Genomic DNA, 56,929 nt, shown 5'->3' with positions numbered 1-56,929 from the left:
CAGCGAGAGGAAGGTTTGGATGTCGTTCGTCATGCCCGACATATTGACGTAATTTGTAAAAGTCAGGGCGCCAAACAGGATGAAGAACATCATCGCCGTGGTTTTCATCGTGTCGTAGAGAACGGATACCAGCCCGTCCCATGTGAACTTTCCGGACAAAACCACGAGCAGAAACGCGCCACCCGCGCCCATGCCGGCGCTTTCCGTCGGGGTGAAGACGCCCAGATAAATCCCGCCCATGACGAACACAAAGAGAGCCAGCGCGCCTGCGGTGCCTTTGAGGGCGCGCAGGCGGTCCATCAAGGGCAGTTTACTTTCAACCGGAAGATCGAGCTTTTGCCAGCGGATCGAGAGCCGCACGGCGACGGAGTAAAATACGATGCCAATGATGCCGGGGATCAGCCCTGCGAGAAACAGCTTGCCGATATCTTGTTGCGTCATGATCCCGTAAAACACCAAAATCACCGAGGGTGGGATCAGAATGCCGAGCGTTCCGCCCGCCGCGATGGAGGCGGTGGAAAGTTGATCGGGGTAGCCGAAGCGGCGCATGGAGGGCAGGGCGATCCGCGTCATCGTAGCGGCCGTCGCCATGCTTGACCCGCAAACCGATGAGAAGGCGCCACATGCGATGACTGTCGCCGTGGCGAGCCCGCCCTTGCGGTGGCGCAACCATGCGTAGGCGGCCGTGTAAAGTTCCGACGCGATGCCTGATTGCACGACAAAATTGCCCATCATCAAGAATAGCGGCAGCACCGAGAGCGAATAGTCGCGTCCCGTATCAAAGAAGGTCGTCCCCAAAAGCGAGAGTGCGGGCGTCCAACCGATCAGGGTTGCGACGCCGATCACGCCAACGCCGGTCAACGCAAAGGCAATGGGGACGCCGCAAAGCAAGAGCCCGAGCGCAACCGCCATACCAATTGGCCAGTAGTCCATGAGTCAGTCTCCTTTGGGGCGTTGCCACAGGCCGCTGAGGGGTAAGAGGGCCGAAATGAGCGCCCCCGCGACGGTGCAAAGCGCGCAGAAATAACCCAACGGGGCGATTGGGATCATCAGGTTTGTCGTGGCGCCGCCATAGCCTCCGATCTGGCCCGCGTAGACCCAGATGCGCCATGCGACGACCAAAAGAATCCCGCCCGCAAACAGCCCGCTGATGATGCGGCGGACCGGTTGAAGCGCTTGCGGGAGCTTGTCGGTGATCAGATCGACGGTGACGTGATCATCGCTAAGGGATACCGCAGGGAGGCCCAAGAAGATCGTCGCAGCGAGGAGAAGCTCGGTGAGTTCCGTCGCCCCTGAGAGCGGGCTGTTGAAGATATAGCGCCCAATGACATCGACAATCGTTAGCCCCATCATCGACATCAGCATCACCCCGCCCAGCACCGCAAGAGCGCCGCGGGCGGAGAGCCTTCCCCCGGACCGCTGTGCGGCCCGAGGAACATCATTCACGCTGAGGTCGGCCGGTTTCATGGTTTGGCTGTCGCCATTTCTTCAGAGACCGTTTTGATCTGTTCCAACATTTCGGCATAGGCGGCTTGCGCATCAATGCCGGCTTCAGACACTTCCGCGAGCTTGCTATCAATCACCGGCTGCAAGCTGGTTTTCCATGCGGCGAGCTGTTCTTCGGTGGCGGGTTGGACATTGATTTCACCCTCCATCGCCGCAATGCCTTGGGCATCCGCGCGATCCCACATCTGACCCGCCAGATGCGACAGGGCTTCGCCCGTCACGCTGTCGATTGCGGCTTGTTGCTCGGGGGTCAGGCTTTCCCATTTGGCCTTGTTCATGACGACGTAGAACGAGGTGTTATAAAGCCCGCCGGGCACCGAAATGGCGTTTGCGAGTTGGGGGATGAGTTTAAAGAAATTGACCAACTCGTAGGGGAACAAAATTCCGTCCGCGACGCCTTGGCTCAGCAATTCATACGCTTTAGAGGAAGGCCCCTCGACCGCGACCGCGCCCAAAGCCGCAGCAACCTCGTTCACGATCCCGCCGCCCACGCGCAGCTTTTGTCCCTTGAGCACATCGACCGTGGTCATATCGCCCTCTTTGAGGAAGATCTCGCCGGGCCCGTGGGTGAAGACGCCCAGCACCTTGACCTGATCATATTCGCCAGCCGCTTTGAGCGTATTTTCAAACACGCGCCAGTAGGCAACGGAATTGGCCTCCGCGCTATCGCTCAAGAATGGGAGCTCCGCGATATTGGTCGTCTTGAAGCGGCCAGCGTTATAGCCTTGCACGCCGAAGGTGATATCGGCCACGCCGTTGACGGCGAAATCAAAATGCGCGGCGGGCGGCCCGAGCGGCGCCGGAAGGATGTTCGCCGTGACCTCGTTATTGGTCACTTCCGCGATGGATTTCGTCAGCGGAACAATGACCTCCGCGACAAGCGGATGCGCGGGCGGCAACCAGTTTGCCACGGTGAGCACGGTCTGCGCAGACGCGGCGGTGCTCATCATGATGGCGGCGAGTGCGGTCAGTCCAAATCGTTTCGTCATGTCGCGTTTCCCTGTTGGTATGATGGCCCCGTTTGTGGACCTTTTTTAAACTCGGTGCGTGATGTCTATGAGGCGGCTCGCAGGTGATGGAAGTTGCGGTGACACCAGATCAGACTGTCTCGCTCGCCTTCGCAAAGCGCAATATCTTGCACCTCGCAAAAGAAGACAGAATGCGTTCCAACCACTTGGCGCGATTGAATTGTGCAATCAAAAGCGGCAATTGCATCGCTGAGGACAGGCGCGCCGGTTGTGCTTGTCGTCCAATCGGCGGAATCGAACCGGTCTTCGGCACCCGATTGCGCGAAACGGCCTGCGTGATCACGGTGCTGCCCGCCAAGCACATTGACGCAAAGCGCCCCGTTTTTAACAAACATATCGTGGCTGCGGTTGCTTTGGTTGACGCACACGAGAAGGGTCGGCGGTGTTGCGGTGACCGAGCATACCGCAGAGGCCGTCATGCCGTGCCGCCCGGCGGGGCCGTCGGTTGTCAACACCGTGACCGCCGCGCCCAAACGCGCCATGCCTTCGCGGAAAAGATCGTCGAGTTCCATTATCGTCCCCTCAGATATCCAAAACCAGTTTGGGTCCGCATCCACGCGAACAGCAGGCACAGATTTGATCCATATCGGCACGTTCTTCCTCGGTCAGGAAGTGATCCCGGTGATCAATGTCGCCCTCGATCACATCGGTGACACAGGTGCCGCAGATGCCTTCCTCGCATTTCACCTCGATCTTTACGCCGGCGCGGGCCAAGGCTTTCGCGATCGTATCGTCCGGCCCGACGCGGACCGTGATCTTCGATTGCGCACACTCAACCACGAAGCTTTCGCCCGTGGTATCGACATCGGCGGCGAAATACTCGCGGTGGATATTTCGGGCGGCATGGCCTTGCGCCTCCGCCGCAGCGATGATCCATTCCATGAACCCTAGCGGCCCGCAGATGTAGAGATGGGTGTGTTGATCCGCGGCAGGGATGTCGCGGGCGGGATCAATCGGCGCGTATTTATCGCTATCATCATGATGCAGAACGATTTTATTGCGAAACGGGAGTGTTGCGATCAGATCCAGAAACGCTGTGCGATCGGCGCTGCGAGTGGCGTAATGCAGGGTGAAATCGGCGGCTCGCGCGTGAAGTTCCCACGCCATCGCCAGCATCGGGGTGACCCCGATCCCGCCGCCAAAAAGCACCGTTGAGTGAGCGCTCTCCGCGAGTGGAAAATGGTTGCGCGGGCCCTCTACGGTCACGCGCGTGCCCACCGTCAGCCCCGCGTGCAGTGCAGTGGACCCGCCACGGCTTGCCGGATCGCGCAAAATGCCCAGTTCCCAGCGTGATTGATCTTTCGGGTCTCCGCAGAGCGAATATTGCCGCCAGACGGGGCCGTCGGGAGTATCCACCGCGAGATCAATATGCGCGCCCGCCGTGACGGGCGGCAATGGCGCGTCCCCCACCAGATCAATCCGCATGATATCACCCAGATCGTCGATGCGGTTCGAAACGGTGAGGGTTAACGTGTTGGATGGCGTCATGTCGTTCATCTCCTCACCGCATAAACAGGCCGCCATTCGCATCCCAGCACGCGCCGGTTACGAAGGCAGCATCAGGGGCGCAGAGCATCGTGACCATTTTTGCCACGAAATCTGGCTGCCCCAGTTGGCCTACGGGAATGTTTTTCAAAAACCCGTCCATCTTCTCGGGGGGGATGATGCCGTGGACCATCGGGCTGTCCATCGGGCCGGGCGAGATCGCATTGCAAGTCACCCCGAACGGCGCCAAATCGCGGGCGAACACTTTGGTCAGCGTCAAAATCGCACCCTTGGACGCGGCGTAATGCGCGCCGGTGGCCGTTCCGCCGTTTTGCCCCGCAAGCGAGGCCATGTTCACGATCCGCCCAAAGCCGCGCTCTTTGAAATGGCGGCCGAAAATCTGGCACCCCGCGAAAACGCCGCCCGCATTCAGCGCCATGACCGCATTGAAATCCTCGGGCGAGATTTCGAGCACGGGTTTGGCCTCGGTTTTGGCGGCGTTGTTGACGAGCACTTCCGCAGAGCCCCATCGATCGATGATTTTCGTCAGAATTGCCCGGAAATCGTCGGGGTTGCCGACATCCAAAGTCGCGCTGACGGCGGTTTCGCCTGCGAGATCAAGTTCCAACGCCAGCGCGCTAGCGGCGTCATGATCCAGATCGGCGATGACAACGCGAAAGCCCGCCGCGTGGAGTGCGCGGGTGGCGCAGGCGCCAAATCCGTTCGCGCCGCCCGTGATCACGGCAGTCTGGATGATATCTGGCAACGGCGCCCCCATCAGAACAGATAGCTGATCGAGGTCAGCATCCCGTCAGAGTTCAGCAAGCGCACGACTTTGTTTCGGATCATCAACCCGCCCTCAAAGATGGCCAGATCCCACGAGACATTCGCGGCAAACATGCGTTGGCGGCCAAATTTATCCTCAACCACATGTTGCGCCGCACGGACTTTCACCGTCGTCTCATCGACCGGCTCCATGACAAACCGCGACAGGGTTCGCACAGATTCCGCAGGGGGTGCGGCGGAGATCGAGAACCCGCCTTGCAAGCGCCGCACCCGTGCCAGACGCATTGCGGCATTGTCATATGCGATGTTCAGACAATTGGCGAAATCGTCGCTCTCTTTGTCGACGGGGATCACGTAATGCCCGCCGTCAGCCCAAAGGCCGAGCCAAGTGTCGTAATCGCGCGCATCGAGCATGTCGGCCTCGGCCCACAGATATTGCGTGACCTGCTGCAACGTCACATGTGTTGTCATTGCGGATTCCTTCATTGCTCCATCACCTTCTTCCACATGCGATAGGCGGCGCGCATGCCGGTCTCGGCCGAGACATCGCCTTTTGGCAGGCCGTTTTCTGACATCTCCTCAAGGCCCAAACCACGGTTGACCATGACGTCGACATCGCCCGCGCCGGCGGAGCCGCGCTGCACGCGTTCCCATACTTCGGCGTCATCGGGCGAGCCAAAGCCCATTGGCCCTTGGAAATGTTCATGCAAGCGCAGACGCATTTGATTGGCGGCTTCCGGTCCGCCCTCCATGCCAAGCGCGATATGACGGATTTCCGTCTCGTTCACCGCGACGGGACGCAGGATACGGAAGAACGACAGCGAACAGCCCGCATTCGGGAAGAGGTTGAGGTTAAAGCCACAGCCCCCCACCGCGCGCACGATCCGTTTGACCTGCGCCTCGTCATACTCTTTGCGCAACTCCTCGGCGAGCTCCGCAAAACGGGCCGGAATGGCGCGATCGGGATCCTCGTCGAGATCGTTGAGATCGGGCATCATGACCATCACCGAATGGCCGTTGCCGAGATCCTCGACCCAGCCATCGTTGTTATCTAGGAATGAAAATTGCGCCGTTGCCTCGCCATCGAGCGATTGCATGAAGCTCTTGTGGACGATCGGGAAGTGATACGCATCGGTGGTGTTTTCGAGCTGGATCTTCCAGTTCATCGGAACCTTGAACTGATGCTCGCCAAGGGTTTTGACAGGGAAGCCGCCACCTTGTTTCATAAACAGGCGGATCCAAGGCTTTGCATTGCCGAGGAAATCCTCAAGCGGTTCAACATCCATATCGAACGAGGCAAAGATCATGCCCTCAAAAATTCCGACCTTCAATTTCTTCAGGCCGTAGTCTTCCTTCTTGAAATCGTCGGAGTAGCCTTCGGTATAGGGGATCGCGCGCAGGCTGCCATCCAACCCATAACCCCAGCCGTGATAGGGACATTGGAACGACGATGTCTTCCCCTTTTTCACTTCGCAAACAGAGGCCGCGCGGTGGCGGCAGCGGTTGACGAAAACATGCACCTCGTCTTTGCGGTCGCGCGAAATGATGACCGGTTGCTGACCCACCCATGACAGTTTAAAATTGCCCTTCGCGGGCACCTCCGAGACATGCCCGACCCAAACCCAGACCTTGCCGAAGATTTTTTCCATCTCGGCGTCAAAAATCGCGGGATCTTCATACATGGGAGTGGCGACGCGGTCGGGCTTTACCATATCATCGGTCGAGGGTCCGTTCGGGAAAATATCGAGAGACATGCTTGGTCCTTTCACTGTCCGGCGCGGGGCGCGGGGATTTGTGTCGGCTGGTTCCAGTCGGAGATGGGCCGCGCGTAGAGGTTGCGTGTGCTGAAACGGTGGATGCGCCATGCGCCGTTCTCAAATTCAAAATCGACTTCCAAACGCGCGGCCATCACAAAGCTTTGCCCGTCTTGGAAGGTTGGCGTTTGGAGCATAAGCCAGCGCCCTGAGACGCCCCCGCCAGGGGGGCCGCCACTTGTATGGGTGATCGCCTCGGAGGAGAGGAAATGCGCGTTCATCGCGAAATGCGGTGGTGTTGTGCAGAACTGCCCAAGCCACGCGATGATCGCCGCGTTCCCGTGGTGTTGGCCGAAATCCTGTGCATAACGATCCCCCGCACCGCCCCAAACAGCGTCGGTTGTGAACAGCGCTTTTAGCGCGTCCAGATCGGTATCGGCGTCGAGGCGGTCGCAAATGTCCATGTAATCGGATAGGCATTTACGGCAGGCGCTTTCCGCCTCCAACCGCGTCAGGCGCGCGAGGATGTCGGCCAGATCGTTCACAGTTGGGGGATCTCCAACGCGCGGCCCATGCGGGCCTCGACGGTCATGTATTTCCACAGACGGTCATTGCCCTCACCGACAACGATCAAGCGCAGCAAATTGCACGCGGCTTGAACATCGGCGCGGGTCGGGAAATCCGCCATGATATACCACGTGTAGGGAAAGCCTTGGGTCGCGCCGACCATGGTTTGATCATCGTCAAATGTGCCGATGATTGTCACCCCCTCCATCTGATCGATGCCGGCAATCAAGGCTTGCGTGGCTTTCCAGACCGGCCCGATTTGATCAAACGGAAGGCTGAAAAATGTCGGGTGGTTATTGAAACAAAGCAGCGTGCGGATCGGTGTGTCGGTCATGAGAGGTTACCTTTCGCGAGGGAATTTCGGGGTATGATCACGGGAAGCCGGGCGGGGTTTGTTGGCCGAACATCGCGGCGCCTGCGGCGGTCCAAGTGCCCTCGCCCATGAAAGCATGCTGTGCGACGCAAGCGGCATCGACCATCATCCGGCCAAGGGGGTGGCCCGCCATCATCGCGCCCGCGCCGCCGATAACGAAGGCTTCGCGCGCCACCGCGGCGCCATCATGGGCGGCGGAGGTCGCGGCGAGGCGAAGCTGGATGTGGGTGTCATGGCTGACGCTGTCGGCGTGCAGCAATTCATCCCAAGCACGCGCGGTGGCGTCATAAAACTGGGCGCGCGTTCCCGCGAGCGTGGCCTCGGCCCGCGCGAGATGCGCCTGAACATACGCGCGCTCGCCAGGATTTGGGGCGCCTGTGATCGACGCGCGCTGCGCCGCGTCCGAGCGAATGAAATCAAGTGCCTCGCGCGCGGCCCCCAACGCGACGACGGCCAAGACCTGCGCGGCCAAAGCCATAGCGGGATAGCGGAAAATGGCATCATCCATCGTCGATCTTGCGCCGCGAATGAATGTCCAGTCCTCGGGGACGATCACCTTCTCCGCGACGAGATCATGGCTGCCCGTGCCGCGCAGCCCGATCGTGTTCCAGACCTCGTCGATCATCACCTTGTCGCGCGGCATAACGGCGGTGCGGGGAAGGGGTGTCGTGTCGCCCTCCACCTTGATGCCGCCGCCCAGATAATCCGCGCCCATTGAGCCTGAACACCACGCCCAACGACCCGTAACCTCAATGCCGCCAGCCACCCGCAATGCCTTTTGCGGCGGGAATAGCCCGCCCGCAAACACGGTATCGGGGTTGGCGCCGTAGATCGCGGCGAATGTCTCGGGCGGGAGGGCCGCGAGATAGGTCGAGGAGACACCGAAGCTCGCGACCCAACCCGCCGACGGGTCCGCTGCCGCGATGGTCTCGATCAGCGATAGGAACGCCATGGGGGTGATAGCATCGCCGCCAAAGCGTTCGGGGACGAAGGCGCGGTAAATGCCGATGCGGCGAAATCCGTCGATGATGTCTTTGGGAATATGACGCAGGCGGTCAAACTCGGCGCGGCGGCTGCGGATCGTCTCGCACAGCGCGTTGAGCGCTGCCGTTTGTGCCAGTTTCGGATCAAGGCGGGTCATGCGGGCAACTCCGATGCTGAGGGTTGCGATGCGGCGAGATGCTCGGCCACTGCGCAGAGCGTGGCTTCTGCACCGTAGCGTCCGACCAATTGTAGGCCAGCGGGCAAGCCGTCTCGGGTGCGCAAAGGAAGGGTGAGCGCGGGATGGCCCGAGAGATTGAAGGGCCGCACCAACCGCGTGAGCGGCAAAAGCGCCACAGGATCGCGGGCCTCATCCAAGGTGGGTGGCACGCAAGGCAGTGTTGGCAAAACCAAAGCGTCAACGCCCTCAAGGGCTGCGTCAACTTCGGCGGTGAACCGCGCGCGGATTTCTTCTGCCTCATTCACCTGTGCCGGCGTCACCGTCAGCGCGGCAAGAATACGGGGGCGCACATCCGGCCCCATCGTTGCGTTGGACCGCGCAAGCTGGCCAAACTCGGCCGCAATTTCCGCATTGATCAGGGTAAGCCCCGCCGCATAGGCCTCCGCGAAGCTGGGGAGGGCGATTTGCGGGACGTTGACAGGGGCAAGCGCTTTCAACAAAGCCTCCTGGATATCGTCATCTGCTTGCACGACGATCTGTTTGAGTTTCGGGGCCTCGATCCGGGTCGGTGTGAACCCGTCGATCATCACTGCGGCGGCTGTGGTCAGCATGGGGGCGGTTGCGGCAAGTGGGCCGATGACATCGAGTGTCGAGCTTCGTGGAATAGCGCCGCGACGATCAATTGCGCCGAAGGTGGGCTTTAATCCGAACACCCCACAGCAGCAGGCGGGTTGCCGGATGGACCCGCCCGTATCCGTTCCGATTGCGAAGTCGCAAATGTGATTGGCGACCGCCGCGGCACAGCCCGATGAAGACCCGCCCGTGATCCGGTCCGGCCAGTGCGGGTTCACGGCGGTGCCTGCGTAATCGTTGATCCCCGTCACTCCAAAGGCGAGCTCATGCATTGTCACAGTGCCGATGACCTGTGCGCGGGTTAGCACTTTCTCCACGATAGCTGCGTGGCACGGCTCGACCGGCGCATCTGCGAAGGCCGCACTGCCGCAGCGCGTGACGAGCCCTTCGATGGCGATTGATTCCTTGACGAGAACGCGCGGGCCGATTTCGCCCAACGACAGGTGTTTGGTGATGGCGTTCTCTCGCATATCCGGCCTCGCTCTTGGAACGGGTTGAGCGGCAATCACGACTGACAGGGTACGTGGCGTGCTGCATTAAGGTGAATATTACCGTAAATTTGCGCGCGCGATATGCGTATCCGTTCTGGGATCGGAGATCTGTGACGGCGGGCGTCCGTATTGGTTATTACGCTCGTTTTTATCTATAAAAATCAAATGTCTGCTGATGTAGCGGAAAAATTACGCGATTTTGGTATCGGATTGGCCGCGGTGCGGTGTGATCTGTAAGATCGTGGCGAAAAACGACGCCGAGGGCGCATTTGGATCGAGATCCGGCCCGCGATTACTCCGATTCCCTAACGTTCACTGCGTTTGAGGCCGCTGGATTTGAAGAGGGAGGTGGGACAAACCCGTCGAATTTCAAACTACCCACGCCGCGGGAGTTTATTGGTGAATATTCATTAATATTTGCCGCTTTAATGAGATTGTGACCGAAAATCGTGACCATCATTTGAGCGCTGTTAATATTTGGCGCTGCGCTTTGCCGTTAAATGCGCAGTCCTTGCAGCACGAGCGCGGTGACTTCCTTGCAGATCGCGGCCTCGTCAAGATCGGTGCCGTCTTGCAAATCCAACATGAAGCGCAATTCAGGGCCGAGCACGGCGTAAGCCTCGGTCATCGCCCAGATGTTGAACTGTAGCAGCATCGGATTTACCGGCCGGATCAAACCGTCTGCGGCCCAACGCTCGATTTCACGTGCGGCGGCGCGGCTTACTTCGCGCGAGCCTGCCCAGTTTTCGCGCAGATAAGGCGCGCCGCGCATCACTTCGCCCGTGAACATTTTGACTTCTGCCGGATGGGTCAGGGAGAAATTGATCTTGCGCGCAATGTAATCCGATAGGAAAACTTCCGGCCCTTGGTTCAGATTTATCCCGTTAAACAGCTCGGCCCAGATGGTGATCACATGATCGAGCGCTTGTTGGTACAAGTCTTCCTTGCTTTCGATATGATAGTGCAGCTTGTTTTTCGTGATCCCCGCGCGATCGGCAATGCCTTGGGTCGATGTCCCTGCAAGCCCGTGCTCCGCGAATTCCATAATCGCGGCATCACGGATCTGCGCTTTCAGATCGGCGCGCTTTTGGGCAATGCTCAGCTGGGTCACTTTGTCTCCGGCAAGTAGGCGGTGGCTTCAACTTCGATGACGATCTCATCCGATGGCATCATCGCAGAGACTTCGACGACCGTCGAGACGGGCGGTGTATCCGGGAAAAACATCCGGCGCACGGTGTTGTAGCGCGGGAAGTCGTTAAGATTTCGGAAATACTGCACGAGTTTAAACACATCAGCCATTGATCCGCCCGCATCTTCCATTGTGGTGCGGATGCTGTTGAATACGAACCAGCTTTGCGCAAGGATTGGGCCGTCCTTCGCATCGACGGAGAATTCGCCCGTCTGACCGATCGTTGGGCCGATGTCAGGCGGAAGATCGGCAAAGCCGGTGATTACTTTGCCCGCCTGCGGATCGACGGCAATCACGCCGGACAGAAAGATGAAATCGCCGCGGCGCGTCCATGCCGAATAGCGGGCGAGTGGTTTTGCTGTGTTGGTCATGTCGCTTTCCTACAATCGTGCCAAACGGCGTTCGATTTTGGTCAAAAATGCCGCGCGGTCGGAGTCGGTTGTGTGGTTCATATTGTACAGCTGGTGCCAGATGGTTTTGCATCGGCGGTTGAACAAAACACGCAAGCCACGCGTCCAAAGGCTAAGGCCCGGATCGCGGATCAGTTTGATCCACCACCTAGGGCTGCCCGATGTGGTGATGCCGACGAACAGGCGGATGTGGGACATTTTCGGCTTCGGGCGGCGCTGCTTTGAGTCGGAAATCTCGAAGGTGATCCCGGGTAGCCAGACCCGCTCCAACCAACCTTTGAGCATCGCAGGTGCGCCGTAATACCAAGTGGGGTAGATTACGACGAGCCCTTCGGCCCATTGCACATCCGCGACGTGATCGGGATGTTTTGCGATGATCTCATCGGTCTTATCGAGATAGCCCGACCATTCCTCCGCCGATAAAACGGGATTGAACCCCTCGCGGTAAAGATCATGACAGCGCAAGTCATGGCCCGCCGCACGCAACGTGCGACAAGCGGTTTCATAGATCGCAGCGCCGTAGCTGTCCAAGCTTGGATGCGAAAAGACAACGAGCAGACGCATGTGCCGATCCTTTATTTGACAAGATCCATGCCAACCTTGCGGTTAACGAATTGATCTGTGGCAACTTTGGAAATATCGACGTCGCCCGCCTCAAAAATTCCGGCTTCGACAACGGTGTCATAAAAGGCCTGAACGCGGTCCATATCGATCGCGCCGATGCCTGCCTCGGCCTGATAGCCCGAGCCGATGATCCCGAAATCAATCAACTGCTTGACCTCCGCGGCGAGACCTTCCTCGGTCATCTCGGGGTTGGCTTCCATGATCGCGGCATTGCCCAAAGCAGGATCGTTGTAGAGGTAGTTATACCACCCGATTGTGGAGGCATCGACGAAGCGTTGAACCAGATCGGGGTTCTCCTCGACCATTTCCACCCGCGCCTCAACGGTCGTCGAATAGGTGTTCCAACCATGATCGGCCATCAAGAACGTATCCACCGGCGCGCCTTGCTTCTCGGCGTAGAGCGGCTCTGAGGTTGCATAAGCTTGCTGGACCATCTTTTCATCATTGAGGAAGCCCGCGAGGTTGTATCCGTAGGGGCGCAGTTGCTCATCCGCGAAGCCTTGCGACGCGGTCATCCACTGCCAGAAGCTGAACTGACCATCCTTGCCGATCAGAACCTCCGGCGCGGTCGCCAGATCGGCCCAGTCCTTATACTGACCTTTGTGTGCGATGAGGGCTTGCGGGTCTTTCTCGTAATAGGACGCAACGACGATTGTCGGGATTTCGTTGCGCACGTTGTCGAAGGACAAGAGCAAGTTGCCCGTCATCAGGAAATCGATGCGCCCGGCCGCCAGCATGGGGCGGTTGTTGACCTGTGGTCCGCCTTGCTGAATTTCGACATCAAGACCGTATTTCGCATAAGTGCCGTCCGCCATCGCCTGATAGAAGCCGCCGTGGCCCCCCTGCGCGAGCCAGTTCGTCGCGAAGACGACCTTATCATCCGCCGCCGCCGCCGTGGCGAGTGTTGCGGCCACCGCCGTCAAAACCAAGCTTTTCATCATGATCATTTCCTCTGTTGGGTTAATTTTGTGCCATATCGGCTGTCCATCCCCGTGTTTTTCCGGGGTTCATTAATCCGTGCGGATCGGCGCGTTTTTTGAACTCGATCTGCGCCGTGTCGATTTCCTTCATGCCGCCGTCCTCGATCGTGATGACATGCGGATCAAAGATCGTGCATCCGTCGAGGCGTTCCATTTCCGCAATGATTTCGTAGGTGCGCGCCTTGCTCGTCCAGCGCAGGATCGGCAGAGCAAAAATCTGGATCTCGCCGTCCATCCGCGCCATTTCGTGGTGGAAATAGAGCTCCTCGCCGTAACGCTCTTGCTGGCGCAGGGCGACGGCGGGATCGAAGGGGCGCGGGTAGGCGACTTGCAGATAGGTCCATTCGCCGCGCTCAACCTTGAGGGCTTGAAGGGTGGTGTGGTTCCACCCGCATTCCCACGTCGCGGGCAAATTCGCGGCCTCCATCGCATGGAGGGATTGCGACACGGTGACCGTGCCGCCGTGGCTGGCGACTTTGGCGGCGAAGGCGTCGACATCGCAAGGTGCGATCATCGCGAAAACCGCGTCGCGATCTGCGGGGAAATACCCCTCTAGCCGTTTGTAGAAGCGCGCGAACCGGCGCTCGACCGCTGTCATCAGATAGGCGTCGATGCCGCTTGTCTGCGCGTCTGCAGCGCAATTGAGCGCGGCGTCATACCCGTCAAAGAGCGCGATTGTATGTTGCCAATCCACCGATGGCATCAACGCGTAATCCATCGCGGTAATGATGCCATTCGTGCCGTAGGCGTGCTGGACCTTGAGGATATCAAGGCCGTGCAACTCGATCACCTGCGGGGTTTCCTCCACGGTGACGACGCGCACATAGGTGACGTTCCCGCCGTCGCGCAGCATCCCGTTGCGCAGTGATCCGATCCCGCCCGAGCCGCCCGACATGAAGCCGCCGATAGTGGCCAACCGCTTGGTTGAGGGGAACATGGTGAGCATCTGGCCAGTCTGGGCGGCGGCCGTCTCGAGCGCTTCGATCCGCGCGCCCGCCTCGCAAATGATGCGACCCTCCGAGATATCAAGGACACGGTTGAGTTTGGTCATATCGAGGATAATTCCGCCCTCCATCGGCACGCATTGCCCGTAATTTCCCGTGCCGCCACCGCGCACGGTGATCGGGATGCGGTGCTTTGCCGCCGCCGCCGCGACAGTGATCACCTCTTGTTCGGTTGTGGGCAGGACAAGGAGCTGGCCAAGCTTGTCGTCCAGCTTCTCGGCGAGGATTTGCGAGTACCAGTAGTAATCCTTGGATTTTACCGCCAACACCCGAGCCTCGTCTTGCACGGCAATGCCGGGAATATCGGCGCAAAAGGCGGCGATGCGCTCTACAGATACGGTCATGCTGCGGTCTTTCCTGTCATCTGGTTTTGTCCGGCTCTGATCACGTGGCGGGTGCGGCGCGGGTCGCGCAGCGCATCGCCCCAATCAGATCCCTCAATCATCAAAAAGTCTGCTCGCGCGCCGACGGTGATCGCGCCTGTGGGCACGCCCATCACCGTCGCGGCGTCCGTCGAGATCGCGTTGATCCAGTCGGCGGGGTCTAAATGGCCTGCAAGACAGGCGATGCGAAGCGTTTCAACCGCGTCAAAGCACCCCCGCGGATAGAACGGGTCCGCGACATTATCCGCGCCAAGTACAACGCGGACACCGGCTTCGCGCAGCTCTTGCATCGGGGCCAATCCGCGCAACCGCGGGCTGCGGCCCGGCTGCATGTCTTGCAGATGCAGGTTCGTTGTGGGCAGAACGGTGAGCGCAACTCCGGCTTTCGCGGCGTTTTCCATCGCGCGCGCCGCCTCCGCCGCCGGCCGGATTGATAGTGAACAGGCGTGACCGCACAGCACACGGCCTGATATCGCATATTTGGCCGTCATCGCGACGATTGCGTCGAAGCCGCGGGCGTCGGGGGAGAGGCCCTCGTCAACGTGAAAATCCAAAGCGAGGTCATGCTGCGCGGCGAGCCGGAAAACGGTCTCAACCTTTGCGTCGAGGTCCGCGTTGCAATACACAAAGCATCCCAAAATCCCGCCACTTTGGGCAACATGGCGGGCGATGCGCGGGCCGTGCGTCTCGTCGCTCAACAAATCCAGCGGCGCGAGAGCGGCGCGTTGCACGGTGAGTTTTCCTGCCCAATCCGTGGCAATATCCCCCAACACCGACCATGCGATAGGAGCGTCTGGTTCCACCCAATCAACGTGGCTGCGCAGCGCATTGATCCCGTTGGAATAGGCCTCACGGATACCGCGTGTGGCGCGGGCATGGACATCGGCCTCGGTCCAGTTCACCGCATCGGCGCGGTTCGCATCAATCGCGCCAAAAAGCCCTGGCTCAATGTCGCCGCATCGGCTGATGGTGAAGGTTTTATCAAGGTGGAGGTGGGGATCGACGGGCAGGGGCATCGCCACCGCTGTCGCGGGGCCAATCACGGGGGTCATCTCGGTGATCAGACCATTTGCGACACGCAAGCGCATGGACTTGCCGCCGATATTGAGACAAGAGAGATCAATGCTCACGGCGCAACTCGCTTTCATGCCAATGCCCCAAGACGCGGCGTGATGCCCAAGACGTCAGCAGGAAAATCACGATCCCCAGCAAGGACACGAGGACGAGCGCCGCAAACATGCGGGGGATCTCGCTGCGGAACGAGGATTCGATAATCCGGCTCGCGAGGCCGGTGTTTTGTCCCGCGGCGCCTGCGACGAATTCCGCCACGACAGCCCCGATCAACGAAAGCCCGCCCGCCACTTTAAGGGCTGACATGAATTGCGGCAGGGCCGAGGGTGCGAGCAAGAAGCGCAACCGTTGCCATGGCGTGGCGCGGTAAAGGGTGAACAGATCGCGCAGGTTATGATCGGCCGAGCGCAACCCGATTACGGTGCCGGACAGGATCGGGAAAAACGCCACGATCCACGCGCAGATCAGTAGAGCCGCGAAGGTGGAATGCACATAGATCAGAATAAGGGGCGCGATGGCGACGACGGGCGTGACCTGCAAGATCACAGCGAACGGAAATAGGCTCATCTCGACGGTGCGCGAGAGGGCAAAGAGGGCGCCGAGTGTCACGCCCCCAATCACCGCCAGCAAAAGCGAGAGGACTGTCAGCTTGACGGTAAACCATGCCGAAACCATCAATGAGGGTCCGTCTGTCACCAAGGTTTGGCCGATCACGCTTGGCGCGGGGATCAGGTATCGCGGCACCTCGAAATACCACACCGCCCATTCCCAATAGCCAACCGCAATGCCCAGCATCACGACGGGCATCAGCCAAGAGAGCAACCGCTGCCGTTTTTCGCGGGCCTCTTGCTCAAGATTGATCGGCGCTTCGGCGTTTTCAGTGGTCAAGATTATCGACATGCAATGTCCCTTTCAAAACGTCGGAGACGCGTTGCGCTTGAGCGGAAAACTCGGGGCTGGTGCGCCAACTCTCCTCGCGGGGCCACGGTGTTTCCATGGCGAGATCGGCCGCGACGCGACCGGGGCGCGCGGCCATGATGACAATGCGCGAGGAAAGGTAGACGGCCTCAAAAACCGAATGCGTCACGAAAATCACCGTCAGCCCATTCTCCTTCGCCAAACGCACGACGTCATTGTTCAGCTTGGAACGCGTCATCTCGTCGAGGGCTGCGAACGGCTCGTCCATGAGCAAAATGCGTGGGCGCGTCACCATCGCACGGGCAATTGAGACGCGCATTTTCATGCCGCCAGATAATGTGCGCGGATAGCTTGCGACGAATTTGGTGAGGCCAACTTCAGCAAGGATTGCCATCACGCGGGGCTCGGCATCGGCGCGTTTTACGCCCGCAAGACGCAGCGGCAGGAAAACATTATCGAACACTGTCGCCCAAGGCATCAGGGTCGGTTCTTGAAAGACAAAGGCAAGCTCCTGCTCTGATCTGTCTTCGGATTTGGCGATGCGAATTGTGCCCGCGCTGACGGGCAGAAGCCCTGCAATCATCTTGAGCGCGGTAGATTTGCCGCACCCCGAAGGCCCGAGAAAGCTGACGAACTCACCTTCCTTGATATCCAACGTCATGTTGTCGACGGCGAGAACTTGCGTGCCAAAGCGGCGCGTCACACGGTCCATTTGGATGACGGGAGGCGGCGAGCTTGGGTGCGTCATGCATAAGCCTCCGGATTGGCCTGCGTGTTCAGGAATGACAGGGGGGTCGCATGTACTTCTTGAAGTAAGGTGACGATTTCTTTGGCGGCATGCTGCACGAAGGCCGCGCCTTTTTCTGCGGTCGCCTTGGTCGCATCGCCGCAGGCCCCCGCGGCATTCATATCCTGCGCTTGCCAACCGATTTTCCCCGCCGCCGACAAGCCCAGATGCGTGAACTTGCTCGCTAGCTCTGCCGCTTTGGCCGGAAAATTGCGCGCCTGTTCCATATGCACGAGCTCAGGATGCAGCGCCCGCATGACGGAGGTTTCCATATCGCCTGCATGGATACCGAACCGGTCTTCTTCCGGCGTCAACAGGCCCTGCGGCGTGCCCATCGCGAACCAGTTTGCCCCGACCGTTAGCATGTCATGCTTGATGCGCAGATCGCGGGCCACGATATCCATGATGGCAATCTGGCCACCGTGGGAATTCAGAAAGACAAGCTTGCGGACGCCCGCCGCCGCAACGCAATCGCCAATTTCCATATACATCGAAATCAACGTCTGCGTGGAGAAGGTCAGGGTTCCTTGCCAAGCGGAATGTTCGGTCGATTTACCAATTGGCATCGTCGGCAAGAACAGCGCGGGGAGCGTATCAGGCAGCAAAGGGATCGTCGCGGCGACGATCCCGTCGAGGATTGCCTGATCCACCGAAAGCGGAAGATGCGGGCCATGCTGTTCGATCGCGCCGATTGGCAGAACCGCTATCAGGGCGTCATGATCCAATGCGGCAAAATCACGCGCGGTATAATTTGCCCAAAATCGATGCTGCATGTCGGTGGCCACTCCGTTTGGTTGATCGCCTGTGCGGGGTTTGCGATGCGGTCAGATGCTTTTGGGCAAGGCCCATCGAGATACGCAGCGGGGGATCGGATAACAGGACGACCACGCTGTTCCTGTGATCGGGCACAGAGCAATGCAACTAGTCAAACCATTTGGTTTGTCTTTCTGATATCGAAACTCACATGCCCGTTTCTTCGGCACGCATGACAAATTGCGCGCAATTCTTGGGCCCAATGCGAGACATCAACGGCTGCGCGCGCCTGTTTTGCCGGAGTACCCCTGAGGCAGGAATCGCTGTCTGTCTGCGGCGGCATCGGCTGCGTCACCGGCGTTTGATATAAAAGACATTGATATCACTTTGGCCGATTTGTCATTGGTCAGCCTTGAGAGGCGCGACTAATCTGCCTTGATCGCAGGCGGCTGGGGCCCCCCGCGCGATGCGGCAATCGAGGAGGAGGAGTGGGCGATGGATAGTACAACGTTCGATTTTGTTGTCGTCGGCGGCGGCACCGCGGGGTGCCTTATCGCCAACCGTTTGAGCGCGAATCCTGCGCACCGCGTTCTTTTATTGGAGGCCGGTAAGGCGGATACCTACCCGTGGATTCATATTCCCGTAGGCTATCTGTATTGCATCGGAAATCCGCGCACGGATTGGATGTATCATACACAACCTGACGCAGGCCTGAACGGGCGGGTCTCGCGTTACCCGCGTGGCAAAACACTTGGCGGATGCTCCTCTATCAACGGAATGATCTATATGCGCGGGCAAGCGCGCGATTACGACAATTGGGCAAAGCTAAGCGGCGAGGCCGGTTGGAACTGGGAGAATTCCCTCAACGATTTCAAGGCGCATGAGGATCACTATAAGCTCGATGACGGGGCCGATCCTGTGACGGGCGACAATAGCCGCTTTTCGGATTTTCATGGCCATGGCGGCGAGTGGCGCGTGGAAAAACAGCGCTTGCGGTGGGATGTTTTGGATAGTTTCTCGCAAGCGGCCGTCGAATTGGGGATCAAACGGACGGATGATTTTAACACCGGAGACAATTCGGGGATTGGGTATTTCGATGTGAACCAGCGCTCGGGATGGCGGTGGAACACGGTCAAAGCGTTCCTGCGGTCGGCCAAAGCGCGCCCGAATTTGACGGTATGGACCCAAGCGCAAGCGGAGCGTCTCACAGTTGTGCGTGGGGGGGATGGGGGCTTGCGTTGCAACGGGGTCGATGTCCACCGTGCGGGGCAAACGATCTGTGTCACGGCGCGGCGAGAGGTGATCTTATCGGCGGGGGCGATTAATTCGCCGCAGATTTTACAGCTTTCGGGCATCGGGCCCGCTGACGTCCTGCGCGCGCAGGGTGTTGAGGTTTTGCGCGATGCACCTGTCGGAGAAAACCTGCAAGACCATTTGCAGATTAGGGCTGTTTATAAGGTGAGCGGTACAAAAACGCTCAATACGTTGGCCAATAGCCTGTTGGGCAAAGCGAAGATCGGCGCTGAGTATTTGGTAAAACGCACAGGGCCGATGAGTATGGCACCAAGCCAGCTAGGCGCCTTCACGCGGTCTGATCCAGCACGGAGCCACGCCAATCTCGAATATCATGTGCAGCCGTTGAGCCTTGAAGCTTTTGGCGGTGATCTGCATGACTTCCCCGCAATTACCGTCAGCGTGTGCAACCTGAACCCGACAAGTCGTGGGACGGTTAAGATCGCGTCTGGAAACTTCCGCGATGCGCCACTGATCGCGCCCAACTATCTTGCGACGGCGGACGACCGCAAGGTCGCCGCGGACAGCTTGCGACAGGTGCGTGACATCATCGCCAAACCTGCGATGCGGCGATATGAGCCGATCGAATTCAAGCCCGGTGTGCAATATCAATCGGACGATGATCTGGCCAAGCTCGCGGGCGACATCGCGAATACGATTTTCCATCCGGCGGGGACGGTGAAGATGGGGCATCCGTCAGATGCGACGGCCGTTCTGGACCCTCAGCTAAGAGTGAAGGGCGTCGCTGGCCTGCGGGTGGTGGATGCGTCCGTGATGCCCGAAATCACCAGCGGCAACACGAACGCACCGACCTTGATGATTGCGGAAAAAGCGGCGCGTTGGATCTTGGCGGCGCATTGACGCGCCTTGGGCCAAAAAGACGAACGCTAGGCGCATCCGTCCAAGACGCGGCCCATGATCGCGGCCGTATCGGCCCAGCTTGGCAATTGACGCCCGCCGCTTGCCGACGCAGCCGCCATCGCCCCGCGCAGATCGTCGTTTGTTAACACATCGCGCATGGCGGCGGCGAAGGCATCGGGCGCGTCAATCGGCACCAGTAGGCCGGCGCCTTGCGCGATTGTGTCGGGCACGGCGCCTGTTTGGCAACTCACAATAGGCAGGCCGTGCAACATCGCCTCGCCAAACACCATCCCGTACCCCTCATAGCGCGTGGCCAAGGCAAACAGGCTTGCGGTGCGATAGCGCGCATCGAGCTGATCTTGCGGCAAAGTGCCCGCCAGCGAGACGCGCCTTTGCAGGCCCGAGGCTTCGATTTGCGCGGCGAGCGCCGATGCGACTTTGGGGTCATGCGCTTTTCCGACAATCTCGGCGCGCCAGTCGAGATCTGTGAGCTGTGCCAGCGCTTGGATAAGCGTGTCATGGCCTTTGCGCTCGGCCAAAAGTCCGACCGAGAGGATGAGGGGCGGGGTGGACCTTGGGGCGGGGGGGGGAGGGACGCGCCGCGCGAACCCAGGCAAGGCGATTGTGATGCGGTGCGGTGCGACGCCAAATTCGGCTTGCAAGATGGCTGCCGTGTGCGGGCTGGGGACAACAACATGAGCTGCGCGTTTGAGATTCTCGGCCTCGCGCGCGAGAAGGAAATGAGAACGCTGAGCGGTGAGGCCTGTCTCCAAACCTAGCGGGTGATGCAGCATCGCAACCACGGGCGCGGCCATCTCATCCAAAATCGCAGGGTCAAGCGAGCCAAACACAAGGCCATCGAGAATAACCGGAACCTCGGCCGGGATGGCGGTGAGCATGGCGCGCGTGCGAGCCGTTTCATCGGCAGTTGGGTCAGGAAACCCCGCTGGCAGCACGATATGCTCAACCGTGCGTCCCGCATCGCGCAGGGCAAGCAAAAGACTGCGTTCATAGATGAACCCGCCGGTCAGTTGCGTGAAATCACCCGGAATGGCGAAGGCGGCAGGTTTCATCATGGGAGTCTCATGGTTGGTTGATCATTCTTGCGTCTCAAAATGTGCCCTCACCGCGTCAATTGCTCCGCGCCGTAGATCCGCAGCACGCTGCGTTCCATTTGTGCCACGGCGAGATAGCCGAGGACCGCGATGGCAACCAGCACGACGACGGAGCTCCAAAGCATACCGTAGCCGGATGTCGAGGCGGTCAGCGCCATTAGCCCACCAATGCCGCGCCCGGTTGCCAACCATTCCGCCGTCGTCGCGGCCAGCACAGCGGCGGGAACGGCCATGCGCGCGGCGGCAAAAAACGCGGGCAACATCGCAGGCGCTTGCGCGCTGAACACGCGGCGCAGGGAGCTTGCGGCGTAGCTATTGAACAGGTCTAGCACTTGTTGGGGCACACGGCTCAGGCCCTGTAAACATGCGATCAATGTCGGGAAGAATATCATGAGCGCGACGATGGTGATGGTGGCGGCGGGGCCTCGGCCAAGTGCGACGACGATCAAGGGGGCGGTGATAATGATCGGGATGGCGCGCAAAGCGATGGCGAGGGGCATGATGAGGCGCGCGACTGCGGGGATCAGCGCGATCCCCATCGCGAGCAACATCCCCGTCGCAAGGCCGAGGAGATAGCCCGGAATCGTGAGAACAAGTGTCTCACGCAGCGCCGTAAGGAGTGTCGCGCGATTTTGCGCGGCGGTCGCATCGGTGAGCATAAAGGCCCAAACATCCGCGGGGCGTTTTGCGAAAAAGCGGCTGAGGTCGAAGGCCTCCATCGAGGCCCACCACAGCGCCACTGTGGCCGCGATGACGATCAAGGGCCAGCTCGCGGCGGTGAACCAATGGCCTGCCTGCGGGCGTTGCGGGGCGAGAATGAGAGGCGGCGGCCCTGCGCCAAACCTGCGTCCGATCCAGCCCACCGCTGCGTAGGCCAGCATGGACGCGCCGGCGGCCACCACAGCGATGGCCCATGTTCCGGCCAGATCGAGCCCCCGCATCGCACGGATTGTAAGAACGCCCAAGCCGCGCTCTGCGCCGGTGAACTCACCGATCATCGCGCCTAGAAAAGCCGCCGGAGCGGCAATTTGCAGACCAGCGATCAGATAGGGCAGGGCGGAGATCGCGCGCACTTCGATAAGGGCGGCCACGCGCCCGCGACCATAGGTTTTGATCAAATCAAACCAACTCGGAGGTGCGGCGCGAAGCCCTACCATCAAGGGCAGGTAGGTTGTGTAATAAACTGCCAGCGCGGCGAGCGTAATTTGCGGCCCCGCCCCTTGCCCCCAAAGTACGCGGAGGATCGGTCCTGTTGCGACCAGCGGCAAGCAAAACGTCACGAGCGCAAGTGCGGAGATCAGGCGCTCGGTACGCGGGAGAAGGATCGCCGTCACCGCAAGTAAGATCGCGACAAGATTACCAATCAAAAAGCCCGCCCCTGCGGCAAAGGCCGTGACCTTCAACGCGCGCAAGATCAAGGCACCATTGTCCATCAGGTAGGCGCAAATCTCGATCGGCCCCGCGAGAAGATAGCTGCCCTCCAGCACAATCGCGAGCCCCTGCCAGAGGCCGAGGAAGATCAGGGCCAAAGCAGCGTTCTGAAGGGCGCGAAGGGCGGACGAGGCGGCAGAAAGCATCATTGTAGGGCGTATGTCAAATTCGTGGCGCCGGAGGGGGCGCTTTGTGCGAGTGCGGCGCTCACTTGCGCGATCAGGGATTCGGCCACCGCCGTCATCTCGCGCGGACGCGGGAGATCGATCGCGATATCCGCAACAACGCAGGCCGGACGGGGTGACAAAACGATCACGCGGTCTGAAAGCATGACCGCCTCCGCGACCGAATGCGTCACCAACAGCGTGGTCATCCCGCGTCCCTGCCACAGCGCGGGCAGCTCGCGGTTCAATCGAGCGCGCGTCAGTTCGTCGACCGCGCCAAAGGGCTCGTCTAGTAGCAAAAGGCGCGGATCGGTTGCGAGACATCGCGCAATCGCGGCGCGTTGCCGCATCCCGCCCGACAAATCTGCGGGGCGGCGATCTTCGAACCCTTCCAAACCAACCAAGCGGATCAAATGATCGATCCCGTCGGGGTCAGGCGGCAAAGCGGCCAGTTTGCGCACCAGCGCGATATTGCTTCGCACGCTGCGCCAAGGAAGCAAGGCAGCATCTTGGAAGGCGAAGGCCAAGCCCGCTTTCCTGCGCATTTGCACAGGGGTCTCGCCGCTGATTTTGACCTCGCCCGAGCTTGGGTCATCCAAACCAGCGATCATCCGCAAAAGCGTCGATTTTCCGCATCCTGACGGCCCGACGAGCGCGGTCGTCTTGCCCGCCTCGAATGTCAGGGTCGTTGGCGCCACTGCCTCAACCCGCTTCGCGCCATCGCCAAAATGGCGCGAGAGATTGAGGCAGCGGATATCGGGTGCGGTGTCAGCCGGCATGGATTTCCTCTAGCAACGACCGATCCCAAAGATCGGCCGTCACCTTGCGCCCCAAAATCCCAAGGGTCTCGATGTTGGCGGCGATGCTCTCATCGGTGAACCAGCCAAACCCTTGCGCTTGCGTCACATCCGAGAACATCAGCGGGACTTGCTTCTCGGCCTGCAGGCGCTGCGTTTCAAGATCCAGACCGGCATCGGGGAACATCTCCAATGTCAGGGCGGCTGCTGCGTCAGTGTCAGCTTGATAATCGGTCCAGCCGAGGATTTCGCCGCGCAGCAAGGCGAGCACCTCTTTGCGACGGTTCTCAAGGCTGTCGATCGTCGTGATATAGGTTTGCGATTGCACGGCGTAACCGTGATCTGCCATCAGCATGGTGACCGGATCAACGCCGCGCATGATCATGGCGACGGGTAGATCCGTTTCCCAGCACAAGAGGCAATCGACCTGCCCTGCCAGAAGCGGCGCCGCGTCATACTGTGTCGGGATCACCGTGATCGCGTCAAAATCGACATCGTTCAATGTGCACAGCGCCTGCAGGACGGGTGTGTTCGAGAGAGACATCCCGATGGACTTTCCCTCGAGATCTTTGGGGGTCCGGACAGGGTTTTCGGGAAGCGATGCGATCACGAACGGATTTTTCTGCATCGCAGCGCCGATAATCCGGAACGGTGCGCCTTGCTCAACCGCGGCGGCCGTATAATCGGCGGCGGAGACCCCGATCAGCGCGGTGCCCGCGACGACGGGCGGCTCGACCGGCGCGTTAGGGCCACCGGGATTGAGTGTGACTTCGAGTCCGAGGTCGTTCCAATAGCCTTTTGACTGGGCGATATAGCTGCCGGCGAATTGCACAGAATGTAGCCATGAAAGCTGTAGCGCAGCCGGAATTTGTGCCCCCGCCGTTTGCGCGCTTGCGCTCCGCGCACCGAAGGCTAGAGGCATGAGACCGCTCGCGCCCATGGCCAAGGTGGTTCCCAAGAAGTCGCGCCGTGACAAAGTCTTGATCATCATTTCATCTCTCCGCTGTTCGTATCCGATATATGGCTGTTTTCGGGGGAGGCAAATCGCAGGCCTCTTTTTGTGCCAAGCCACGCTAACCCGGGCAGGGAGCAGGCGAATAGCACTGCGCCGAAGGCCGCGCTCGCGGCGACACCAGCCTCTGGCGCCAGCCCCGCCAAAGGGAAAAGCGCGGCCGCTGCGCCCTCGCGCCACCCCCAGCCCGCGATGGTGAAGGGGATGAGCATAGCGGTGAGAACAAGTGGGACGACGGTAAGGGCCGCGTCAAGAGAAAGAGCGGCGCTGATCGCGCGTGCGCAAAAGACAAATGCGGCGATGTTGCACAGCACAATCGCCAAGCCGAGAGAGATTTGTGGCAGGCGGACAGACGGCGCAAACAGCGCGCGGGCAAGGGGCGCACGAATGGAGTGCAGTTTCGAGATGCCCCTTAACGCCCGCCAGATAACCGCCCCCGCGACAGTGAGCGCGAGCGCCCAAAGCCCGTTGCCTGTCAAAACCAACGCGGGGACAAATACCGCCGCCATCGCGATCTGTCCTGCGAGGCGTTCTATGACGACGGCTTGCGCAGAGCGTTTCAAATCCGCCGAATGGCGTGCACGCACAGCCCGCGCTGCATCTCCCACAACCCCGCCGGGCACCGTTTGATTAACGAGCTGCGCGAGATAATATTCGCCTGTTGCCTCGCCCAACCCGATGGTTTGGCCTAAGGCCCTTGCGGTGACGCACCATCGCCACGCCGATAAAACGGTTTGTAGATTGACGACGAGCCACGCCGCGAGCAACCAGCGCCAATCCGCCGCGCGAAGCCGAGTGATCGCGGCAGGCCCGTCCGCCAGCATCCAAACGAGAGACAAGAGCACCACCACCACCGCGAGGCGCGCAAGGCCCCGCATCATCAACGGATGTCCTGCACGGCAGGGCCAGCGGTGCTCGACACCGCGCGCACGAATGTATCGCGGAACGCCTCCATCGGCCAAACGGGCGTTTCGGCCTGCGGAATGAGGCCGTCTGCGAAATCCCAATCGTCGAACAGGGCGATGACGTCGGGTGGGCCGATCAGATGTATCGGGACATCTTTGCTATCGTTTTGCGCAACGAAGGGCGCGGCTTGATGGTCACCCACAATGATCATTAGCGGCGCTTCCTCAGGCGGTCGCGCCGCGTACGACAGGATGGCTTGCAAGGAATAATCCAACGCTTGGCGGTATTGGTCGCGCACACGGTCACGGTCGCGCCAAACGACCTTGGGCGGATCTCCGGATGTGGCCCATTTGTCATAAATCGTGCCGTCACCGACCTCTGCCCAATCTACCATCTCCGGCACGGGCACCCAAGGCGCATGAGACGAAAGCAAAACAATCTGCGCGAACAGTGTCCCCGCCTTTTGTCCCCGCGGGATCAGGCGATCAAATGCGGCGAGCGTGTATTGATCGGGCATTGTCACGAAATTGAAAGGCTGGCCCTTGTAGCCCAGATCAGCCTCCGCGAGGATGGTTTGGAAGCCCTGCATTGGCCCTTCGGGCCAGGCCATCGTGATCCCCGGCATCACGGCGGCGGTGCGCAGGCCTGACGCGGCGGCCAGATCAAACAGCGTCAGGCGGTCGCTGGCCAACATGGCGCGGTAGCGCGTTTGATTGGAGACCATCAGGCCCGATTCAAGCGTGCTATGCGCGAGCCAGCTTTGGCCACCCTCCACCGGAGACGTCAGCCATCCTGTCCGCGCAATGAGACCCTGCGCCGCGATTGATGGCTCGGCTGCTCGCAGCGTGGCGATATGGGTCGGTGCATAGAGCGGGTTTTCGAAGCTGGCGCGGCCGTAGCTCTCGATGAACACGATCAAGACGTCGCGATCTTTGACACGGTCAAACAGATCTGTGCGACCCGCAAACGGATCGCTCGCCGCCGCCATGCGGAAGCGTTTGATGTCGTCGACGGTGGTGACATAAGTGCGGATATGGTCTTTTGCTTGGCGCGTGGTCGCGGCGTGCAAGGGAAGGCGTGTGGGGAGGGAATTGGTAACCTGCAATGCGATCAGAAGGACCAAGATCAATGCCGTCGACCCCGAGACGGCCGCCCACGTGCCGCGCGGCATCAAGCCTGACCAGCGTGCCGTCGCCCACCACAGCCCCCAAGCCAAGAGCGCGAAGGCGCCTGCGCCGAGAAGGACGGCGGCGCCCATCAAGGCACCGCCGAGGGTTCTGAGCCCCAAGTTCGCCCCCGCGCCGATAAAGAACAAATCGACTGCCGGATTAAAAGGGCGCGCAAAGGCGGTGTATATCCCGATGTCAGCGAGTTTTAGCACGACGGAGACGACGATCAACGCCGTGACCGCGCCGCGCACCATCCAAGCCGTGCGCGTTCCCGCCCGCACCGCCATCAATGCGAACAGGATCGCGGGCAACTCGAAGGCAATCCGGACCGCACTTGCGAGAACGAGATCCGTCGGGCGGTTCGGCAATATGAGTGCGAGATTGAGGAACAGCGCGGCAAGGCAAAGGCTTGCTCCGGTTTTAAGGGACGTCGCGTTCATGTGGGCCGCCTGTTTGCAAGATATACGACGTCGACCGCGAATGACCATGCCAAGGCCAGTATTCCGGTCAAGGCAATGAGCGTGGCGATACCACCTGTGATGGGGGGCGCAAGCAGGGTAATCAGCGCCGTGATCTGGAGGACGCATACCAGTTTACGGCTGAATCTCTCGGGCAATGGGCCCCCCAGCCACGGCAGCCATAGAGCAGCGATTCCAAAGAGATAGCGCATGCTGCCGAGCAACAAGACCCACGCGCCGGCCTTGCCCATATCTATCGCTAGGGCCGCGAGAATAAGCCCGAATGCTGCATCAACTTCCATGTCGAACCGCGCACCGAAATTTGACCCCAGCCCACTACTGCGCGCGGCCCATCCGTCCAGCCCGTCGAGCGCGAGCGCGAGTGCTGCGACGCTGCAAATCGTCCAGGCGACCGCGTAATCCGGCGGACCGGCGAGGAACAACGGCGCGGTCAATGCGCAGGCCATCCCCGCGCGCAGCAAAGTCACCGCGTTGCAAAGCCCGAGGCGGGAATGCGGATAGGTGCGGATCATCATCACGGTCGTAAAAGCGGCGAGCGCCATGAACAAACTGGCCGCTATTAGCCCTTTCCCGGCCGCGAAATGGCAGGCCAGCGCTGCGCACACTGGCGCAAGGCAGAGCGCCAAAAGGCCCATGCGCGTGCTTGCCCCGAGGGGGGATTTATCTGTGAGGACTGCTAGGATGCGCAACGTCTGGCGACGGGAGGATGATGAGCTCATGGATCCTCATTTAGGGCGGTGAAAGCGTTGTCAAGCAAGGTGAGCGTGATACATTCAAGAAATAACCATGCGGGAGCGACCCATGCTGCAAGACGTGCCAGTGCCGCCCAAGTCGTATCATCCGGTGGCGAAGATGCTGCACTGGTTGGTTGCCGTTTTGGTGATAGCGATGATCCCCATCGGGCAGGTGATGGTGCTGGAAGGTTTGCCGCGGATCGTCCAGAATACTCTGTTTTTACTGCATAAAAACGGCGGTGTCTTGGTCGGGATACTGATGGTGATCCGTTTGGGGGTTCGGCTCGTCCTCTCGCCGCCCAAGATGCCTGCAACTGTGCCAACGCTTCAACGGCGTGTCGCGTCGGCGGCGCATTGGCTTTTATATGTGCTGGTCCTCACGATGGCGGTCTCGGGGTATCTGCGCGTGGTCGCGGGGGGCTACCCGATCGAGGGCCTCGACGGCCTCGGGGTGCCGCACCTGATCGCGCGAAACGCGCTTGTCGAGACGATAGCGAAAGACGTCCATTATTACGCGCATTTTGCCCTGATCGCGGTGATCCTCGCGCATGTGGCGGGCGCGCTTTACCATTTGCTGTGGCTGCGTGACGGGATATTTGCGCGGATGTGGCCAAGTCCGCGCAACCATCGCCGCTAGGGTGTTAGGTCGCTTTTGACAGGTTCACGCGCGCAATCAGGGCCTCGCCGCTTTCCTTGCGCTCGGAATAGCGTTCCACGAGATAATCGGCGCGATCACGCGTCAGAAGCGTGAATTTCATCAACTCCTCCATCACGTCGACGATCCGGTCATAAAGTGGCGAAGGCCGCATCCGCCCCGCCTCATCGAATTCTTGGAAAGCTTTCGGGATTGAGGATTGGTTCGGGATTGTCAAAAGCCGCATCCACCGTCCGAGAATCCGCATCTGGTTGACGGCGTTAAAGCTTTGCGAGCCGCCGGAGACTTGCATCACGGCGAGTGTTTTGCCTTGTGTCGGGCGGACGGCGCCGACCGAAAGCGGGATCCAGTCGATCTGCGTCTTCATCAGCCCTGTCATTGCTCCGTGTCGCTCGGGCGAGGACCAGACCATGCCTTCGCTCCACGTCACGAGGTCAATCAGTTCGCGCACCTTCGGGTGCGTCGCGTCGGCGCCGTCATCCACCAACGGCAAACCGGCGGGATTGAAAAATCGCACTTCGGCACCGAGGCGCGTGAGGATACGACCCGCTTCCTCCGCGGAGAGGCGGCTGAAACTGCGGGGCCGGAGTGACCCATATAGGATCAAGATGCGCGGGGCGTGGCGTTTTTGCGGCGGGGTGCAGAGCGCGTCTAGATCGATCGGTGGGAATGAGGCGTCGTCGATGTTGGGCGTGTCGGACATGGTGTTTCCTTTCGGCGCGGGTGGCGCAAAGACGCATTTCGCATGGTCTAATGTGGGAACCGTGAACGGGTGCGGTTCGCGAAGGCCACAAGTGACAGCATCACGGGCACCTCAACGAGCACGCCGACCACCGTGACCAAGGCCGCGCCGGAATTCAGCCCGAACAATCCAATTGCCACCGCAACGGCGAGTTCGAAGAAATTCGACGTCCCGATCAATGCGCAGGGTGCTGCAACCCTATGCGGAAGACGCCACAAATAGGCCCACAGATACCCCAGCGCGAAGATCCCGTAAGACTGGATCACAATTGGCACGGCCAGCAGCGCGATCAACGCGGGTTGCGCAAGAAGTATCGGGCCTTGGAAGCCGAACAACAAAACCACCGTGAGAAGCAATCCGATGATCGAGGCAGGTTTGATGCGCTGTGTGAAGGCCGAGACGGCCGCGGGGCCCGCGGTGCGGATCAAATAAGCGCGTGTCACAAGACCAGCCGCGAGCGGGATCACGACGTAGAGCACGGTTGACAGGATCAGCGTGGCCCAAGGCACCGAGATGCTCGTCGCGCCCAGCAAGAATGCAACGATTGGCGCGAAGGCGACGACCATGATCAGATCGTTCACCGTGACCTGCACCAAGGTGTAATTTGCATCGCCTTTGGTCATTTGCGACCAGACAAACACCATCGCCGTGCAGGGCGCCGCACCGAGTAAAATCAACCCAGCGACGTATTCTGTCGCCTTGTCGGCTGCGATCAGGCCCGCAAAGAGGTGGTTGAAAAACAAAACGCCGAGCGCTGCCATGGTGAAGGGTTTGATCAGCCAGTTGATCGTGAGCGTGATGATCAGCCCTTTCGGGCGCAAGCCCGCCGATTTGAGCGAGCCCAGATCGACCGCAACCATCATCGGGTAAACCATCGCCCAGATCAGCACGGCGACGAGCAAGTTCACAGAGGCATACTCGAGGCTGGCCATGACGGCAAACAGGGCAGGGAAAATTGCGCCGAGCGTGAGGCCCGCGAGGATCGAGAGAGCAACCCAGAGGGAGAGGTAACGTTCAAAAAGACTCATTTCGAGACCTCCGGTTGGGGGATGCAACAGGCGCCTTGCGCGGGCGAGGAAAGCGACGCCATGAATTCTGTGATCGGATCGAAGGCGGCTGCGTTGAGAGCATAGCAAACGCGGGGGCCAGCAATCTCTCCGGTGATGACACCGGCAGCTTTCAGGATGCGTAAGTGTTCTGAAACGGTCGATTGCGCTAACCCGACCGCATCAACGATATCGCCCCCGATACAGCCCGGCGTGGCGAGCAAAAGGCGCAAGATCCGAAGCCGTGCCGGATGTGCGAGCGCCTTGGCGAGATCGCAAAGCTGTTGATCGGAGGGGGCCGAGAACGGAGGATTTGACATGCGGCAGGCGCCCTTGTTCGCTTATCGTCGATTGACGATATGTAGAGCCAAAGGTCGATGCAGGTCAAATGAAAACATGCGCCACCAAGAGGGGCGCATGTCTGTTCTTGTGAGACGTTGCGCCTACTGCGCTTTTGGGGTGCCGACTGTCCGGCGGAAGACGCTCTCAAGCCCGTCGTTCAAAGCGGCACGGCCGCCCGCTTCTGAAAACACGTCGAACATCTGCGCATTGAGGCCGCCGGGCGTGCTATGAGCATCTCGCAACTGTGCGAAAGGCTTGTCAGCGGCGACTGAGGTTTGTGACAAGGCAAGGAACAGGCTCGACAAGAAGCGGCGGGCGTCGGGTTCCGCGACGCCTTTTTGCTCCATCCAATCCGTCATGATTTGTTGCATGCCGAAGAAAGTGCCCATCGTTGCCGTTGCAATCGACAGCGCGTTAAAATCATCGAGACTGTTGGACACGATCACCCCGCCGAGCTTTTCAAAGATCGCTTCGAGCGGCTTTGACGGGCCCGAGAGGATTGTCACCGCCCGCAAATCCGCGACGGGTGGGAGCGGGATCGCGCGCGTGATCCGGCCTTTCGTGCCGCTCCATTCCGCGATTTTCTCGACAGGCACTGTGGCGATCAGGCTGGCGATGTCCTGCCCCTCGGGTATCTTGAGCGCGCGCAAAACCTCCTCGGTTTGCTGGGGTAAGACCGCCAGAAACAAAAGGTCGCAGCCCGCATCCACGATGTCCTGATTGGCTTCGCACACGCGGACGGTGTCGAATGTTTCCGCCAGATGGGTCGAAATATGACGGCTGCGGGCGGAGACGATGATCTCCTCCACGGCAAATTCGGGGGGGAGGTTCGCCCGCATCATGCCGGTAATCACGGCCTCCGAGATATCGCCCGTGCCAATAAATCCGATTTTCATAGAGCTCTCCTTCGATTGCGCCAGATACCCCGTGTGGTGGCGGTTATGGCCCGCGGATGCAACCCGCATCGCCTAGCCGATCGGATGTCCCGCCCCGTCATTTCGCGAGGGCCGTCATGTCGAGAGCGACGCCGGAGATCTGCATCTGATCCATTTGCGCCAAAAGCCGGACAATTTTTCCTGCGGCCTCTGCGGGGGATAGGCCGCCATTGCGGATGTTCGAGATGCAGTTACGACGACTGTCGGGCAGGCCGCGCGCGGGGGCCCATGTGATATACGCGCCTAGACTGTCGGCGGCGGACAATCCCGGGCGCTCCCCGATCAATACGATCACGGCGCGCGCTTGCATCATCGCGCCGATGTCATCCCCGACCGCAACCCGACCGCGCTCGACCAGCACGACCGGTGCAACCTCTGGCAGGCTTTCTTGCAGTTGATGCACCAAAGCTGCGGCATTGGTATCGACAGCCGTCGCAGACAGACCATCCGCAACGACGATAACGATCTTGCCCTTGGGCAGATGCGACAGGTCGGTATCCTCGCCGAGCCGGCGCCCAAGATCGGGCCGCAACACATAGGTCGCGCGGTCTGGGGCCGCGCTGCACACGCTGGCAAGTGGCCATTGCGCAAATGCCTCTTGCAGTGCGCAAAGATTCATATCCGACCAAACGGCCTCGCGCGCGCGCGCATGATCAAGCGCGAAAGCGAGTGTTGCTTTTGTGGGCCAGCCGCTTCCGCTGCGGCCCATCGCGACGCGCGCGGCCGTCATTGATCGCAATTGCGCGGCGAGGGATGTCGGGGACAGATCCTGTGTCATCGAGCGGCCTCCGTGAGTTCAAGGAGTTTGCGTTGCGCGAGCATGGGCGCATCCGTCATCCGGCCGTTCGGGTCGGTGATGCCCATTTTCTGCATCCATGCTGCGAATTCCGGCGCAGGCTGACGCCCCAGAGTTTCTCGCATGAACACGGCGTCATGCGATGAAAGGCTTTGGTAGTTGAGCATGATGTCATCCGACCCCGGCACGCAAATGACGAATGTGACGCCCGCGGCGGATAAGGAAATCAGTAAGTTATCCATATCTTGTTGATCAGCATCGGCATGGTTCGTGTAGCAAACGTCCACCCCCATCGGCAGGCCAAAGAGCTTGCCGCAGAAATGATCTTCTAGCCCTGCGCGGATAATCTGCTTTCCGTTGAACAAATACTCCGGCCCGATGAAACCGACCACCGTATTCACCAAAAGCGGATCAAACTCGCGGGCCACCGCATAGGCGCGCGTTTCGATTGTCTGCTGATCCATTCCGTAATGTGCATCGGCGGAAAATGCGGCCCCTTGGCCCGTCTCAAAATACATGACGTTGTTGCCGACCGTCCCACGATGGAGCGCGCGCGCCGCCTCATGCGCTTCTCGCAAAAGCGCGAGGTTGATCCCAAAGCCGTCGTTGGCCTTTTGGGAGCCCGCGACAGATTGAAACACCAGATCGACCGGCGCGCCGCGCTCGATCGCTTTGAGCGCGACCGTGACATGACCAAGGCAGCAATGCTGCGTCGGAATTTCAAGCGTCTGGCACAGGTGATCGAGGAGACTCACCACACGGGTATAATCCTCGACCGAATCCGTTGCGGGGTTGACGCCGATAACCGCATCACCCGCCCCCATCAGTAGCCCGTCGACGGCGGAGGCTAGAATTCCACGGCTTTCATCTGTTGGGTGATTGGGCTGGTTTCGGGTCGCGATCCGCCCCTCTAGGCCGAGCGTATTATGCAGTTTTGTTATGATCCGGCACTTACTTGAGACAGCGACAAGATCTTGAATGCGCATTATTTTTGAGACAGCCGCGACCATCTCCGGCGTCAGTCCCGTTCGCAGCTTTGCCAGCATGTCGCCCGTGGTCGTTGCGGCGAGCAACCATTCGCGGAATTCACCAACCGTCATATGCGCGACCGGCGCGAAGGCGGCAGGATCGTGACGGGCAAAGATCAGCGCCGTCACCTCATCGCCGTCGATTCCCAAAATATCTTCCTTCAGGAAGCTTTGGAGTGGCAGATCCGCAAGCGCGATTTGCGCGGCCAGCCGCTCGACAGGGCCATCGGCGGCGACGCCTGCAAGCTGATCGCCCGAGCGTTCGGGTGTTGCCTTTGCAAGTAGGGATTTCAAGCCATCAAATCGATAGCGCGTTTGTCCTAACGTTGTGAAATAGGTCATGTTGAGGTTCCGGTGGGGGAGGAGGGGGAGGTCTTCTGCCCGCCGCATGGTGAGATGCGCTCGGGGTCTTTATCTGCGGCCCCCGCGAGGGCCGCGCGACACCGCATCAAGCCCCAATAAAGGCTTGGCGGTATCCGGTATTGGTGAGGGTTTGCAAAATCGCGAGCGCCTTGCGCAGATCATCGCCCGAGCGCGCGGCATTCAAATTGATCCGCACCGCGTGAACGGGTGTTTGCGAGAAGGTGAAAGCCTCGCCTGTTAGGACGCAAACGCCAGCCTGCTCGGCGCTTTTCACAAAGGCTGCACATCGCCAAGGATCAGGCAGTTGAAGCCATGCAAAGGGCGAGGTTTTCTCCCGGGGGACTTGCGAGGGCGGCAAGATCTCGGCCAGAATTTTGTTGCGCGATCGCAGCTCGCTACGCTCTGCGGCGATAATTTCCTGTAGCTTTCCTTGTTCGATCATTGTCGCCGCGATGAAGTTCATCAGCGAGTTAGTGCTCCAGCAATTTAGGCGCAAAATACCGGCAAGCGTTGCGACCTGGCTTGGCGGCGCGGAAATCACCCCGAGTCGGGTGCCCGCCGCGACGCATTTCGAAAGGCTCATCAGATAGAAGGTGATGTCGGGATGGGTGGAGGCGATGGTCGGGGGCGGGTTCTCCATGAGCGGCCCGCAGACATCGTCCTCGATGATGAACACGCCGTACTCACGCGCGATATCCCCGAGTGCCTTCCGGCGGCGCGGGCTCAACGTCACGGTTGTGGGGTTGTGGTTGTTCGGCATCAAAAAGACGGCCTTGGGCCGATGGAGCTGGCAGGCCTCGCGGAATGCTTCGGGCACCATACCGGCCTGATCCGTCTCGACCGCCTTCAACCGGATCGCTTTCGTCGCGCAAAGGGCGATAAAGCCGTGGAATGTGATTTGATCGGTGAGGATGACATCACCGGGTTGCGCGATGGTATCAACGATGCACGACATCCCGTGCTGGCAGCCGTTCACCATAACCAAACGCGCCGGATCGGTATGCCCCAATTCCGGAGCAAGCCATTGCGCGAATGCCTCGCGCACCCGCACGTCGCCCTCGGGCAGGTGATAATCCTGAATCATCCTGAAGTGATTGTGCGCGGGTAGCATCGGCAAAATCTTTTCGAGCATGTGCAAATAGGCATCTGTCGCGGGACGATTGATGGAGAGGTCGCAAATTCCGGCTGTCTCGACGACGCCCGAGCGGGGCGGTTTGGGGCGCGGCGGTTGAATAAAGCTGCCGCTACCGATCCGGCTTTCGACATGGCCGCGTTGTTGCAGCAATTTGATCGCGCGTGTGACGGTGGAAACATTCACCCCGAAAAGCTGCGCGAGCTCTCTGTGTGGAGGGAGTCTATCACCGTGTGCTAATTTTTTAGACTCGATGAGTAGAATTACAGCATCGCACAGTCTTTGGTAGAGCGGCCCCGACCCGATCTCCAAATCAATGCCATCGAAGGGGCTAGTAATTTTATCAATATTTTCCATGGTATTACCTGAAATTATGGGCCGCTTGTGGAAAGCTTGGCATTTAACGATGCGGTAGATCAACCCCAATTGTATGGCTTTTTGTGCGTCACACAATTCAAGAATATCTGGCAATATGTTTGACTCGAAATAGCACACGATCCTAGCACTTGAGGCATAAACAAGCAAAAAACTCAGGAGAGGTTCACATGATCCACACAAAAATCTTCCGCACGTTGTGCAGCGCCGCCGCACTTTCTGTCGCACTTGTTGCCACTGCTCAGGCCGACACTTTGCGCCTGTCGACCCTCAAGCAGCCGGGCTCCGATGGTGCCCTTGCGGCACAGCGCTTTGCCGATCTCGTCGCCGAAAAAACCAATGGTGATCTGACCGTTAAAATCTATCCGGGCAGCCAATTGGGCGATTGGACAGAAGTTTACGAGCAGGTCATCGAAGGCGTCGTCGATCTCGCGATGCAGCCGATTGCGACCTCGTCGGATAAGCGCCTGGCTATCACTTGGTTCCCCTATGCGTTCACCGATTACGACACCGCACGAGAGGCGTTGAACCCGGGCGGAAGCGTGTTTGAGATCGTAAACGACGTTATCGGCGAGCAAGGCCTCACGCCGCTTGCAGTGTACGGCGCGGGCATGGGCGGCGCGGGCTTCCCCGTTGAGGTCAAAGACCCATATTCGTTGGATGCCAAACACGACCTGAAAGTCCGCGTGTGGCCGGGTGGTACGACGCATAAGGTTTTGATGGAAAACCTCGGCTATCAAACTGCCGCCGTCCCCTTCGCGGAACTCTACACAGCGATGCAAACGGGCGTTGTCGACGGCCAGATCGGCGTTACCGCGACGATCACGTTGGAGAACTTTGCCGACATCACCAAGACGTGGATCCAGTATAACGATCACTTCGAATCCGACTTCATCTTCATGAACTCGGACACGTTCGCCGGCCTGAGCCCAGAATACCAAACAGCGATCCGCGAAGCGGCAGTCCAGATTGCGGATGAGCAGTTCACCGCGGTTGAGGCGGCCGATGAGGCTTCCTTGCAGAAAATGCGTGATATGGGCGTCACGGTTGTGACCTTCGATAAAGCGCAACTGGAAGCCTTGGGCGCCCGCGCTCGCGAGCAAGTCTGGCCGGAAATCAAGGACGAGCTGGGGGATGAAACATTTGAAGCTCTGACCAAAGCGGTCGGCCTCAACTAACCTCCTCGCCGGCCGATACTCGCTATCGGCCGGCACGTCTCGCGCTTTAGGACAGGTTTCCGATGGAACAAACGAATGCGAATTCCCTCATCGCAGAGGAGCTTTCCGACGCCTCCGCGTTTCATCCCACCGGGGTGAACACGCCCAAGTGGTTGCGGGGGCGTGCGCTTGCGATCTGGACGATGAAACTCAAGTTGCAACGGCTGATCATGCTGGTGTTTAGCGCGGCCTTGACCTTGCTCGTCACGACGCAGGTAATCACCCGCTATTTCTTCGGTATTTCGCTGTTTGGCATCGAGGAGCTGGCGACCTTCTCGGGGATCTTTATCTACTTCCTCGGTGTCTCTCATGGCGCATGGGAGCGCGGGCATATCTCGGCCAGCCTCGTGGAACTGGTTCTCCCGCAAGGGCGCCCGCAGTTGCTCGTTGAGGCCATCGCGGCCGTCATCACCGTTATCTTGTCTGGTTGGATGACGCTTTGGACTTGGAACTACCTCTGGTTCGTCATCGGGCGCGGCACTGTGTCGCTCGAGACAGGGATTCCCATGCCGTGGGTCGTCGCGGTGATGCCTGTGAGCATGGCGTTGACCACGTTCTATTTTCTTATTGAAGCGGTGCTGCGCAGTCAGGCCGCCTGGTCCGGAAAGGCTTTGTCGTGAACCCATTAATTCTTTGGGACGCAGCGCTCCTATCGTTGCTGTTGGTCATCGGCGTTCCGGCGGCGCTTTGCTTTGCTGGCGCGGTTCTGCTGTTGATGCTGTTTGGTGATTTCGGCTCGACAAACTTTCTCGTCGGCGCGGGCTTCAACAAGTTGAACTCGGTCGTGCTGATCGCGATCCCGCTTTATATCCTCGCGGGTGGGATCATGGGCGCGGGTGGCATCGCGGGACGCCTTGTGGATCTGGCAAACTCGATGATCGGACGGCTGCGTGGTGGCTTGGGACTTGTGTTGATTATCGCCACGGCGGTATTTGGCGCAATTTCCGGCATGGCCAGCTCGGCGGTTGCGGCGATCGGGACAGTGATGATCCCTCGGATGGAGGAGCGCGGGTTCGATCGCGGTTACGCGGCTGCGCTGGTTGCGGCGTCCTCTGTGCTGGCCCTGCTCATTCCTCCGAGCGCGTCGATGATTTTGTTCGGCTGGGTGACTGGCACATCAATTCTGGCATGTTTCCTTGCACCAATCATTCCGGGCCTGATTTTGGTCACGCTCCTTGGCGGTTGGAACTTTGTCCTGACGCGCAAGATGCCAATCCGTCAGCCCGCTCCGGCACCCGTGCGCGTGATTGCGGGCGAGGTATTTATTCGCACAAAACAGGCGGCCGCAGGTTTGATGATGCCGCTCATCATCTTGGGCTTCATTTACGGCGGGATCACAACCCCGACCGAAGCCGCCGCAGTCGCGGTTGTCTATGCGATCCCTGTTGCGATCTATGTCTACCGCGAGATGGGGTGGCGCGATATGGGGCAGGTCCTGTGGCGCGCGGGGCAAACCAGCGGCGTCTTGATGATTATGATCTTCTTTGCGTCGATGCTTGGCCGGATTTGGACGTTAGAGAACGTGCCGCAAGAAATCCTCGAAGCCTTCCTTCGGGTCAGTGATAACCCGCTGGTGCTTTTGTTGATGGCCAATCTGTTCTTGATGATTGTGGGCATGTTCATGGAGGATGTGTCAGGTATCTTGCTCGCTGCTCCATTGCTGATGCCGGTCATGACGCAAGCCGGGGTTGATCCTATCCATTTCTCTGCGATCATCGCAACGAATTTGGGGATGGGACTCATCACGCCGCCAACCGCGCCACTTTTGTACTTTGCGGCATTGATTGGCAAAACGAACCTCTCGGGAATGTTGAAACCCGCGCTGATCTTCGTGTTCTTTGCCTATCTACCGGTCGTCATGCTCACGACCTTCGTGCCGGCGCTTTCGATGTGGCTTCCGTCCCTGATCTTGGGCCTGAACTAACGTCGTTTGGGCTGGGAGGCCATCGGCCCTCACACAACATAAGGCGGGCAACCCTCTCTCGGTCGCCCGCCTTCCTTGACAACAGACCGCGCTGTCGCACGGCGATTGGGGAAGATAAACTTGAGTAATCAATACGATGTAGTCATCGCGGGCGCGGGAATCGTTGGCATGTCAACTGCGCTTTGGGCCCAGACAAAGGGCCTGCGCGTTGCGATCTGTGATCCAAATCCCGCAGGGAGCGGCACCACCTTCGGCCCCGCCTGCACGATCGCGACCTATGCGTGCCTGCCGATCAACAGCCCGTCAGTGGTGAAATCCTTGCCGACGTTATTGATGTCGAAGGACAGCCCGCTGATCGTGAACTATTGGCACGCGATTAAGAACTGGCGCTGGATGCTGTCGTTCCTCGCGAATTGTCGGCAGTCGCGCGTCGAGAAAATCACGGCGCAGCTCGGTGATCTGCTGCGGCAGGCGGATGCGGGGCTTGATCCGTTGATTGCGATGGTCGGGGCCGAGGATTTGTTCGTGGCGGAGGATTGTCTCTACGTCTGGTCAACCCGTGCGGGCTTTGAGGCCGCGCTGGGGGGGAATGCGCTTCGCGAACAGCAGGGCGTATCGATGCAAGAGGTCAGCGCGGAGGAAGTGCGCGCGCTGGAACCTGCGTTGAAAATGCCGATCTATCGCGGGCTGCGGTTTAAGGGGACACGCTTTGTCCTGCATCCTCAAAAGCTGGTTGAGCGGATGCAAACCTACTTCACGCAAAACGGTGGTGCGGTGATCACCTCTGCCGTGTCCAATGTGACGCCGAGCGCCTCCGGGGTTGATGTGGTTCTTGCGGATGGAACATCGCTATCGGCGGGGCATTTCGTGGTCGCGGCGGGGGCGCATAGCAAGTCGATCAAGGGCGCCGGCGTGGAGGCTTTGCCGCTCGGGGTTGAGCGGGGCTATCACGTCACTTTCACCGAGCAGCGCCAAAAGCTGACGCGGCCTGTGGGTTGGGCGGAGGCGGGCTTCTACGCAACGCCGATGGAACTTGGGTTGCGCTTTGCGGGCACGGTTGAACTGGACGATCTCGACGCGCCCCAAAACCCTGACCGACTGGCCTATCTGCGGCGGCGCGCGGCGGAGATGTTGGGGCCGCTCGACGGGCCAAGCGAGGAATGGCTCGGGTTTAGGCCAACGATGCCTGACGCGTTGCCAGTGATCGGGCGATCCCAAACGTCAGACCGTATTATTCATGCGTTCGGGCATCAACATATTGGCCTGACACTGGGGGGAATAACGGGCCGTATGGTGTCCGATCTGCTGACGGATCAGCCCCTCGCGCCGGAGGCCGCAGGCTTCAGCGCGCGTCGTTTCGGGTAAGGGCGCGCCTCCCGAAAAAGATTTATCCGATATCTTTTGTTTTGCGGTTTACCTACGTAATGACAAAGGCTTAGGGTATTTCGGCGGGCGCCCGAAATCGGGCACCCGCCCATTTATGACGCTATAAAGGGGGGGCGCCGATGCGTAGTACCAAAGTGATCCATGTCGTTTCATGCCATGCCGAAGGCGAGGTGGGCGATGTGATCGTCGGCGGGGTGGCGCCGCCCCCCGGAGAGAGCGTTTGGGATCAGCGTGGATGGATCGCGCAGGATCAGGTTTTGCGAAATTTTGTCCTCAACGAACCACGCGGCGGTGTCTTCCGGCACGTCAATCTCTTGGTTCCGCCGAAGCATCCCGAAGCGCAGGCCGCATGGATTATCATGGAGCCCGAAGATACCCCGCCGATGTCTGGTTCGAACTCGATTTGCGTCTCGACCGTGCTTCTTGATAGCGGGATCATCCCGATGCAAGAGCCTGTCACCGAAATGGTGTTGGAGGCGCCGGGCGGTTTGGTGCGCGTTCGCGCCGAGTGCGCTAACGGCAAGGCCGAACGTATCTACGTTGAAAACCTGCCCTCCTTTGCAAGCCGCCTTGCAGTGCCGCTCGACGTTGCGGGCCTTGGCACGATCACGGTCGATACCGCGTTTGGCGGCGATAGCTTTGTCGTCGTCGATCCCGATGCCCTCGGGGTGCGATTGCATGAAGATAACGCCCGTGACATCGCGGAATTGGGGATTCGCATTACCAATGCCGCGAATGCGCAGTTCCGGTTCGAGCATCCCGAAAAACCGGATTGGGCCCATCACTCGTTCTGCCTGTTTGCAGGAAAGATCAGCCGCGAGGGCAATCACCTGCGTGCGCAATCCGTCGTCGCGATCCAACCCGGTAAGCTTGATCGATCGCCCACGGGTACTGCAGTTTCGGCGCGTATGGCGATCTTGCATGCGCGCGGCGAAATGGGGGTGGACGATCGCTTTACCGGTGTGTCGATCATCGGGTCAGAATTCCACGGCCGCATTCTGGGCGAGGCAAAGGTGGGCGCGCTCGGCGCCATTCGTCCTGAAATCAGCGGCCGCGGTTGGATAACGGGCACGCATCAACATATGCTCGACCCGAGCGACCCATGGCCGCAGGGATACCGCCTTTCAGACACATGGCCGAAACTGGATTAAGCGCTGCGCGCCGCGTTAAAAGCGGCGCGCGTCAAATGCTGCCAGATCCATCTGCGGCGTGCGACCCGCGACGAGATCCGAGAGAATCTCCGCTGTCCCCGCCGATTGCGTAAGCCCGAGATGCCCGTGGCCGAAGCCATAAAAGACGTGATTGCAGCGGTCGGCCGGGCCGATCACGGGAAGGCTATCAGGGGTGGAGGGCCGATACCCCATCCATTGCGTGCCGCCTTTGGTTGAGAAACCAGGCAGGAATTGCGCCGCTTTGTTCACCAGAATTTCGGCCCGTTTGAAATTGGGCGGCAAGTCCAACCCGCCGAGCTCGACCGCTCCTCCCACACGCAGGCCATCCCCAATCTTCGAGACAACAAAACCATGCGCACTGAAGGTCAGATGCGTGCGGACGTCGAAACTGGCTGTCGGGAAGGTGGTGTTATATCCCCGCTCCGTCTCCAGAGGGATGCGATCGCCAAGCGTGCGCGCCAGATGATGCGACCACGCGCCCGCACATAAGACAAGCTTATCCGCGCGCAAAGGCCCGTTCGCCGTGCTAATCTCGACCCCGTCTTGCAAGGGCACAATCGCGCGCACATCCGCCTGTTCGTAGAGTCCGCCGCGGGCAATGAACGCCTGCGCCAGATGTTTGGTCCACAGTTCTGGATCGACCGTGTTCATCCAATGCGGCGTGAATCCTGCATGGGTGAACCGAGGGCTCAGCCCCGGTTGAATATCCGCAATCGCCTGCGGTGTCTCAAAGAGGTCGAACGCCAAGCCGTGCGCCCGTCGCCGCTCCCAAACGGGAAGGCTGTCTTGGAAGGCGCGCGCGCCCTCAAACAACTGCAGCTGCCCCTCGCGGCGCATCAAAGGCTCGCCGTCGACCGATTTGATCAAGCGCTCAATCGCGGCGCGTGAGTGATCCATCATCGCCGATTGCGCGGCCACAACACCCGCGTAGCGATCCCGCCAGCTCGCCCGCCAAAAGCGCACCATCCAAGGCGCGATCTTCAACGCGTAGGCGGGCGGGATGGAGAGAGGGCCGAGCGGATCGAGCAACCATTTCGGCGCTTTCAGCATAATCCCGGGCGAGGCCAGCGGCTCGATTTCAGTAAAGGCAAACGCCCCCGCATTGCCGCGCGAGGTTTCCGCCGCAATGCCCTTGCGATCCAGCAAGCGCACGCGGTGCCCGTCCGATTGCAATGCCAGCGCCGTTGTGACGCCGACAATCCCTGCGCCGATGATGATGATGTCGAGGTCTTTAGGCATTGGCATGGCGCACCTGTTGAAAACAATGACGAAGTTGCGCGCGCCGTTATTAGAACGGCGCGCGCAAAACAGATATCAAAGGGCGATCCCGTCCTTGAACGGATCGTTGGTCGCAAAGATCAAGCGGCTCTCGGCCATCACGTAGGCCTTGCCCGTGATCTTCGGGATAACACCTCCCTTCAGCCCGTGCTGATACGAAAGGCGGTAGGTTGACCCGATGACGCTCTCTTGGATGATTTCCTTACCTGGCGCGAGGCGGCCTTGATCGGCGAGGCAGGCCAATCGCGCAGAGCACCCCGTTCCGCAAGGCGAACGATCATAGGCGTTGTCGGGGCAAAGCACGAAATTCCGGCTCTCCACGCCCGCAACATCGGATGGTCCGAAGAACACAACGTGATCCACCGCCTGCCCGTCCTCTCCGCCGAGGTTTTGCGCATGAAGGGCCTCACGCACTGCCACCGTCACATCGGTAAGTTGTCGGATATTCTGGGAGGTGACCGGAACCGGGCTTGGGTCGACCATGAAGAACCAGTTTCCGCCGTAAGCAAGATCGCCGGTGACTGGGCCGATGCCTGCTATCTCAACCGTGACGCCCGCGCGGATGACGCGGCTCTCGATATTGGTGACGGTGACGGTGTTGGCGTCATGTACTTCGATCGTCACGATTCCGGCGGGGGTTTCAAGTTTATGAACGCCCGCCCCGATCCGGCCCAGATGGAATAGCGTTGCCGCCAGCCCGATCGTTCCGTGACCACACATCCCCAAAACGGCTTCGGTATCGAAATAGATCACACCCGCCACGCAAGCCGGATCGACCGGCTCAACGAGAAGGGCGGCGACCATCGCAACCTGTCCGCGCGGTTCCAACACGACCGAGCGATAAAACGCACGGTGCTGCGTCGCCAACCGGTGTGCGCGCTCCGCGAGCGGTCCCGATCCAAGATCGGGGCCGCCATCAAGGATCACCCGCGTGGGTTCTCCGCCTGTGTGACTATCAATCACATGCATTTAGCGAGCACTCCGCCCTGCTGAGACCAGTTCGCGAACCATGTGTTGAACTGGTGGAATTGCGCTTCGCAGAACTTCGCCTGCGAGGGGGACAATACATCAGTCTCGTAAAGGTTGAGGCGATAATCTTCGTCCCCCGTCAAAACCATCATGTGTTTGAAATAGAGGACCAGATCAACGCCCTCGTCAAACTTCGCCAGAACCGCGAAAGCTTCTGCCAGTTCGCGCGCCCGAAGATCTGCCTCCGGGTCGCCCGCAGCTGCGAGGCGGGAGAGTTCGACTTGCAGCAGGGATTCCTTGGGGAAGATCGTGCCGATGCCAGTGATTGCGCCAACCGCGCCACATTTGACGAAGCCGTGGTAAACTTCCGTATCGACGCCCACCATCAAGATGACATCATCGTCTTGCGAGGTGATGTGCTCGGCCGCGTAGCTCATCGCTGCGCGCCCACCGAATTCCTTGAACCCGATCAGATTTTTATGATCTTCGCGCAGGGCGAAGAACAGATCCGCCTTGGTCTCATAGCCATAGTGGGGGCTGTTATAGATGATCGCGGGGACATCGGGCGCGGCTTCCAAAATTGCTTTGAAGTGGTTCCTTTGTGCCGCGACGGACGCCCCGCGCGACAGCACACGCGGGATAACCATCAAACCGGCTGCGCCGATCTTTTGCGCGTGGGCGGCATGTGCAACGGCCATTTTCGAGTTCACGGCCCCTGTTCCGACGATCACGGGAACGCCTGCTTTGGTCAGGCGCTCGACGCCTTCCATGCGCTGCGCGTCAGTCAGCAATGGCCAGTCGCCGCACGATCCGCAATAGACGACGCCCGACATGCCAGCGGCCATCAATTCCTGACCCTTGCGCACGAGCGCATCGAAATCAGGTTCGCGGTCTGGGGTGCACGGGGTGAGCAGGGCAGGGATTGTGCCGTAAAAAACTGTCTTGTCCATGAGTGTCTCCGTTAAAATGGGGCGTTGGTTTCGGACGTATCTGCGGGCGTGGACGGATCAGCCGATCCACGCGGGCGGCGCGGCGGTTGCCGTGCCGGAGAGGGCGGTTTCCATGCATTGCGCGAGTGAGCCGAACCGCACGGCGCGATTGCTCAGGCCCGGCGCGTAATGGGCGTATTTGCCAGAATTGGTCATCAAGACTTTAGCGCTCGGCGGGAAGACGGGCTCTGAGATCGAGCACCAGCAAATATCGGGGACGATGGTCACACCCGCAGCTTCCAAGATCGCCGCTGTGCCATTCGATCGAATTTTAGCAAGGGTGCCGCGCCCCAAGGTGATGATCGCGGTGACATCCGCATGCACTGTTTTTCCCGCGATCAACGCGGCGAAAGCCTCGCATTCGGTTTGCGAGAAATGTGGGCTGCCCAAGGCGACCAGATCGACCTTCGCATCGCCTTTATTGAACTCCGCCCAGACCTGCGCGAAGTCGTTTGCCGTAATTTCGAGATGATCCGCGTCGGTTGCCACGGGCAGATCCGCCTCGGGTGTGACGCCCGCGATATGCAGCATAGGCGAGGCCGATGTCGTCCCGTAGGCGGCGCACAGGGCCTTGAGATCATCATCTGAGGGCGTGGTTACCTCAAGCCCGCGGATCAAGGGGATGCGATCAGAGGCGAGTTTGCCCACGAGCCATCCCAGCATTGGCCAGAACGCATCATCGATCCCGTCAGGCACCGTCACATCAATAACGCGGCGCGGCGCACGGTTGTCAGTCAGATAAACGCCCGATTGTGGCGCGCGACCTGTCAGCGCGATGCACAAATCCATGAAATCAGCATGTTTGACAGTGCGTGCCCCCAAAACGCTATTCGCGTAGATCACCGCATTGCTCTCGGCCCAAGCGATATCCTCGCCTTTCACCGGCTGGTCATCCAGCAGATAAGGCGCGCAGGTGAAACTCGGCGCGGCGCCCATTTCCACATAGGCATCGGCAAGGGTGCTCGCAGGGAGACCAAACGAATCCGGCACGCCTTGACTGCGCCAGTTCGCATGATCAACCGAAATAGCATTCATCGTTGTCGGAATACGCACTCTCGCGCCCATATCGGCCATCTTGCGGGCGAAAGTCACGAACGCATCGCTCGCGTAGATGCAGCCGTCGATATGAACGCGGGTGACATCAATCAATTTCGTCGCGCCCTGCGCAGCGGCCATCGTGGTGACGATTTTCATCGCGAGTTGCCGCGGCGCGCCTTGCGCCCCCGAGAGCATCTCGCGGTCGGTCTCGCTTAGCTCCAAGGCCTCTGCCGTCACGGCCTCCAGATCCCAAGCAACCGGCCCCGCGGTGAGGCGCGAAGGCGTGATTGCGGCGGCCTCTTGCTGTGCGAGTAAGTCATATTCGGTGGCATCAAGCCGGATCACGGCGATCGATTTTTCAAACATTTGCGCCGCGACCATCGCGCCCAAGGTCAAAATATCTTCATTCTCGCGGAAGATGAGCGCGCGCGGCGCTGCCTGCGCGAATGAGAGCCCCAGTAAAACGCCGCTGCCTGTGCAGGATCCACGGCTGGTCGGCATCATCACGATTTTGCCCGCGATCGACTGCCCGTGGAGGGGATGGTGCGCATCGATGATCTTGCCCGTGAGCGCGTCGACCCCGCCCCAAAAGCTCAAGCCTTCTGTGCAAACCACGATGGGCCCTTCGACCGCGGCCGGAACGATTATCTTCGCCATTGTTTTCCCCTTGCCGGTGTTTTGCGCGTGCGGGTCGTCGATTTTTTGATCTCATGTGACCAAAAACCCGACATTTGAGATCTACCCAAGTGTGGCGCGACTGATATTCTTGCACTCAACTCAAATATATGCTTAAACAATCAGAACTGGTAAGAAAAGAAAAATTATGTCGGAAATAGAAAATTATCTTGCTGATCCGCCTTCGGATGATTGGGAGGCCGAACGTCAGAAGCTGCGCGCCGAACTTGGGACGCGGATGAAGACCGTGCGCCAAAACTGTGGCTTGACGCTTGAAGCCGCGGCGCAACGCACCGGCCTTGCCTTGTCGACCATCCATAAAATCGAAAACGGGCGGGTTTCACCCAGCTATGAGAACCTCGTCAGGATCGCGCGCGCCTATGATATCGGCATGGAACGCCTGTTTTCCGCCGATCTCGAGGTCAATCCGCCCACGCGGATGGCCGTGACCAAAGCTGGCGAAGGCCGCAAAGTGCGTGCGGCGAATTTCGAATATGAGTTCCTGTGCAATTCACTCGCCGAGAAAAAGATCGTGCCGCTGGTGACCAAGGTCGAGAATCGCGGGCCGCTAACGCGCAACGATCTGGAATCGCACGATGGCGAAGAAACCCTGTATGTTCTGACCGGGCGTGTTGAGCTTGTCGTGGAGCACTACGCACCGGTGATCTTGGAACCCGGAGATTGTGCGTATTTCGACAGTACGTTGAAGCATGGTTTGCGCGCGTTGGATGACACTGAAACCAAAGTGTTCTGGGCCTGCACCTATACAGACGTGGATAAATAGGTCGCTTGCAGCGGCTATTGTCCGATAGAATATTCCAAAGGAGATAAGCCTGAGATGACCGATACCGTCACCCTGTCCGTTGATGCGCTGCAACAACGCTTGCGCCGGATTTTTGACTTATGCGGCCTGCGGGCTGAAGCCTCCGACTGTTTGGCGCGGGTGATCACCGCGGCAGAGCGCGACAATTGCAAATCGCATGGGATCTACCGTGTTGAAGGCTGCATGCGCGTGATCAAGGCTGGTAAGGTTGAGCCTCTGGCCGTTCCTGAGATTTTTGATGCGGGTAAGGCGGTCATCGAAGTTGACGCGAAAGGCGGCTTTTCGAATCCCGCCTTTGAGGCGGCGAAGGCGCTTCTTGCCGCGCGGGCTCGCGAGACGGGTCTGGCCGCGCTCGTGATCCGCGACTGCTTGCATTTCTCTGCACTGTGGCAAGAGGTCGAAGCCCTCGCGGATGACGGGCTCGCGGCTTTGTCGATGTGCCCGAGCTATTCTTTCGTCGCACCGGCTGGCGGCAAACAGGGTCTTTTGGGAACCAACCCGCTTGCCTTCGGCTATCCGCGCGCGGGCGAACATCCCTACGTCTACGATTTCGCGACAAGCGTTGCCGCGCGTGGTGAGATCGAATTGCATCGCCGCGCCGGAAAGCCGATCCCTGAAGGTTGGGCGGTTGATAAGGATGGCAACCCGACAACCGATCCTGATGTAGCTTTGGAAGGCGCGATGCTGCCCTTCGGCGGGCATAAAGGGTCGGCGATCTCCACGATGATCGAACTTCTCGCGGGCGCTATGTTGGGCGAGTTCATGAGCAAGGAAGCTCTCGATTTCATGGGCAGCAGTGCGCTCTTGCCGCGTCACGGTGCATTGATCATCGCGCTCGATCCTGCGGTGTTCTCCGCACGCAGCGGGCGTGATCCGATCGCCGAGGGCGAGCGTTTGTTCGCCGCGATCGGGGATCAAGGCGCGCGACTGCCGTCTCAGCGCCGCTTTGCTGCGCGCAAAACGGCACAGGAAAGCGGCATCGTCTTGACCCAAGCCGAATTCGCACAGCTCGAACGGTTTGAGGCGGAGGGCCTTGCCGCCTTGAGCTGATCCGAGATTGAATTAGAATGAAAAAAGGGGCCGGATGAACCGGCCCCTTTTTAGTTTGGTGTCAGGATCTTATCTAACGCTGGCAAGGAATTTTTGCGTCTCGGGATGCTGCGGATCGCCGAAGAGCTGATCGGGTGCGCCGATTTCGGCCATAACGCCTTGATGGAAGAACGCCACGCGGTTGGAAACATCGCGCGCGAAGCTCATTTCATGCGTCACCAAGATCATCGTCATCCCTTCTTCCGCAAGCATCTTCAGCGTCTCCAAGACCTCGCCGACAAGCTGCGGGTCAAGCGCGGAGGTCACCTCGTCAAACAACATATATTCCGGCGACATCGCCAACGCGCGCGCGATCGCCATGCGCTGTTGCTGCCCGCCCGAGAGCCGCGAAGGGTAGGTCGTCAGCTTATCGCCCAAACCGACATGCTTGAGCTGACGCTCCGCGATCTCCTCGGCTTCGGCTTTGCCCATACCCAACACTTTGCGCGGCGCGAGGGTGACGTTTTCCAACACGGTGAGATGCGGGAACGCATTCCATTGTTGAAACACGATGCCGACCTTCTGGCGCAATGAATTCAGGTTTGTCGATTTCGCATGCACTTCGGTGCCGTCGATAAAGATTTTGCCGGAATCGATCGGCTCCAACCCGTTGATACAGGTCAGAAGTGTCGATTTCCCCGATCCCGATCCGCCAATCACGGTGACGACTTCGCCTTTTTCAACCGTGAGATCGATCCCCTTGAGGACTTCAAGTTTGCCGAAGGATTTACGGACGTTTTGGATCTCAATCATTGGACCACCTTTTTTCGAGATACCCACCAAGACGGGCCAGCGGGAAGCTGATAATGAAGTAGAAAGCGCCACAAATGAGCAACAAGAACAGTGGCTCTTGCAGGCGCGTGATGAGGATTTGCGTCGATTTCAGCAGCTCGGTGACCTGAACCACATAAACGAGCGCGGAGTCTTTCATGACGCCAAGTGCCAACCCGATCCAGGACGGCAGCGCCACGCGTGTCGCCAGCGGCATCACGATGTAACGCATGTCTTGCAGCCATGTCAGGCCCAAAGACCGCGATGCGCGGCGTGTCGTCTCTGGCACGGCCTCGATCCCGCCGCGCACAATCTCGGCGCAATAGGCGGCCGTGTAGAGAGACAGCACGACACAAGCGACCGCGAAGCCGGATATGCGCAATTGCAAAACCATCCCGAGAAACGCGTTGGTCAACACAAGCTGGATGAGCAACGGAACCGAGCGGAAGATGTCGAGGAAGAACGTAATCGGTGCGGCCGCAACCGGCCCCAAGTGCATTCTGAGGACGCCGAAGAACACGCCGAGGGCGGTGCCGATCGCGACGGAGATGATTGTCACGATGATCGTGATGCCCGCACCTTTGGCGAGGAACACAAGATCGGCGGAGGAGAGGGCGGTGTCAAACATGGTCGTTCTCCCTCAATACCGGAACAGGCGCGCCGCAATCAGGCGGGCGCTCAAGGTGATGATTTTGGTGATGACATAGAAGATCACACCGGCAACGGCGAAAAGCTCAAACGTGCGGAACGTTAGCGCGTTCAGATCCTGCGTAACCCCGTAAAGATCCGCATTCATCCCGACTGTGACGCCCAATGAGGTCATCAAGATCGCCCAAACCATCTGGTTCGACATCGGTAGGAATGAGATCCGGAACATTTGCGGCACGATGATCAGGCGAAACGCCTGAAGCTGGGTCATGCCCAACGAACGGCCGGCGCGGGTTTGCGTCTCTGGGATGGCCTTCAGCGCGCCGCGGAAGTTCTCCGCAAGATAGCCCGCGTTGTTAAACGTGATCCCGATCAGCAATGATGTGAACGGGCTGAAATGAATGCCGAAGCTCGCCACGCCAAAATGCGCCATATAAATCTGGAACAGAGCGGGTGTGTTGCGGGCTACTTCGACCCAAGTCGTTGCGATGGCGACCAGAGGTTTTGATCCCGATAGCCGCAAAACCGTCAACATCACTGCGAAGGCGACGCCAAGGATCATCGACAAGACGGCGACTTCCATCGTCACCACCGCGCCATCCAGCATCTGAGGAAGCCGCGCGAGGACTTGCTTCCATTGGAAGGTGTAATCGAACATTGGGGTTCCGCACCTGATAAGAAACGTGAAAAGCGGCGCGGTGTGCCCGCGCCGCTAAGATTTACGGTGCCAGATTAACGGTAAACGTTAGGAACTGTTAGATCCGGTGCGGTGCCACCAACCCATTTTTCATAGAGCTCGTCATAACGGCCTGTGCGGGTCTGCTGGTTCACGAACAGATCGAGATAGTTCAGGAAACCGTATTCGTCGCGCTTCGCGAACAGGGCCACATAGTCGATATCAAACGGCGCGGTGCCGACGACTTCGATATCTTTGAAGTTGCCAGTTTTGACATTCGCTTGTGCAACGGTGGAGGTCGACACGGTGCCCTCAAGCTGCCCTTGGCTCAGCGCGAGGAAGACATCCGCCTGAGTTTGATACGGACGGAACTCACCCTCGCCCCATTCTTTGACTTGCGCTTCAAGCGCAATTGCTTCGTACGTGCCCGCAACGGCGCCAACCGTGTGACCTTTCATCGTTTCAAACGACGTGATGCCCGAGCCTGTGTTCGCTGTCACGGCCATGTCGAAGGCGAAGTAAGGCACCGAGAAGCCAACGGTTTTCGCGCGCTCCAGTGTGTCGGACGTCGATGCAACGCCGACGTCCACGCGGCCCGACATCAGCGCTGGAATACGCTCTGGGAAGGGTGTCTCGACGATCTCTGCTTCGACGCCAAGGGCCGCTGCCAGATCGTTGCAATAATCAACGTCAAAGCCGATCGGCTCGTTGTTCTCATCGCGCATCCCCATCGGCGGGAAATCCAGCACAACTGCGCAACGCAACGTACCGGAGGAGATGATATCGTCCAGTTTATCCGCATGTGCCACGCCTGCAACGCAGGTCGTCGCGAGTAAAGCAGCGGTGAATGTGATGTTTTTCATCTTATTTTGACCTCTCTGTTGATTCCTGTCCCTACACTGAAAGATTTTATTCTTTTTGGCAATAATTTTCATAAAAGAAAAATATCTGGCGAAGACGCGCAAAAGCCGTTAAGCACGGCCACGATTAAATCGCGTCGCCACGGGGTCCGCTAACGCGGTCGGTGCGCCCGCCACGGAAGCCGCATCTGCTATGGGCTGCCATCGGGCAACCGCCGTCGCCTGCGCCAAAGCGCCCACCGCGACCGTGAAACACTTTTGGGCCTGATGAAAGCCCATGCGTCGAAGAAAGGCCGCTAGATGACATATACCCCCCATGGAAAACACTTGATCGCCGGCGAATGGATCGCTTCCGAAATGCATTTCCAATCGGCGCCCGCCTCCGGTCCGTCGTTCGAGATTTCGAATGGCTCGCCTGATTTGGTGGATCGCGCGGCCGAGGCCGCCGAGGATGCGTTTTTGAGCTACGGTTACAGTTCGCGCGCCGAGCGCGCCGCATTCTTGAACGCGATTGCCGATGAGATCGAGGCGCGCGCCGAGGAGATCACCGCAATGGGCTGCGCGGAAACAGGTTTGCCGGAGGCGCGCCTCAACGGTGAGCGCGGTCGAACCACAGGCCAGTTGCGCCTGTTCGCGGATCATATTTTGAAGGGTGACTACCTTGACCGGCGATTTGATGCCGCGATGCCGGAACGTGCGCCGATGCCGCGTCCCGATCTGCGCATGATCCAGCGGCCAATCGGGCCGATTGCTGTCTTTGGTGCCTCGAACTTCCCTCTCGCTTTCTCCACTGCGGGCGGTGACACGGCCGCGGCGCTTGCTGCGGGGTGCCCTGTTGTTGTGAAAGGCCACGGAGCGCATCCTGTTACGGGCGAGATCGTGGCCGAAGCGATCCACGCTGCTATCAACCGCTGCGGCGTGCATCCAGGCGTCTTCTCTGTCGTGCAAGGCGGCACGCGCGCCGTCGGTCAGGCGCTTGTGCAGCATCCTTTGATCAAAGCGGTCGGCTTTACCGGGTCGCTCGCGGGCGGGCGGGCGCTCTTTGATCTTTGCATGCAACGTCCTGAGCCGATTCCGTTCTTTGGTGAGTTGGGTGCGGTGAACCCGATGTTTGTTTTGCCTGCGGCAGTTGGGGCGCGCGGCGAAGCGCTTGGCGCAGGGTGGGCGGCGTCGCTCGCGATGGGCGCGGGCCAGTTTTGTACCAACCCGGGTATCGCGGTTGTCATCGGCGGCGAGACCGCTGATGTGTTCATCGAGGCGACCCGCGCGGCGCTCGCGCAGACGGCTGGTCAAGTCATGCTCACCGATGGGATCGCGCAGGCCTACACGACCGGCGCGCAGGCGGTCGGCGCGCAATCTGGTGTTCAAGAGTTGCTGACATCCGTTTGCGGCCCGCGTGAGGCCAAGCCTTTCTTGTTTAAAGTCTCGGCCGCGGATTGGCTGAAAAACCATGCGCTCTCCGAGGAGGTGTTCGGGCCGCTCGGCTTGGTTGTTGTGGCGCAGGACGCGCGCGAGATGGCGGAGGTTGCGCGCAGTTTGGTCGGCCAGCTCACCGTAACCTTGCATTTTGATGCGGGCGATACCGATCTCGCGCGGTCGCTTTTGCCCGTTCTGGAGCGAAAAGCAGGGCGTGTTTTGGCCAACGGCTTCCCCACGGGCGTCGAAGTGAGCGATACGATGGTCCACGGCGGGCCCTATCCGGCCTCGACCAACTTTGGCGCAACCTCTGTCGGCACGATGTCGATCCGGCGGTTCTTGCGGCCTGTCTGTTTCCAGAACATCCCCAGCGACTTGCTGCCGACGGATCTTCAATAAATCCCGTCGCTTTTTGGCGCGAGCATCCGGTTTGGGGTGCTCGCGATACAACGGATGTGGCGCTTCTTTACGGAATGAGCAGCGCCATTTCCCCGATCATTGAGTCAAACTTATAAAGCCCGTCCTCTGGAAAATGGCTCGTTTCTCCGGCCTTTTCGGCCCGGTGAATGAAAATTTCGACCTCCTGTGCTAAAAGCCCAAGATCGTGGAACCCCAAGGTCGCAGCGAGGCCGACGGTCGTATGTGCCTCCGAGCGGATCTCGACCATCAGCGGCCAAACGTCGTCCACAGTTTCCAGCTGGTCTCTTATTTCCTCCAACCGATCAAGCCGTTGGGAGAGAGCCGCCAGAAACCGCGGACGAATTTCGGAGATTTTTTGAGCAACGAGGTCGGATTTCGGCACGTTTTGGTCTCCGCGTTAAACTACCTTGTTTGCGTGAAAGCGCGCATCAACCGCCCCTTGGGCGTTGCCGCCGTCAATGTCCCCCGATTGGCTTTGGGGACGGCCCATGCCAAATCCTCAATCGCGCGCTGCATCTGGTTGATTACCCAGCGGCCCGAATGCAGCATGCCGATCGATTGCGGCGCACCTACGGCGACGCGCACTGTCAGGGGTTGATCGCGATCATCCGTGAGGTGGAGACGTTCCATCATCATGTTGATCTCGATTTCCAGATCAGCGCTATCGAAGCCCTCTGCCATCCCCATGACGCCCGCGAAAGATCCATTCCCCGCATAAGACATGATGCATTCGCTGTTGCACATCGCTTTTAGGGTGCATTCGGCGACATCTGCGAGGATGTCGTGGAAGAGCGCCGGCGAGGCTTTTGCGTAGATATCGCCCACATCCGCAATCCGCAGCGCAAAGAGGCTCGTGCCCACAAACGACCCGCGCGACATTTGAAGCAGGTAGTTTTGCATTGCGAGATAATCGATCAGCCCGTCGACATCTTCCAATGCGATCGGCTCCGACAAGGGCGCGGCGAACCGTTTGTCGATCTGCGCCGTCAGCGCCAGAATTTGGCCCGCGCTATCATTGGCGGCGCGGCTCGCTTGAATTTGACGCTCGGCCATCTGGACGCGGGTCGTCAAATCCATCGCATCGAAAGGCTTGGTGATGTAGTCGGTCGCGCCTGCCAGGAAAGCGCGGTCGATGAAGGATTTTTCCGACATCGACGTCAGCATGACGATCGGCGTCGTGCGGTGCTGCGGCGCTTTGCGCAGCCAACCTGCCAGTTCGATCCCGTCAATTTCGGGCATCATAATATCAAGCAAGAAACAATCGAACGGAACCGTCGCGTTCGAGACCAATTCTGCGGCCTCGCGTGCGCTCGTTGCCGTTGTCACCGAAGTGTAACCGCCTGCGCGAAGCGTAGCGGCTACGATTTCGAGGATGAGTTCATCATCATCTACGGCCAAAATTTTCATTTCCAGTCTTCCTTTTCGATCGCCGCGTCGTGCGCCTGTCCTACGAGATGTTCCCCTCGCTCGCCTTAAAATTGATTCTCAGTTGGACCAAAATGAGGCACTCGCGCGTCACAATTGGACCGATTGCCCCAAAACACGTGTTTTGGCGTTTTAATCACGGCTGACGTTGGGGGATTGTTTCGCCGCTCATGATAGCAAAGCATTGAATCCTTGCGCTTTCGCCCCGCTAACAATGTTGCGATGCACTTGGAACGGGTGTACCTCAAGAGAGCCTCGATAGAAGATTGAGGGGATGGCTTCGGAAAGGGTTTCTGCGTGAGACAAGATTCAGTGCCTTTCCGGATCGCGCAGATCGCGGCCTTTTCCCTTTTATTTTGTGCCGTCAGTTTGACAGGCATCTTATTGACGCCCTCCGCCGGCTCAAACCTGCTGATTTTACGCGGCAGTGGCGTTGCAATTGCGATCTTGCTCATCGTCGGGCGCGAGCTTTGGCCCGCAATTTTTATTGGCTCGTTACTCAACAGGATCATTCTGATCCAGCTTGGCTATTGGGATTTTTCCACCGCGTTCGATGTCGCGGAGACCCTCGTCTTGGCGATAACGATGACCGCGCAGGGGCTGTTGGGCAAAACCCTTATCCGTGAGTTTTGTGGCTATCCGATACGCCTGCGCGGCTGGCGGCATCTCGCCTCCGTCATGTTCATTGCCATTCCGGCGAGCTGCATTCCCGTATCGAGCGTCGGCATCGCTTTTCACGTATTTGCAACGCGGATCACGCCAGATGATGTTGGTTTCTATTGGCTCGTCTGGTGGCTTGGCGATGTCATCGCCATCAATCTCGCCGTTATGGCGGCGGTGTTGGGGCCTTGGTTGGGGCCAACGAATGCCTTTTGGCGCGGCGCGCCCATCCCGCGCTTCACCACGCCTGCGCTGCTGTACGTGACGCTTTCGGTGGCGGTGTCGCTGGGGGCATGGTCCTATGTTGCACGGCTCGGAAATGAAGCGCAGCGATCCCAGTTTAACGCCGCCCAGCACGATTCCGAACAGGCTCTCCGACATCGGCTGTCAGTGATTGAACTGGCCGTGAACAGTGGCGTCGGGCTCTTCCGCGCGTCTGGTTTGGTGACGGCGCCGGAATGGAACCGGTATGTGAAAACACTCAACCTGTCAGATGCGAATTTTGGCATCCGTTCAATGGGATTCATTGAACCCGTTGACCGGGCGGACTTGGATAAGTTTCTCGAAGACGCGCGGCGGGAAGGGGTGCTCGGGCTGGAGGTAACGCCGAAGGCCAAAGACGGCCCGATGTTCATTATCAAATATCTTGAAAATCTCGAAAACGGGAAATCTGCCCTTGGCGTGGATATTTCCTTCGAAAAGGAACGCTACCGCGCCGCGATTTCTGCGCGCGACACGGGAAAAATTGCGCTCACACCGCCGATCGATCTGATTCCGGTCCATAATCAAGGCAAAGGCTTCCTGATGCTCGCGCCGGTCTATGCGGGGCTGGCCCAGCAGCCCGAAACTGTTGAGGCGCGCCGCGCGAGTTTCATCGGGTGGGCCTATGCGACGTTCAATGCTTCAAGCGTGTTATCGGATTTGACGATCGGGCAGGACGACGATCTGGTTATCACCGCATATCACGGCGATGCGACGACGCCCGACGAGGCATTCTACGTCAGTGAAGCGCAGGAGACGTCAAATCGGCGGGCCCAATACCGTATTGCCGAGACGTTCGAGGCCTACGGCGAAACATGGACGATCGTCTGGGAAAGCACCGCCGCGCTTGAGGATCGTCTGTGGACGATGAAACCCGCAATTGTTCTTATCGGCGGTGTCTCGTTCTCGATCCTGCTCGCGGTTTTCTTGATCAGCCTTGCTCAGCGCGAAGAACTCGTGCGCGGTATCGTCGTGCAGCGCACGCGCGAACTTGCGACGCAGGTCGATGAGAACCGCTCGATCATCGAGACCGCCGTGGCAACCATCGCCCTGTTAGACGGGCGCGGAAATCTGTTGCGCTATAACGACGCCTTCGCGCGACTTTTGGTCAACGATGGCGTGAACGCCGTCGGATCGCATCTGTCGACCCTGCTGAACGGGCAGATCAACGACTACTTTATTCATGCCGCGGGCGCGGACGTGCCTTCCCCCTATCGCGGCGAGGTGCGAACGCTGTCGATCCTCGGGAAGCCCTTGATCCTCGATGTGCAGATCATTCCGTGGAAGAATAGCTATGGCGAGCGGCGATTCACGGCCGTGATGCGGGATACAAGCCGCTATCACGCTGCCGCCGAACAGCTGCGCAGCACGCAGCGCCGGTTGGAGCTCGCGTTGAACGCGGGCAAGATCGGTGTGTTCGATTTCAATCTGCGCACGCAACATGCAATCGTCTCGCGCACGTGGTGCGAATTGATGGGCGTTGAATTCGACGCCTTCGCAGATCCGCAGAGCCAATGGCTCGATCGCGTTCATCCCGATGACATGGCCCATATTCGGGCCGCCGACGAAGCCTGTATCGAAGGCCGGTCCGCACGATCTGTCTCTGAATACCGTGTGCGGGCGGCGGGGGGCGTTTGGCGCTGGATGCGGTCGGAGATGACGGGCGAAGAGCGCGACGAAAACGGGCGCGCGTGGCGGATGATCGGCCTTATGACTGATATCACCGACCAGCATCAGGTCGACGAGTTGAAGAACCAGTTCGTCGCAACAGTGAGCCATGAGCTGCGCACGCCTCTGACATCAATCAACGGTTCTATCTCGCTTTTGTTGAATGCGATGTCTGACGGCATTCCGGAGACAGCGAAGCGAATGTTGCAAATCGCGCAGAAGAATTGCGACCGGTTGATCTTGCTCGTGAATGATATTCTTGATCTCGAAAAGCTTGAGAGCGGC

56 protein-coding genes (2 of these 56 only partly in view) are annotated in these 56,929 nt (G+C 59.5%); 11 read left to right on the top strand and 45 right to left on the bottom strand.

The features are described 5' to 3' along the window. From SJY32_RS01320 to SJY32_RS01220, 21 genes are all read right to left on the bottom strand, one after another. On the bottom strand, positions 1–933 hold the 5' portion of the coding sequence (locus SJY32_RS01320; protein WP_376870704.1) for a TRAP transporter large permease. The gene continues 348 nt to the left of window position 1, outside the view; 933 of the gene's 1,281 nt are visible here — the first part of the coding sequence; it begins with the start codon at positions 931–933; its stop codon lies off the left edge, out of view. A gap of 3 nt (positions 934–936) precedes the next feature. Further along, positions 937–1,467: a TRAP transporter small permease gene (locus SJY32_RS01315; protein WP_376870702.1), complete on the bottom strand. Its 531-nt coding sequence runs from the start codon at positions 1,465–1,467 to the stop codon at positions 937–939. Beyond that, on the bottom strand, positions 1,464–2,495 hold the full coding sequence (locus SJY32_RS01310; protein WP_376870699.1) for a TRAP transporter substrate-binding protein: 1,032 nt from the start codon (positions 2,493–2,495) through the stop codon (positions 1,464–1,466). The genes SJY32_RS01315 and SJY32_RS01310 overlap by 4 nt, the downstream gene beginning before the upstream one ends. A 65-nt stretch (positions 2,496–2,560) precedes the next feature. Next, positions 2,561–3,046 (bottom strand): flavin reductase, encoded by a 486-nt coding sequence (locus SJY32_RS01305; protein ID WP_376870697.1) that lies wholly within the window; start codon positions 3,044–3,046, stop codon positions 2,561–2,563. Positions 3,047–3,056: 10 nt separating this feature from the next. After that, a complete protein-coding gene (locus tag SJY32_RS01300) occupies positions 3,057–4,022 on the bottom strand; it encodes a PDR/VanB family oxidoreductase (protein ID WP_376870694.1) in 966 nt (321 codons plus the stop codon). Between the two features lie 13 nt (positions 4,023–4,035). After that, on the bottom strand, positions 4,036–4,785 hold the full coding sequence (locus SJY32_RS01295; RefSeq protein ID WP_376870692.1) for an SDR family NAD(P)-dependent oxidoreductase: 750 nt from the start codon (positions 4,783–4,785) through the stop codon (positions 4,036–4,038). Positions 4,786–4,796: 11 nt separating this feature from the next. After that, positions 4,797–5,276 carry an aromatic-ring-hydroxylating dioxygenase subunit beta gene (locus tag SJY32_RS01290; RefSeq protein WP_376870689.1) on the bottom strand — a complete coding sequence of 160 codons (480 nt, stop codon included), beginning with the start codon at positions 5,274–5,276 and terminating at the stop codon, positions 4,797–4,799. Between the two features lie 11 nt (positions 5,277–5,287). Next, complete coding sequence (locus tag SJY32_RS01285) at positions 5,288–6,559, bottom strand: aromatic ring-hydroxylating dioxygenase subunit alpha (RefSeq protein ID WP_376870687.1); 1,272 nt, start codon at positions 6,557–6,559, stop codon at positions 5,288–5,290. A gap of 11 nt (positions 6,560–6,570) precedes the next feature. After that, complete coding sequence (locus tag SJY32_RS01280; RefSeq protein WP_376870685.1) at positions 6,571–7,104, bottom strand: nuclear transport factor 2 family protein; 534 nt, start codon at positions 7,102–7,104, stop codon at positions 6,571–6,573. Continuing rightward, entirely contained in the window at positions 7,101–7,460 is a 360-nt protein-coding gene (locus tag SJY32_RS01275; protein ID WP_376870683.1) for a hypothetical protein, read from the bottom strand. Before SJY32_RS01275 ends, SJY32_RS01280 begins: the two co-directional genes overlap by 4 nt. A gap of 37 nt (positions 7,461–7,497) precedes the next feature. After that, on the bottom strand, positions 7,498–8,640 hold the full coding sequence (locus tag SJY32_RS01270) for an acyl-CoA dehydrogenase family protein (protein ID WP_376870681.1): 1,143 nt from the start codon (positions 8,638–8,640) through the stop codon (positions 7,498–7,500). Beyond that, a complete protein-coding gene (locus SJY32_RS01265) occupies positions 8,637–9,764 on the bottom strand; it encodes an amidase (protein ID WP_376870679.1) in 1,128 nt (375 codons plus the stop codon). Before SJY32_RS01265 ends, SJY32_RS01270 begins: the two co-directional genes overlap by 4 nt. 517 nt (positions 9,765–10,281) lie before the next feature. Beyond that, positions 10,282–10,896, bottom strand: coding sequence for a TetR family transcriptional regulator C-terminal domain-containing protein (locus tag SJY32_RS01260; protein WP_376870677.1), 615 nt, complete (start codon positions 10,894–10,896; stop codon positions 10,282–10,284). Beyond that, positions 10,893–11,345, bottom strand: a complete 453-nt coding sequence (locus SJY32_RS01255) for a RidA family protein (protein WP_376870675.1) — start codon at positions 11,343–11,345, stop codon at positions 10,893–10,895. The genes SJY32_RS01260 and SJY32_RS01255 overlap by 4 nt, the downstream gene beginning before the upstream one ends. 9 nt (positions 11,346–11,354) lie before the next feature. Continuing rightward, positions 11,355–11,948, bottom strand: a complete 594-nt coding sequence (locus SJY32_RS01250) for an NAD(P)H-dependent oxidoreductase (RefSeq protein ID WP_376870672.1) — start codon at positions 11,946–11,948, stop codon at positions 11,355–11,357. 11 nt (positions 11,949–11,959) lie between these two features. Beyond that, positions 11,960–12,949, bottom strand: a complete 990-nt coding sequence (locus SJY32_RS01245) for an ABC transporter substrate-binding protein (protein WP_376870670.1) — start codon at positions 12,947–12,949, stop codon at positions 11,960–11,962. 19 nt (positions 12,950–12,968) lie between these two features. Continuing rightward, positions 12,969–14,336: an FAD-binding oxidoreductase gene (locus SJY32_RS01240; protein ID WP_376870667.1), complete on the bottom strand. Its 1,368-nt coding sequence runs from the start codon at positions 14,334–14,336 to the stop codon at positions 12,969–12,971. Further along, complete coding sequence (locus SJY32_RS01235; RefSeq protein WP_376870665.1) at positions 14,333–15,505, bottom strand: amidohydrolase family protein; 1,173 nt, start codon at positions 15,503–15,505, stop codon at positions 14,333–14,335. Before SJY32_RS01235 ends, SJY32_RS01240 begins: the two co-directional genes overlap by 4 nt. Then, a complete protein-coding gene (locus tag SJY32_RS01230) occupies positions 15,495–16,346 on the bottom strand; it encodes an ABC transporter permease (RefSeq protein ID WP_376870663.1) in 852 nt (283 codons plus the stop codon). Before SJY32_RS01230 ends, SJY32_RS01235 begins: the two co-directional genes overlap by 11 nt. Beyond that, entirely contained in the window at positions 16,324–17,112 is a 789-nt protein-coding gene (locus SJY32_RS01225; RefSeq protein WP_376870660.1) for an ABC transporter ATP-binding protein, read from the bottom strand. The genes SJY32_RS01230 and SJY32_RS01225 overlap by 23 nt, the downstream gene beginning before the upstream one ends. Further along, positions 17,109–17,924, bottom strand: a complete 816-nt coding sequence (locus tag SJY32_RS01220) for a creatininase family protein (protein WP_376870657.1) — start codon at positions 17,922–17,924, stop codon at positions 17,109–17,111. Before SJY32_RS01220 ends, SJY32_RS01225 begins: the two co-directional genes overlap by 4 nt. Positions 17,925–18,399: 475 nt before the next feature. On the opposite strand from SJY32_RS01220, the gene SJY32_RS01215 reads away from it, so the two are divergent. After that, positions 18,400–20,058: a GMC family oxidoreductase gene (locus SJY32_RS01215; protein WP_376870654.1), complete on the top strand. Its 1,659-nt coding sequence runs from the start codon at positions 18,400–18,402 to the stop codon at positions 20,056–20,058. Positions 20,059–20,084: 26 nt separating this feature from the next. On the opposite strand, the gene SJY32_RS01210 is transcribed toward SJY32_RS01215, so the two are convergent. The 7 genes from SJY32_RS01210 to SJY32_RS01180 are packed head-to-tail and all read right to left on the bottom strand — an operon-like array spanning position 20,085 to position 27,850. Then, positions 20,085–21,134 carry a glycosyltransferase family 4 protein gene (locus SJY32_RS01210; protein WP_376870652.1) on the bottom strand — a complete coding sequence of 350 codons (1,050 nt, stop codon included), beginning with the start codon at positions 21,132–21,134 and terminating at the stop codon, positions 20,085–20,087. Positions 21,135–21,181: 47 nt separating this feature from the next. Then, entirely contained in the window at positions 21,182–22,753 is a 1,572-nt protein-coding gene (locus SJY32_RS01205; protein WP_376870650.1) for an ABC transporter permease, read from the bottom strand. Continuing rightward, positions 22,750–23,547: an ABC transporter ATP-binding protein gene (locus tag SJY32_RS01200; RefSeq protein WP_376870648.1), complete on the bottom strand. Its 798-nt coding sequence runs from the start codon at positions 23,545–23,547 to the stop codon at positions 22,750–22,752. Before SJY32_RS01200 ends, SJY32_RS01205 begins: the two co-directional genes overlap by 4 nt. Continuing rightward, the gene (locus SJY32_RS01195; protein ID WP_376870645.1) at positions 23,537–24,556 is read right to left on the bottom strand and encodes an ABC transporter substrate-binding protein; all 1,020 of its coding nucleotides are present in this window, start codon (positions 24,554–24,556) and stop codon (positions 23,537–23,539) included. The genes SJY32_RS01200 and SJY32_RS01195 overlap by 11 nt, the downstream gene beginning before the upstream one ends. Then, a complete protein-coding gene (locus SJY32_RS01190; protein WP_376870643.1) occupies positions 24,553–25,458 on the bottom strand; it encodes a YbhN family protein in 906 nt (301 codons plus the stop codon). Before SJY32_RS01190 ends, SJY32_RS01195 begins: the two co-directional genes overlap by 4 nt. Further along, positions 25,458–27,092 (bottom strand): sulfatase, encoded by a 1,635-nt coding sequence (locus SJY32_RS01185; protein ID WP_376870641.1) that lies wholly within the window; start codon positions 27,090–27,092, stop codon positions 25,458–25,460. Before SJY32_RS01185 ends, SJY32_RS01190 begins: the two co-directional genes overlap by 1 nt. Next, positions 27,089–27,850, bottom strand: a complete 762-nt coding sequence (locus tag SJY32_RS01180; RefSeq protein WP_376870639.1) for a CDP-alcohol phosphatidyltransferase family protein — start codon at positions 27,848–27,850, stop codon at positions 27,089–27,091. Before SJY32_RS01180 ends, SJY32_RS01185 begins: the two co-directional genes overlap by 4 nt. Before the next feature lie 67 nt (positions 27,851–27,917). Between SJY32_RS01180 and SJY32_RS01175 the strand changes: the two genes are divergently transcribed. Continuing rightward, a complete protein-coding gene (locus SJY32_RS01175; RefSeq protein WP_376870637.1) occupies positions 27,918–28,502 on the top strand; it encodes a cytochrome b in 585 nt (194 codons plus the stop codon). A gap of 4 nt (positions 28,503–28,506) precedes the next feature. On the opposite strand, the gene arsH is transcribed toward SJY32_RS01175, so the two are convergent. From arsH to SJY32_RS01140, 7 genes are all read right to left on the bottom strand, one after another. Next, the gene (arsH, locus tag SJY32_RS01170; protein WP_376870635.1) at positions 28,507–29,223 is read right to left on the bottom strand and encodes an arsenical resistance protein ArsH; all 717 of its coding nucleotides are present in this window, start codon (positions 29,221–29,223) and stop codon (positions 28,507–28,509) included. A 47-nt stretch (positions 29,224–29,270) separates the two neighbouring features. After that, a complete protein-coding gene (arsB, locus tag SJY32_RS01165) occupies positions 29,271–30,290 on the bottom strand; it encodes an ACR3 family arsenite efflux transporter (protein WP_376870632.1) in 1,020 nt (339 codons plus the stop codon). Beyond that, complete coding sequence (locus SJY32_RS01160) at positions 30,287–30,628, bottom strand: ArsR/SmtB family transcription factor (protein WP_376870629.1); 342 nt, start codon at positions 30,626–30,628, stop codon at positions 30,287–30,289. The genes arsB and SJY32_RS01160 overlap by 4 nt, the downstream gene beginning before the upstream one ends. Positions 30,629–30,751: 123 nt before the next feature. Further along, a complete protein-coding gene (locus SJY32_RS01155) occupies positions 30,752–31,546 on the bottom strand; it encodes a pyrroline-5-carboxylate reductase (RefSeq protein ID WP_376870627.1) in 795 nt (264 codons plus the stop codon). Between the two features lie 97 nt (positions 31,547–31,643). Then, entirely contained in the window at positions 31,644–32,363 is a 720-nt protein-coding gene (gene eutC, locus SJY32_RS01150) for an ethanolamine ammonia-lyase subunit EutC (protein WP_376870625.1), read from the bottom strand. After that, on the bottom strand, positions 32,360–33,751 hold the full coding sequence (locus SJY32_RS01145; RefSeq protein ID WP_376870623.1) for an ethanolamine ammonia-lyase subunit EutB: 1,392 nt from the start codon (positions 33,749–33,751) through the stop codon (positions 32,360–32,362). Before SJY32_RS01145 ends, eutC begins: the two co-directional genes overlap by 4 nt. A gap of 106 nt (positions 33,752–33,857) precedes the next feature. Next, on the bottom strand, positions 33,858–35,261 hold the full coding sequence (locus SJY32_RS01140) for a PLP-dependent aminotransferase family protein (protein WP_376870621.1): 1,404 nt from the start codon (positions 35,259–35,261) through the stop codon (positions 33,858–33,860). A gap of 188 nt (positions 35,262–35,449) precedes the next feature. Between SJY32_RS01140 and dctP the strand changes: the two genes are divergently transcribed. From dctP to SJY32_RS01115, 5 genes are all read left to right on the top strand, one after another. Further along, positions 35,450–36,457 carry a TRAP transporter substrate-binding protein DctP gene (gene dctP, locus SJY32_RS01135; protein WP_376870619.1) on the top strand — a complete coding sequence of 336 codons (1,008 nt, stop codon included), beginning with the start codon at positions 35,450–35,452 and terminating at the stop codon, positions 36,455–36,457. 62 nt (positions 36,458–36,519) lie between these two features. Continuing rightward, on the top strand, positions 36,520–37,116 hold the full coding sequence (locus SJY32_RS01130; RefSeq protein ID WP_376870617.1) for a TRAP transporter small permease: 597 nt from the start codon (positions 36,520–36,522) through the stop codon (positions 37,114–37,116). Beyond that, a complete protein-coding gene (locus SJY32_RS01125; RefSeq protein WP_376870615.1) occupies positions 37,113–38,420 on the top strand; it encodes a TRAP transporter large permease in 1,308 nt (435 codons plus the stop codon). The genes SJY32_RS01130 and SJY32_RS01125 overlap by 4 nt, the downstream gene beginning before the upstream one ends. A 120-nt stretch (positions 38,421–38,540) precedes the next feature. Further along, complete coding sequence (locus SJY32_RS01120; protein WP_376870613.1) at positions 38,541–39,785, top strand: NAD(P)/FAD-dependent oxidoreductase; 1,245 nt, start codon at positions 38,541–38,543, stop codon at positions 39,783–39,785. A 140-nt stretch (positions 39,786–39,925) separates the two neighbouring features. Next, positions 39,926–40,957 (top strand): proline racemase family protein, encoded by a 1,032-nt coding sequence (locus tag SJY32_RS01115; protein ID WP_376870611.1) that lies wholly within the window; start codon positions 39,926–39,928, stop codon positions 40,955–40,957. A gap of 15 nt (positions 40,958–40,972) precedes the next feature. Here SJY32_RS01115 and SJY32_RS01110 read toward each other — a convergent pair whose 3' ends face one another. The 4 genes from SJY32_RS01110 to SJY32_RS01095 all read right to left on the bottom strand — a co-directional run bounded on the left by SJY32_RS01110 (position 40,973) and on the right by SJY32_RS01095 (position 45,909). Next, positions 40,973–42,223, bottom strand: coding sequence for an NAD(P)/FAD-dependent oxidoreductase (locus tag SJY32_RS01110; RefSeq protein WP_376870609.1), 1,251 nt, complete (start codon positions 42,221–42,223; stop codon positions 40,973–40,975). Between the two features lie 69 nt (positions 42,224–42,292). Then, the gene (locus SJY32_RS01105) at positions 42,293–43,225 is read right to left on the bottom strand and encodes a proline racemase family protein (RefSeq protein ID WP_376870607.1); all 933 of its coding nucleotides are present in this window, start codon (positions 43,223–43,225) and stop codon (positions 42,293–42,295) included. Further along, complete coding sequence (locus tag SJY32_RS01100; protein ID WP_376870605.1) at positions 43,216–44,175, bottom strand: dihydrodipicolinate synthase family protein; 960 nt, start codon at positions 44,173–44,175, stop codon at positions 43,216–43,218. Before SJY32_RS01100 ends, SJY32_RS01105 begins: the two co-directional genes overlap by 10 nt. A 57-nt stretch (positions 44,176–44,232) precedes the next feature. Then, a complete protein-coding gene (locus tag SJY32_RS01095) occupies positions 44,233–45,909 on the bottom strand; it encodes an aconitase X (RefSeq protein ID WP_376870603.1) in 1,677 nt (558 codons plus the stop codon). A gap of 166 nt (positions 45,910–46,075) precedes the next feature. On the opposite strand from SJY32_RS01095, the gene SJY32_RS01090 reads away from it, so the two are divergent. Both SJY32_RS01090 and SJY32_RS01085 read left to right on the top strand, forming a co-directional pair. Then, positions 46,076–46,711 (top strand): helix-turn-helix domain-containing protein, encoded by a 636-nt coding sequence (locus SJY32_RS01090; protein ID WP_376870600.1) that lies wholly within the window; start codon positions 46,076–46,078, stop codon positions 46,709–46,711. Positions 46,712–46,765: 54 nt separating this feature from the next. Next, the gene (locus tag SJY32_RS01085; protein WP_376870598.1) at positions 46,766–47,800 is read left to right on the top strand and encodes an Ldh family oxidoreductase; all 1,035 of its coding nucleotides are present in this window, start codon (positions 46,766–46,768) and stop codon (positions 47,798–47,800) included. A gap of 69 nt (positions 47,801–47,869) precedes the next feature. On the opposite strand, the gene SJY32_RS01080 is transcribed toward SJY32_RS01085, so the two are convergent. The 4 genes from SJY32_RS01080 to SJY32_RS01065 all read right to left on the bottom strand — a co-directional run bounded on the left by SJY32_RS01080 (position 47,870) and on the right by SJY32_RS01065 (position 50,797). Next, complete coding sequence (locus SJY32_RS01080; protein WP_376870596.1) at positions 47,870–48,592, bottom strand: amino acid ABC transporter ATP-binding protein; 723 nt, start codon at positions 48,590–48,592, stop codon at positions 47,870–47,872. Beyond that, entirely contained in the window at positions 48,585–49,238 is a 654-nt protein-coding gene (locus SJY32_RS01075; protein ID WP_376870594.1) for an amino acid ABC transporter permease, read from the bottom strand. The genes SJY32_RS01080 and SJY32_RS01075 overlap by 8 nt, the downstream gene beginning before the upstream one ends. Before the next feature lie 12 nt (positions 49,239–49,250). After that, positions 49,251–49,916 (bottom strand): amino acid ABC transporter permease, encoded by a 666-nt coding sequence (locus SJY32_RS01070; protein ID WP_376870592.1) that lies wholly within the window; start codon positions 49,914–49,916, stop codon positions 49,251–49,253. Positions 49,917–49,990: 74 nt separating this feature from the next. Continuing rightward, complete coding sequence (locus SJY32_RS01065) at positions 49,991–50,797, bottom strand: transporter substrate-binding domain-containing protein (protein ID WP_376870590.1); 807 nt, start codon at positions 50,795–50,797, stop codon at positions 49,991–49,993. 297 nt (positions 50,798–51,094) lie between these two features. Here SJY32_RS01065 and SJY32_RS01060 point away from each other — a divergent pair, with 297 nt between their 5' ends. Beyond that, positions 51,095–52,609, top strand: coding sequence for an aldehyde dehydrogenase (NADP(+)) (locus SJY32_RS01060; RefSeq protein WP_376870588.1), 1,515 nt, complete (start codon positions 51,095–51,097; stop codon positions 52,607–52,609). Positions 52,610–52,676: 67 nt separating this feature from the next. Here the strand turns inward: SJY32_RS01060 and SJY32_RS01055 are convergent, their stop codons facing one another. Both SJY32_RS01055 and SJY32_RS01050 read right to left on the bottom strand, forming a co-directional pair. Then, a complete protein-coding gene (locus tag SJY32_RS01055; RefSeq protein ID WP_376870585.1) occupies positions 52,677–53,012 on the bottom strand; it encodes an Hpt domain-containing protein in 336 nt (111 codons plus the stop codon). Positions 53,013–53,032: 20 nt separating this feature from the next. Next, positions 53,033–54,037, bottom strand: coding sequence for a PleD family two-component system response regulator (locus SJY32_RS01050; protein ID WP_376870583.1), 1,005 nt, complete (start codon positions 54,035–54,037; stop codon positions 53,033–53,035). A 315-nt stretch (positions 54,038–54,352) separates the two neighbouring features. Between SJY32_RS01050 and SJY32_RS01045 the strand changes: the two genes are divergently transcribed. Further along, positions 54,353–56,929: the 5' portion of a CHASE domain-containing protein gene (locus SJY32_RS01045; RefSeq protein ID WP_376870580.1), read on the top strand. Its footprint extends 888 nt past the window's final position; 2,577 of the gene's 3,465 nt are visible here — the first part of the coding sequence; the start codon lies at positions 54,353–54,355; its stop codon lies beyond the right edge, outside the window.

This window comes from Albirhodobacter sp. R86504 (assembly GCF_042466415.1).
Taxonomy (GTDB): Bacteria; Pseudomonadota; Alphaproteobacteria; order Rhodobacterales; family Rhodobacteraceae; genus Albirhodobacter.
This window is presented reverse-complemented; position numbering and strand designations above follow the sequence as displayed.

Excerpts from the sequence above, each read along its gene's own strand:
- SJY32_RS01315 (WP_376870702.1), bottom strand. The coding sequence starts at position 1,467 with ATGAAACCGGCCGACCTCAGCGTGAATGATGTTCCTCGGGCCGCACAG.
- SJY32_RS01310 (WP_376870699.1), bottom strand. The coding sequence starts at position 2,495 with ATGACGAAACGATTTGGACTGACCGCACTCGCCGCCATCATGATGAGC.
- SJY32_RS01305 (WP_376870697.1), bottom strand. The coding sequence starts at position 3,046 with ATGGAACTCGACGATCTTTTCCGCGAAGGCATGGCGCGTTTGGGCGCG.
- SJY32_RS01300 (WP_376870694.1), bottom strand. The coding sequence starts at position 4,022 with ATGACGCCATCCAACACGTTAACCCTCACCGTTTCGAACCGCATCGAC.
- SJY32_RS01290 (WP_376870689.1), bottom strand. The coding sequence starts at position 5,276 with ATGACAACACATGTGACGTTGCAGCAGGTCACGCAATATCTGTGGGCC.
- SJY32_RS01285 (WP_376870687.1), bottom strand. The coding sequence starts at position 6,559 with ATGTCTCTCGATATTTTCCCGAACGGACCCTCGACCGATGATATGGTA.
- SJY32_RS01275 (WP_376870683.1), bottom strand. The coding sequence starts at position 7,460 with ATGACCGACACACCGATCCGCACGCTGCTTTGTTTCAATAACCACCCG.
- SJY32_RS01270 (WP_376870681.1), bottom strand. The coding sequence starts at position 8,640 with ATGACCCGCCTTGATCCGAAACTGGCACAAACGGCAGCGCTCAACGCG.
- SJY32_RS01265 (WP_376870679.1), bottom strand. The coding sequence starts at position 9,764 with ATGCGAGAGAACGCCATCACCAAACACCTGTCGTTGGGCGAAATCGGC.
- SJY32_RS01255 (WP_376870675.1), bottom strand. The coding sequence starts at position 11,345 with ATGACCAACACAGCAAAACCACTCGCCCGCTATTCGGCATGGACGCGC.
- SJY32_RS01250 (WP_376870672.1), bottom strand. The coding sequence starts at position 11,948 with ATGCGTCTGCTCGTTGTCTTTTCGCATCCAAGCTTGGACAGCTACGGC.
- SJY32_RS01245 (WP_376870670.1), bottom strand. The coding sequence starts at position 12,949 with ATGATGAAAAGCTTGGTTTTGACGGCGGTGGCCGCAACACTCGCCACG.
- SJY32_RS01240 (WP_376870667.1), bottom strand. The coding sequence starts at position 14,336 with ATGACCGTATCTGTAGAGCGCATCGCCGCCTTTTGCGCCGATATTCCC.
- SJY32_RS01230 (WP_376870663.1), bottom strand. The coding sequence starts at position 16,346 with ATGTCGATAATCTTGACCACTGAAAACGCCGAAGCGCCGATCAATCTT.
- SJY32_RS01225 (WP_376870660.1), bottom strand. The coding sequence starts at position 17,112 with ATGACGCACCCAAGCTCGCCGCCTCCCGTCATCCAAATGGACCGTGTG.
- SJY32_RS01220 (WP_376870657.1), bottom strand. The coding sequence starts at position 17,924 with ATGCAGCATCGATTTTGGGCAAATTATACCGCGCGTGATTTTGCCGCA.
- SJY32_RS01215 (WP_376870654.1), top strand. The coding sequence starts at position 18,400 with ATGGATAGTACAACGTTCGATTTTGTTGTCGTCGGCGGCGGCACCGCG.
- SJY32_RS01210 (WP_376870652.1), bottom strand. The coding sequence starts at position 21,134 with ATGATGAAACCTGCCGCCTTCGCCATTCCGGGTGATTTCACGCAACTG.
- SJY32_RS01205 (WP_376870650.1), bottom strand. The coding sequence starts at position 22,753 with ATGATGCTTTCTGCCGCCTCGTCCGCCCTTCGCGCCCTTCAGAACGCT.
- SJY32_RS01200 (WP_376870648.1), bottom strand. The coding sequence starts at position 23,547 with ATGCCGGCTGACACCGCACCCGATATCCGCTGCCTCAATCTCTCGCGC.
- SJY32_RS01195 (WP_376870645.1), bottom strand. The coding sequence starts at position 24,556 with ATGATGATCAAGACTTTGTCACGGCGCGACTTCTTGGGAACCACCTTG.
- SJY32_RS01190 (WP_376870643.1), bottom strand. The coding sequence starts at position 25,458 with ATGATGCGGGGCCTTGCGCGCCTCGCGGTGGTGGTGGTGCTCTTGTCT.
- SJY32_RS01185 (WP_376870641.1), bottom strand. The coding sequence starts at position 27,092 with ATGAACGCGACGTCCCTTAAAACCGGAGCAAGCCTTTGCCTTGCCGCG.
- SJY32_RS01180 (WP_376870639.1), bottom strand. The coding sequence starts at position 27,850 with ATGAGCTCATCATCCTCCCGTCGCCAGACGTTGCGCATCCTAGCAGTC.
- SJY32_RS01175 (WP_376870637.1), top strand. The coding sequence starts at position 27,918 with ATGCGGGAGCGACCCATGCTGCAAGACGTGCCAGTGCCGCCCAAGTCG.
- arsH (WP_376870635.1), bottom strand. The coding sequence starts at position 29,223 with ATGTCCGACACGCCCAACATCGACGACGCCTCATTCCCACCGATCGAT.
- arsB (WP_376870632.1), bottom strand. The coding sequence starts at position 30,290 with ATGAGTCTTTTTGAACGTTACCTCTCCCTCTGGGTTGCTCTCTCGATC.
- SJY32_RS01160 (WP_376870629.1), bottom strand. The coding sequence starts at position 30,628 with ATGTCAAATCCTCCGTTCTCGGCCCCCTCCGATCAACAGCTTTGCGAT.
- SJY32_RS01155 (WP_376870627.1), bottom strand. The coding sequence starts at position 31,546 with ATGAAAATCGGATTTATTGGCACGGGCGATATCTCGGAGGCCGTGATT.
- eutC (WP_376870625.1), bottom strand. The coding sequence starts at position 32,363 with ATGACACAGGATCTGTCCCCGACATCCCTCGCCGCGCAATTGCGATCA.
- SJY32_RS01145 (WP_376870623.1), bottom strand. The coding sequence starts at position 33,751 with ATGACCTATTTCACAACGTTAGGACAAACGCGCTATCGATTTGATGGC.
- SJY32_RS01140 (WP_376870621.1), bottom strand. The coding sequence starts at position 35,261 with ATGGAAAATATTGATAAAATTACTAGCCCCTTCGATGGCATTGATTTG.
- dctP (WP_376870619.1), top strand. The coding sequence starts at position 35,450 with ATGATCCACACAAAAATCTTCCGCACGTTGTGCAGCGCCGCCGCACTT.
- SJY32_RS01130 (WP_376870617.1), top strand. The coding sequence starts at position 36,520 with ATGGAACAAACGAATGCGAATTCCCTCATCGCAGAGGAGCTTTCCGAC.
- SJY32_RS01115 (WP_376870611.1), top strand. The coding sequence starts at position 39,926 with ATGCGTAGTACCAAAGTGATCCATGTCGTTTCATGCCATGCCGAAGGC.
- SJY32_RS01110 (WP_376870609.1), bottom strand. The coding sequence starts at position 42,223 with ATGCCAATGCCTAAAGACCTCGACATCATCATCATCGGCGCAGGGATT.
- SJY32_RS01105 (WP_376870607.1), bottom strand. The coding sequence starts at position 43,225 with ATGCATGTGATTGATAGTCACACAGGCGGAGAACCCACGCGGGTGATC.
- SJY32_RS01100 (WP_376870605.1), bottom strand. The coding sequence starts at position 44,175 with ATGGACAAGACAGTTTTTTACGGCACAATCCCTGCCCTGCTCACCCCG.
- SJY32_RS01095 (WP_376870603.1), bottom strand. The coding sequence starts at position 45,909 with ATGGCGAAGATAATCGTTCCGGCCGCGGTCGAAGGGCCCATCGTGGTT.
- SJY32_RS01090 (WP_376870600.1), top strand. The coding sequence starts at position 46,076 with ATGTCGGAAATAGAAAATTATCTTGCTGATCCGCCTTCGGATGATTGG.
- SJY32_RS01085 (WP_376870598.1), top strand. The coding sequence starts at position 46,766 with ATGACCGATACCGTCACCCTGTCCGTTGATGCGCTGCAACAACGCTTG.
- SJY32_RS01080 (WP_376870596.1), bottom strand. The coding sequence starts at position 48,592 with ATGATTGAGATCCAAAACGTCCGTAAATCCTTCGGCAAACTTGAAGTC.
- SJY32_RS01075 (WP_376870594.1), bottom strand. The coding sequence starts at position 49,238 with ATGTTTGACACCGCCCTCTCCTCCGCCGATCTTGTGTTCCTCGCCAAA.
- SJY32_RS01070 (WP_376870592.1), bottom strand. The coding sequence starts at position 49,916 with ATGTTCGATTACACCTTCCAATGGAAGCAAGTCCTCGCGCGGCTTCCT.
- SJY32_RS01065 (WP_376870590.1), bottom strand. The coding sequence starts at position 50,797 with ATGAAAAACATCACATTCACCGCTGCTTTACTCGCGACGACCTGCGTT.
- SJY32_RS01060 (WP_376870588.1), top strand. The coding sequence starts at position 51,095 with ATGACATATACCCCCCATGGAAAACACTTGATCGCCGGCGAATGGATC.
- SJY32_RS01050 (WP_376870583.1), bottom strand. The coding sequence starts at position 54,037 with ATGAAAATTTTGGCCGTAGATGATGATGAACTCATCCTCGAAATCGTA.